Source organism: Streptomyces sp. NPDC090499, assembly GCF_044769305.1.
Classification (GTDB): Bacteria; Actinomycetota; Actinomycetes; order Streptomycetales; family Streptomycetaceae; genus Streptomyces.
In genome coordinates this window covers 1-56,541 of the sequence record NZ_JBIVXP010000003.1, presented here as the reverse complement: position 1 = coordinate 56,541, position 56,541 = coordinate 1, and the positions used below count along the sequence as shown (strand labels likewise).

Sequence of the window (56,541 nt, the reverse complement as noted above, 5' to 3'; positions counted from 1 at the left end):
TCATCGGCTGCGACCGTGCCGCGCTCGGGTCGTCGGGGCTGCTGCGGGATCTGGGGCCGGCCGGGACGGCGTTCATGGAGAAGATCTTCCAGACGAGCTACCGGCTGCCGGTGGCGGGCGGCGAGCACCTGGAGGCGTACGTCCGGAGCTGTGCCGAACGCTCGGGACTGCGTGAGCTGCTGGACGACGACCTGGTACGGCTGATCGCCGCCCGCTCGGCGCGCAACCCGCGCCGGATCAAGCGCCTCATCAACGGCTTCGGTCTTGAGTGCGCGCTCAATCCGGTGTGGGCCCGGTTCAGGCCCGAGGCCGTCGTCAGGACCCTTCTGCTGCAGCACCTGTACGGCGACTTCTACCGCCTCCTCGTCTCCAGCGACGGCACCTACGGGCACGCGGCCCGGGAGTTCCTGGAGTACCGGACGGCCAGGCGGGTGCTGAGCCGGTGGGTCGAGGTCGACGCCGAGTCGTGGCGTACGACGGTGGACTCGGTGACCGGGCACGGGCTCGTGGCGCCGGAGACCGGGGCTCCGGACAGCTGGGAGGCGGTGCTGACCCGGCTGGAGGAGGAGCTGCCCACCGCGTTCCCGGAGCTGGCGAGGGACCACGGCTTCGTCCATCTCGTCGAGGAGTGGATGCGGCTGCCCCAGGCGGACGAACTGCTGCGGCGGTTGCAGGAGGGCGCCGCGCCCGTCGCGGCCCGCGCGGACGAGGAACCGACGGCCGGGCGGGCGGAGGGCCGGGACGAGTACCGGGGTGTCAGCGTCCTGTGGGTGGACGACTACCCGGAACAGAACGCGACCTCCGTGCGCCACCTCCGGGCGCACGGGGCGGACGTCCTGGTGGCCCAGAGCGGCCCGACGGCCGACCGGATCCTCTCCACCCACCCCGTCGACCTGGTGATCTCCGATGTCACGCGCGGCACGGAACGGGACGCGGGGTTCGCCGATCTGGCGGCCTGGCGGAGCAGGGGCCTCTTCGGCGGTCCCGTCGTGTTCTTCGTCGGCCGTGTCACCCCCGCCCGGGAGCAGCGCAGCCGTGAACTCGGCGCGCGCATCACGTCCGGTTCCTCGGCTCTCTTCGAGCACATCGACGCCGCCTGCGCGGAAATCCGCCAACGCCCTTCCTGAAACAGCTCCTTGCCCGCGCGGCCACTTGTGTTGAGAATGTGCATGACAAAAACAGCGGGTGGCCGGAAGATCTCCGGTCACCTCGTCGTATAGAGGGGACCCCCACATGAACAAGCCTCTCGTCGCCGCGCTCGCCTCCCTGGCCATCACCGGGATCGGCACGGCACCGGCGGTCGCAGCGCCGCAGACGGCCAAGGCCGCCGCGGTGACCGTCAACTTCGCGGGCACCGTCTCGCTCAGCAACTGCTCCGGTTCCGTCATCCGCTTCCCGAACTCCGCGGACAGCGACCCGGCGCTGGTCCTCACCAACGGCCACTGCCTGGAGACCGGCTTCCCGGAGCCCGGCGAGGTCATCACCGGCCAGTCCTCCAGCCGTACCTTCGGCCTGCTCAACTCCTCCGGCACCAAGGTCGCCACGCTCCGCGCCAACCAGGTCGTCTACTCGACGATGACCGACACCGACATCACGATCTACCGCACCACCACGACGTACGCGGCGATCAAGAGCTCCTACGGCATCAGCCCGCTCACCGTCAACGCCAGTCACCCCGTCGCCGGCACCGCCATCAAGGTCGTCTCCGGCTACTGGAAGACGATCTACAGCTGCAGCATCGACGGGTTCGTGTACCGGCTCAAGGAGGGCGACTGGACCTGGAAGGACTCCGTCCGCTACACCTCCGCGTGCAACACGATCGGGGGGACGTCGGGGTCGCCGGTGATCGACACCACCACGGGGCAGGTCGTCGCCGTCAACAACACGGGCAACGAGGACGGGGAGCGGTGCACCGTCGACAACCCGTGCGAGGTGGACGAGAGTGGGAACGTGACGGTGCGGCAGGGGATCAACTACGCCGAGGAGACGTACATCATTCCGGCGTGCTTCACGACGGGGAACGTGCTGAACCTCAGCGCGAGTGGTTGCACCCTGCCCAAGCCGTAGCGCTTCGCTGGGGGCGCCGTTTTCGGGTGCGGGTCGGTGGGGGCCGGTCGCGCCCACGCGGCGGAGCCGCATATCGAATACAGCCCCGCGCCCCTTCAGGGGCGCTACAGCGGGGTGCGTCGGATTGCTCGGCCCGCCAGGGCGTCCGTGCGGCGGCCGTCCTCGATGACGAAGCGGCCGTCGATCAGGACGTGCGGGATGCCCGTCGGCAGTTGGCGGGGGTTGTCGAACGTCGAGCCTGCCGCGACCGTCCGCGGGTCGAAGAGGACCAGGTCGGCCCGGTAGCCCTCGCGTACGAGGCCGCGGTCCGGCAGGCGCAGCCGGGCCGCGGGGCGGGCGGTGAGGTGGGCGACGCACTCCTCCAGGGAGAGCACGCCCAGCTCCCGCACGTAGTGGCCGAGGTAGTGCGGGAACGTGCCGTAGGCGCGGGGGTGGGGTTTCGTGCCCTGGAGGATGCCGTCCGAGCCGCCGGTGTGGACCGGGTGGCGCATGATCGTGCGGACGTTCTCCTCGTGGCCGACGTGCTGGAGGATCGAGGGGGCGAGGCGGTCCGTCAGGAGGAGGTGCCGGGCCGTCGTCCACGGGGGCTCGCCACGCAGCCGCGCCGACTCCTCGATCGTCCGGCCGACGAACTCCGTCAGCGCGGGGTCGCCCACGCCCGAGATCTCGATGGTGTCCCACTCGACGGGCACGCCGTGGCAGCCGTCGGAGCCGACGGCCTCCAGGTGGTGGCGGATGCGTTCGGACGTGTCGTCGTCCGCCAGGCGGGCCAGGGCCGCCGCCGGGCCGCCCTCGTTGGCCCAGCTCGGCAGCATCGCCGCGAGGGTCGTGCTGCCGGGGGTGTAGGGATAGGTGTCCAGGGTGATGTCGGCGCCGGCGGCGAGGGCCTCGTCGAGGAGGGCCAGCAGTTCGGGGGCCCGGCCCTTGTTCACGCCGAAGTTCATGGTGGCGTGGGCGAGGTGGAGCGGGCAGCCGGCCTCCCGGGCCAGGGCCACCATCTCCGCGTACGCCTCCAGGGCGCCCGCGCCGTAGGAGCGGTGGTGCGGGCAGTAGTAGCCGCCGTACTCCGCCACCACCCGGCACAGCTCGGTCAGTTCCGCGTCCGGCGCGTACATGCCCGGGGTGTAGGTGAGCCCGGAGGACAGGCCGACCGCGCCCTGGGCCAGGCCCTCGGCCACCAGCCGGCGCATGTGGTCCAGCTCGGCCGGGGTCGCCGCGCGGTCCTCCCAGCCGACGGCGAGCGCGCGGACCGTGCCCTGCGGGACGAGGTAGGCCGCGTTGACGGCGATGCCCCGGTCGAGGCGGTCCAGGTATCCGCCCACCGACCGCCAGTCGACGTCGATGTCGTCGCCCGAGCCGTTCCAGCCGGCGATCGCGCCGCGGACCTCCGCCAGCGTGCGGTCGTCGACCGGGGCGTACGAGAGGCCGTCCTGGCCCAGCACCTCCAGGGTCACCCCCTGTGCGGCCTTCGCACTGTGGTCGGGGTCGCGCAGCAGGGCCAGGTCGCTGTGGGCGTGCATGTCGACGAAGCCGGGGGAGAGGACCAGGCCCTCCGCGTCCAGCTCGCGCACCGCCCGCGGGCGCTGGCAGCCCGCCGCCGCGGCCTCCTTGACGATGGACACGATCCGGCCTCCGTCGATCACCACGTCGGCGCGGTAGGCGGGTTCCCCGCTGCCGTCGACGACGTCCGCGTCCCGGATGACGAGCTGCTCCACGGCCCCTCCTAGAAGAACGTGCGGATGTAGTCGACGACCGTCCCGTCCGCCTCGGCCACCGGGATCAGCTGCCACTTGTCGAACGAGGTGCACGGGTGGGAGAGGCCGAGGCCCACCCAGTCCCCGACCTCCAGGTCCGCCCCGGCCTCGGTGCGCAGCCAGGCGTGCTGGTCGGACAGGCCGGTGACCGAGACGCCGGTCGCCGGGCGCTCGCTGCCCGCCCGGCGGATCACCTGGGCCACGGGCAGGTCGAGGTCGTAGGCCGCGTCCCGCTTGCCCGCGTTGGCGAAGGCCTGCTCAGGGGAGGGGCGGGAGACGATCTGCGCCCAGAGCCGGAAGGCGGGCTCCAGGGCGCCCTCCTCGGGAACCCGGTTGAAGGGGGTGACGTCCCGGTAGCGGCCGTCGTCGTGCGAGACGTACGCGCCCGAGCGCAGCAACTTCAGCACGGGCGCGGACAGTTCGGGGATGTCGGCGAAGACGTCCGCGACCGCGTCGAACCAGGCGCTGCCGCCCGCGCTCACCACGATCTCCGTCAGACCCGCGAACCGGCCCGCCTTGTCGAACTCGACGGCGAGGGCGACCAGCCGGCGCAGATAGGCGTGCACCCGGTCCGGATCGGCCTGCGGGACCTCGCCCTCGTACCCGGCCACCCCGGCCAGCCGCAGCGTCCGCGTCCCGGCCACCGCGTCCGCGACCGCCGCGCACTCCGCCTCGGTACGCACCCCGGTCCGGGCGCCCTCCCCGGCGGCCAGCTCGACCACGACGTCCACCGGGCGGCCGGTCCCGTGCAGCGCGGCGTCCATCAGCTCGACCCCGCGCACGGAGTCGACGTAGCAGACGAAGCGGAAGTCGGCGTCGCGCTCCAGCTCGGCGGCGATCCAGCGGAGCGCCGGGGCGTCCACGAGCTCGTTCGCGAGGAAGACGCGACGGGTGCCGAACGCCCGCGCCACCCGGACCTGGTGCGGCACGGCGAGGGTGATGCCCCACGCCCCGCGGCCGGTCTGCCGGTGGAAGAGCTGCGGCGCCATCGAGGTCTTGCCGTGCGGGGCGAAGGCCAGGCCGTGCCGTTCGGTGTACGACTCCATCAGCGCGAGGTTGTGCTCCAGGCGCTCGGCGGACAGGGCCAGTACCGGGGTCGCGAAGCCGTCCGTGAACAGGTTGCGGCGCTGGGCGGCCAGTTCGCCGACGGTGAGGCCCTCGGCGTCCGGCGGGAGGCCCTTGAAACGGTGGTCGACGCGTTCCTCCGCGAGCCGGGCGAGCGCTTCGGTGCCGGTGTCGAGGGACACGGAGCCTCCCTGATCAGGTTGGTTGCATTCTCTGCAACGTCCATTGCGTATGTCGCTTATCGCTGTCTAACATCCACGCCAACGCCGGGTCAATGGAGCCCGCAGCGACCCTTCCCCGACGACGAGGAGCCACGACCATCGTGAAGGCCACCGGCGCAGTTGACGCCGTGGACGTCGTCGCGCTCGGCGAGTCCATGGTCACGTTTCTGCCCACCCGGCCGGGGCGGCTCGCGGACGTGCCGTCCTTCGACCGCGCGATCGGCGGCGCCGAGTCCAACGTGGCGTGCGCGCTGGCCGCCGCCGGGCACGCCGTGCGCTGGGTCAGCCGGGTCGGCGCGGACGGGTTCGGCGACCACCTGCTGGCGACCGTCGCCTCGCACGGCGTGGACGTCTCGGCCGTGGGCCGGGATCCGGCGCGGCCGACGGGGGTGTACTTCCGTACGGCCGGGGACCGGGCGACGGACGCGCACGAGGTCGCGTACTACCGGGCGGGGTCGGCGGCGTCCGCGATGTCGACGGCGACGGTGGACCTGGCGGCGGTGCGGGCTGGCCGGGTACTGCACCTGTCGGGGATCACGGCCGCCTTGTCGGAGGGCTGCCTGGGGCTGTTGCGCGAGCTGACGGCTTCCGCCGGGGAACGGCCGCCGCTGGTGTCGTTCGACGTGAACTACCGGGCGGGGCTGTGGGGTTCGGGCGACGGCTCGCAGGTCCTGCTGGAGCTGGCCCGCCGGGCCGACATCGTGTTCGTGGGGGAGGACGAGGCGGAGCAGGCGTGGGGGGTGACGGGAGGGCCGACGGGGATCCGGGAGGTGTTGCCGGAGCCGGGGGTGCTGGTCGTGAAGCAGGCCGCGAAGGGGGCGACAGCTTTCGTTTCGCCCGCGGCCCGGTGGGGGCTGGCCGCGCAGTTCCCCGTGCCCCTTACGGGGCGCTTCACAGCTACCCAGCTGCGGGCAGGCGTGCCGCAGGGCGGCACGGGTGGGCGCGGCGGCACCCCGCAAGCGCGGGCGAGTGAAACCCACCCCCGCCCAGCCCCCGCCGACCGCACCCCGCAAACGCCGGCAAGTGGAACGCCCGCCCCGGCCCCCACCGGCCGCACCTTCGAACCCGCCCCCGCCGTCGACGTCGTGGCCACCGTCGGCGCCGGTGACGCCTTCGCCGCCGGTTTCCTCTCCGGCATCCTGCGCGGCCTGCCGGTCCGGCAGACGCTCCGGCTCGGACACCTCTTCGCCGCCGCCGCCCTCACCACCCCCGCCGACCTCGCCCCGCCCCCCGACCGCGACACCACCGACCGGCTGACCGCCCTGGACGCCGACGGGTGGGAGAGACTTCGACTCGGCCCCGGCTGGACCGAAGCCGGCGCGGCCGAAGAGGAGGAACGCACCCCATGAGCCAGACCGTCGACCGAGCGCTCAGCATCCTGCCGCTGCTCGCCGAGAGCCCCGCCGACCTCGGCCAGGTCGCCGACCGACTCGGCGTGCACAAGTCGACCGCGCTGCGGCTGCTGCGCACCCTGCACGAACACGGGCTCGTCTACCGCCAGTCCGACCAGCGCTACCGCCTCGGCGCCCGCCTCTTCGCCCTCGCCCAGGAGGCGATGGAGAACCTCGACGTCCGCGAGATCGCCCACCCCCACCTGGCCCGCCTCAACACGGCCTGCGGACACACCGTGCACCTCGCCGTGTTCGAGGAGGGCGAGGTCCTCTACATCGACAAGGTCGAGAGCCGCTACCCGGTGCGCATGTACTCGCGGATCGGCAAGCCCGTCGCCATCACCGTCGCCGCCGTCGCCAAGCTGCTCCTCGCCGACCTGCCCGAGCCCGAGCGGCGGGCCCTCGCCGACAAGCTCGACTACCCCATGTACACAGCCCGTTCGACGCCCAACGCGGAGGCGTTCCTCAGGGAACTGGCCAGGGTGCGCGAACAGGGCTGGGCCACCGACCTCGGCGGCCACGAGGAGTCCATCAACTGCGTCGCGGCCCCCATCCGCGGCGCCGACGGGCGGGTCGTCGCCGCGATGTCGGTCTCCGCGCCGAACGTCGTCGTCACCGCCGACGAACTCCTCACCCTGCTCCCGCAGGTCCGCCGCACGGCGGACGCGATCAGCGGCGAGTACTCAGGCAGAACACCGATCACGGAAGCCGGCACCAGATGACCGAGAAGACCGCCCTCACCCCCACGACCCACACCACCCCGCCCGCGAAGTTCTCGCACGGCGTCCGCAAGGGCAACATCCTCCAGGTCGCCGGCCAGGTCGGCTTCCTGCCCGCCGAGGAGGGCAGGCCGCCGACCCCGGCCGGTCCCACCCTGCGTGAGCAGACCCTGCAGACCCTCGCCAACGTCAAGGCGATCCTGGAGGAGGGCGGCGCCTCCTGGGACGACGCAATGATGATCCGCGTCTATCTGACGGACGTGGACCACTTCGCCGAGATGAACGGCATCTACAACGCCTACTTCGAGGAGCAGGGCCTCACCGCGCCGCCCGCCGCCCGCACGACCGTGTACGTCGGTCTGCCTGCCGGCCTCCTCATCGAGATCGACGCCCTCGCCGTCCTCGGCTGAGGCCGACACCCCTCAACTCCCGCACACCGTACGCCTGTCACGGCACGGCGGCGCCCGCTCGGGCCGCCGTGCCGCGATGCCCCCTGCCCGAAAGCCCCATGCCCTTACGCAGAGGACCCCCACATGTCCCTACCGCTCGCCGCCCCCACCGCCCCCACCACCCCACCCCACACCGGAGGCCTGCTCCTCCTCCTCGACGGCACCGCCGGCCTCCTCACGGTCGCCGCCATCGGCATCGCCCTGCTCCTCTTCCTCATCATCAAGGCGCGGCTCCAGCCCTTCGTGGCCCTCCTCGCCGTCTCCATAGCCGTCGGCCTGCTCGCCGGGCTCTCGGTCACCGAGCTGTTCGGCACCGTCCAGCGCTCGGACGCCGTCTCCACCGTCGAGTCCGGCATGGGCGGCATCCTCGGCCACGTCGCGATCATCATCGGGCTCGGCACGATGCTCGGCGCGATCCTCGAAGTCAGCGGCGGTGCCGAGGTCCTGGCGACCCGTCTGCTCAACCTGTTCGGGGAGAAGCGGGCCCCGCTCGCCATGGGCCTGACCGGCCTGATCTTCGGCATCCCCGTCTTCTTCGACGTCGGCATCTTCGTCCTGGCCCCCCTCGTCTACGCGGCGGCCAAGCGCGGCGGCAAGTCGATCCTCCTGTACTGCCTCCCCCTCCTCGCCGGCCTCTCCATGACCCACGCCTTCCTGCCGCCACACCCCGGCCCGGTGGCCGCCGCCGCGCTGCTGCACGTCCAGCTCGGCTGGGTCATCCTCATGGGCGTCGTCTGCGGCATCCCGGCGGTGCTGGCCGCGTGGGCGTACTCGGCGTGGATCGGCAGGCGGATCTTCGTCGCCGTACCGCAGGACATGGTCGAGGCGGCCGAGGAGGCCAGGCAGGCGGTGGTGGCGGAGCAGCGGGCGGCGGGAGTGGAACCCCAGGAGAAGCCGGTGCCGCTCGGCACGGTCCTCGCCATCATCGGCACACCCCTCGTCCTCATCCTCGCCGCGACCTTCTCCTCCATCGCCCTGGACCCCTCCACCGGCCGCTCGGTCCTCGAGTTCTTCGGCACGCCGATGGTCGCCCTCACCATCGCCCTGGTCCTCGCCTACTACCTGCTCGGCATCCGGCGCGGCTGGTCCCGCAAGTCCCTGGAGACCGTGTCGACCGCGTCCCTCAAGCCGGTGGGCAACATCCTGCTGGTGGTTGGCGCGGGCGGGATCTTCGGCGCCGTACTGAAGGCGAGCGGCGTCGCCCAGGCCCTCTCCGACACCTTCCACGGTGTCGGGCTCCCGGTGATCGTCCTGTCGTACCTGATCTCGGTGGTGCTGCGGGTCGCCCAGGGCTCCGCGACGGTGGCGATCGTGACGACGGCCGGCATCGTCGCCCCGCTCCTCACCGAGGGCCACCACTCCCAGGCCTTCGTCGCCCTCGTCATCATGTCCATCTCGGCCGGCTCCATCTTCGCCTCGCACGTCAACGACGGCGGATTCTGGATGGTGGCCAAGTACTTCGGCATCAGCGAGCGGGACACCCTGAAGACCTGGACCGTGCTGGAGACGGTGCTGTCGGTCGCGGGGTTCGCGGTGGCGGGCGTCCTCGGCGTCTTCGTGTAGGCGTCTGATAACGAAGTCCGGGGCTGGCTGTGTCCGGCACAGGTTCTTGGACCATACTGCCCGCTGTGGAGCAGCGCATAGGAGCCAACAGTCAGCCCCTGGAGGGCGCCGGATTCGACCCGGCCTTCATCCCCGGGCTCACCTCACCCGCGTCCGCCGAGCCCGCGGACGCGAAGGCGGAGGCGGAGGCGGAGGACGCCCGGCCGGAGCAGACCGAGCAGGCGGAGGCGGCGGCGGAACCCGCGCCCGCGGCCGATGCCGGGGCCACGGCGGACGCCGACGCCGCGACGGACGCCGACGCCGCGGACGCCACGGACGACGAGGAGACCCCCGCGGGCCCCGTCTTCGAGGCCGCCGACCGGCGCGCCCGGATAGTGGCCGACCACCAGGGCGTGCACCTCAGCCTCGACGAGGAGAAGTGCGAGTTCCGCTGGGACGAGATCGGTGCGGTCGAGACCGAGGCGCCGCGCTTCGGCAAGCGGTTCACGATCACCGTCCACATGCCGGAGCGCCGCTGGTACCCCATCGAGATCGAGGCGACGTCCCGCTCCCGCTTCAAGGAGTGGGAGGAGCAGCTGGACAAGGTCCTCGACGCGTACTTCGACGACGGTACGGAAGACGGGGACGAGGACGAGGGCTTCACCGAGGCGGACGCCGAGGCGCAGGACCAGGCCGAGGCCGAGGCCACGGACGAAGCCGAGGTCGAGGACAAGGTCGAGGACAAGGTCGAGGACAAGGCCGAGGACAAGGCCGAGGACAAGGTCCTCGGCAAGGAGTAGTCCCGCCCCGTCCGCGATCGAGCCGCTCCGGCCCTGGTGGCTGCCCCACGGCCGGAGCCGGTGCCCTGTCCCGCGCCCGGCTCCCGCGACGGGACGCGCCGGCCGTGCGCAGCGGCCGCGCAGTGTACGCGCGTACCCGCCGCCGCAAGCGGCCCCCGCCGAAGTGCACCCACCCGCGTGACGCCCGTGTGCGTTCTCCCGGTCCGCCGGGAGAACGTGGTCGGACGGTCTGGAGGAGGGCTGGCTGATCATGGGCGGATCGGCGCCGCGCGAGGGCTGCCAGCTGCCGGTCGAGACGACCAGCTTCGTCGACCGGAGAGCCGAACAGGCCGCGGGCCGTGAGCTGTTGGCCAAGGCCCGCCTGGTCACGTTCACCGGCCCCGGCGGGGTCGGCAAGACCCGGCTCGCCGCCCATGTCGCCGCCCGTGTCGAACGCGCCTTCCCCGACGGCGTCCGCTACGTCGCCCTCGCCGGCCTGCACGACCCGGCACTCGTCCCGCTGGCCGCCGCCGACGCCCTCGGCCTGCACGACCACTCCGACCGGCCGCCCCTGGACGCGCTGGTGGAGCGGCTCCGCGACCGCCGCCTGCTCCTCGTCGTCGACAACTGCGAGCATCTGCTCGCCGCCTGCGCCGGCCTGGCCGCGGCCCTGCTGCGCGGCACCACCGGCGTCCGCATCCTCGCCACCAGCCGGCACCGCCTCGGCCTCACCGAGGAACACCTCATGGAGGTACGGCCGTTGCCGGTCCCCGACCCGGACGGAGACCTCTCCGCCGCCGAGTCGCACCCGGCCCTCGCCCTCTTCGCCGACCGCGCCGCCGCCGTGCTCCCCGGCTTCCGGCTCACCCCCGCCAACCGTGCCGCCGTGGCCCGCCTGTGCCGCCGCCTCGACGGGCTCCCGCTCGCCATCGAACTCGCCGCCGTCCGGATGCGTGTCCTCGGCCTCGACCAGCTCCTCGCCCGCCTCGACGACCGCTACCGCCTCCTCTCCGCCGGCAGCCCGGCGGCCCTGCCCCGCCACCGCACGCTCCGCGCGGCCGTCGACTGGAGCCACGAACTCTGCACCCCGCACGAGCAGTCGGCGTGGGCCCGGCTGTCGGTGCTGGCCGGCGGCTTCGACCTGGAGACGGCCGAGGCGGTGTGCCGCGAACCCGCGGCCGCGGGCCGGGGGTCCGGCCCCGCCGCCCGGGAGCCGGAACCGCTCGACATCCTCGAAGCCGTCGCCGGGCTCGTCGACAAGTCCGTGCTGGTCCGGGAGGAGACCCCGGACGGCGGCGGCGCCCGCTACCGGCTCCTCGACACCCTCCGCCACTACGGCCTGGACCGGCTCAGGGAGCAGCCCGGTGCGGAGGACGCCGCCCGGCGCCGGCACCGCGACCACGTCCAGCTCCACGCCGGCGCCTGCGAGGCCGCCTGGTTCGGGCCGGGTCAGCGGGAGATCGTGGCCCGGCTCCGCGCCGACCAGGACAACCTGCGCGCCGCCCTCGACTTCAGCCTCACCACCCCGGGCGAGGCCGGTGCCGGGCTGCGGCTCGCGGGCACCCTCTGGTTCTACTGGCATGCCTGCGGCGCCCCGCGCGAGGGCCGTTACTGGCTCGACCGCGCCCTCGACGCCAACCCCGCCCCGACCGCCGGCCGCGCCCGCGCCCTGTGGCTCTCCGCGCTGCTCGCCGGCAGTCCCGAGGACCTCACCCGGGGCCTGTGCCGCGCCCGCGAGGCCCGTGACCTCGCCGAGCGGCTCGGCGACCCGGCGGAGGCCGCCCACGCCGACTACGTCATCGGCGTGGTCCAGCTCTTCGCCGACGACCTGGACGCCGCCCGCGCCCACTACGAGACCACCGTCGCCCGCGGCCAAGTACCCGGCCAGCACCTCAGCCTGCACGGCCTGGACCTGGTCGAACTGGCCTGCGCGTACGCCCTCCTGGGGCAGGCCGACCGGGCCGCCGCCGTCTGCGAGCGGGCGCTCGGCCTGTGCGAGGCGCACGGTGAGGACTGGGTCCGCTCCTACGTCCTGCGCATCCTCGCCCTCGCCCACGCGGTCCGCGCCGACTGGCGTCAGGCCGAGCCCCGCGCCCGCGAGGCGCTGCGCCGCAAACGCGAGGTCCACGACGTCATCGGCATCGGGCTCACCCTCGACCTGCTGGCGAGGATCGCCGACGGCCTGGGCGACGCCGAGCGCACCGCCGTCCTGCTCGGCGGCGCCGACCGCGTCTGGTCCGACATCGACCGCGACCGCTGGGGCTCCACCGCCCTCAACTCGGCCCGCCGCGACTGCGAGACCCACGCCCGCGCCGCCCTGGGACAGGGCGGGTACGAGCGGGCGTACGGCCGGGGCGCGGCGTTCGGTCTCGCGCAGGCCGTGGCGTACGCGCTGGACGAGCAGCCGCAGCCGCCGCCGCGGCAGCCCGAGTCGCGGACGGCGCCCGCCCGGCTCACCCGCCGTGAGACCCAGGTCGCCGAGCTGGTCGCCGAGGGACTCGGCAACCAGCAGATCGCCGACCGGCTGGTCATCGCCCGCCGCACCGCCGAGGGCCATGTGGAACGCATCCTCGGCAAGCTCGGCTTCAGCAACCGCAGCCAGATCGCCGCCTGGGTGACCGCCCGGCGCTGACGCACAGGAGACCCGATGAGTACCAGTACGGGGGCGCGCCCCGCCGCGGCCCACGGGCAGTTCGACCACCGGATGGCCGTGTTCGGCTCGGACGACGCGTTCGTCGCCGCCGCGCTGCCCTTCCTCGCCGAGGGCCTCGCCGCCCCCGACGAGCCCCCGCCCGTCGCCATCGCCGCCCCGGGCCTGCTGGCCGCCCTGCGCGACGCGCTCGGCAGCGACGCCCGGGACGTCGGCTTCATCGACCACACCGACTGGTACACCGGCACGGCCGCCAACGCCGTGGCCCAGGGCGCCGGCTACCTCGCCGCGAACGCCGGGCCGGGCGGCCGTGTGCACCTCCTCATGGAGCCCGACTGGGCGGGGCGCGCGGGCCGTTCGGCGCGCGAGAGCACCGAGTGGATCCGCTACGAGTCCCTCGCGAACCTCCTGTTCGCCCCCTTCGCGACCACCGCCCTGTGTGCGTACGACACCCGCACGGCGGGCCCGGCCGTCGTCGACGCGGCCCGCAGGGCCCACCCGGGTACGGGGGTGTACGAGCAGCCGCCGGTGCTGGTGCGCGAGCTGGACGCCGTGCCACTGCCCCCGCCGCCGCAGTCCGCGGCCCGGCTGCCCGCGCCGGAGGCGGTCCGGTCCTGGGCCGCCGGGCGCGGGCTGCCGGCCGTGGACGCCGGGCTGTTCGGCCGGGCCGTCGGCGCGGCGGCCGACGCGCACGGGCCGGTGGTCGAGGTCCTCGCCTGGGGCGAGGCCCCGGCCTGCGTCTGCGAGCTGCGGCTGTGCCGGGCGGTGGCGGACCCGCTGGCCGGCTTCGTGCCGCCGTCCGGCGCGGAACCGGAGCCGGGGCAGGGGCTGTGGTTCACGCGCCAGGTGTGCGCGTACGTCGATGTCCGGGACGGGGCGCCGGGGGACGGGGCGAAGATCCGCGTCCAGTACGCGTGAGCGAGACGCCGTACGCGCGTACCCCCGCGGCGGCGCATACGCGGGTACCGGATCAGGTATTCCTCCCCGTGTGCGGGGAGACGGGTCCGGGCAGGCTGGGAGGCATGCTGCTGCCCGCCGGGAGCCGGTTCCCGGATCCCGACCCCCAGTACGCCGCGTACCCGCAGCCGCCGACCCGGGCCGGTCATCTGAGCGTCGAGTACGACCCCCGGCCCACGGCGGCCGGCGAGGCGCGCGCGGCGGTGCGGCGGCAGCTGGAGGAGTGGGGGCTCGCGGAGCAGGACGAGGTCGCCTACGTGTGCGAACTGCTGGTCGGGGAGCTGGCCGCGAACGCCCTGTGCCATGCGGCGACCCGGTTCCGGCTCACCCTGGCGGCCTCGCACGGGGTGCTGCGCTGCGAGGTCGCCGACGAGGACCGCCGCCCGCCGCGGCTGCTGGAGGCGGGCCTCGCGGAGGGCGGCAGAGGGATGTACCTGGTGGATGCGCTTGCCCGGCGCTGGGGCTGCCACCAGGACGGGCCGGGCAAGACCGTGTGGTTCGAGCTCGGCACCTGCGGGTGCGACGGCTGCGGTCGGCGACAGCCGTAGCACCGCACAGCCCCGACTCCGGCGGCCTGCCCAGCCGCCGGAGTCCACTCACCTGTCGTTACGGCAGTGCGTGCACGTGGGCGCCCACCGAGGACGACCACGCGTTCCCGGCCGCCGCGTCCCAGTTCGTCGACCAGGTCATCGCGCCCCGCAGGTCGGGGTAGGCCGTCGACGGCTTGAACGAGCCGCAGTTGGTGAGCTTGGTCAGGCAGTCGAGAGCGTTGTTGACGACCGTGGGCGACACGTAGCCGCTGCCCGCCGCGCTGGTCGACGCCGGCAGGCCGAGGCCCACCTGGGACGGCGCCAGACCGCCCTGGAGCTGGATGCAGGCGAGCGCGGTCAGGAAGTCCACCGAGCCCTGGCTGTACACCTTGCCGTCGCAGCCCAGCATCGAACCGCTGTTGTAGTACTGCATGTTGACGACCGTGAGGATGTCCTTGATGTTCAGGGCCGTCTGGAAGTACCCGTTGGACGTCGACTGCATGTCGATCGTCTGCGGGGCCATCGTGATGATCAGCGAGGAGCCCGCCTTCGACGACAGCGAGCGCAGCGCCTGGCTCATGTAGGTGGCGTTGATGCCGTTCTCCAGGTCGATGTCGACGCCGTCGAACCCGAACGTCTGCATCAGCGAATACACGGAGTTGGCGAAGTTCGTCGCGGAGGCCGAGTCGCTCACCGAGATGGTGCCGTTCTGGCCGCCGATCGAGATGATGACCTTCTTGCCGGCCGCCTTCTTGGCCTGGATGTCGGCCTTGAACTGGTCGACCGTGTACCCGCCGAGCCCGGCGGAGTCGAGGGTGAAGCTCACCGCGCCCGGGGTGCTGGTCGCGTCCGCGAAGGCGACGGCGATGATGTCGTACGAGGACGGCACGTCCGCGATCTTCTGGACGGTGGCGCCGTTGTTGAAGTTCTGCCAGTAGCCGGTCACCGCGTGCTTGGGCAGCGAGCCGCCGCCGTTGCCGCCGGACGCGGTCGTGGTCGCCGTCACCGCCGACGACTTCGCCGACTCACCGGCCGAGTTGGTCGCCGTGACCTGGAACGAGTACGACGTCGAGGCCGCGAGCCCGGTGACCGTCGCCGAGGCGCCGGTGACCGCCGAGACCTTGGTGCCGTTCTGGTAGACGTTGTAGCCGGTCGCGCCCGACACCGCGCTCCAGGAGAGGGACGCGGAGGACGACGTCGTACCCGATACCGCGAGGCCGGCCGGGGTCGCCGGGACGGTCGGGGCCGGGTCGGAGCCGCCCCCGCCGTCGGGGCCGTAGACCGAGACGTCGTCGGCGTAGTAGGCGGGCTGGCCGTACCAGCCGTGCGTCCAGACCGTCACCGAGGTGGTCGAGGCGCCGGTGGTGAAGGTCGTCGACAGCTGCGTCCAGGCGGTGTTCGGGGTCCAGGTCGACACGTCCGTGGTGCCGGTGCCGGTGACGCCGAGGTAGGTGTAGGAGCCCTGCACCCACGCGCTCAGCGTGTATGTGGAGTTGGCCTTCACCGCCACCGTCTGGCTGCACTGGGCGTAGTCCTGCCCGGCCGGGGTCGCCTTCAGCGCGGCGGCGCCGGAGTGCACGGGGGAGGAGACCGTCGTCCCGCTGCCCGCGGAACAGGTCCAGTTGGACAGGCCCGACTCGAAGCCGGGGTTCTTCACGTTGTTGACGTCGGCGGCGGAGGCCGGCGCGGAGGCCAGCCCCGCCATCGCGAGTGCCGTGGCGAGGGAGGCCACGGCCGACCAGATGCGGATGCGTCGCTGTCCGGCATGCCGGGACGCGAGCCGGGGGATGAGTCTGGGCATGACAATCAAGGTGGTCCAGACCAATTCACGTGTCAATAGGTCCAGACCAAATTCAAAGGTCCGGGAAGTCCCCGCGGGGCCGAACGAGCCCCGGTCATATGCACAACCTGTCCCGTTTTGAAGTCACTTGTGTGGTCACGGATCCCAGACAGCTGCACAAACGCTGTTCTCCGGTCACAGACGCGTGGTTACAGTGCTGAGGAAGTCACGCAATGAAGTCGTCCCGGCTCATTGGAGTAACACCGGTGGGCCGCCGGGTGTGAAGAGCGGGGAGCTGCGCGTGCCAACTGCCATTGCCGTGACCAGTGCCGACATGGCGCTGCCCGTCCAGGACGAGCGGACCATGCCCGCGGTCGTCCTGAAGGACCTCGACCAGCGGCCCCTCGACCACACCCTCGCCGAGTTCGTGGGCCTCATCGAGCAGCACGGACACGTGGTCGTCGTCTACTCGGACGCCGTGCCGGAGGCCGTGGTCCGGCGCCTGCACACCCTGCGCTCCCTCCTGGAGAGCGACCGGATCGCACTGTTCCGCCCCGACCTGCCGCCGCTCGGCATCGCCGTCCTGGCCCGGCAGCTGCGCCAGCTGGCCTCCTGCGACCTCAGCCCCGGCGTCCTCGCGTCGGCCGGCCGGCTGCTCACCCACTACATCCACTCCGGCGCCGTCCTCGGCTCCGTCGCCAAGCTGGACCGCGTCCCGGTCGGCCTCAAGGCGCACGCCAAGTCCTGGATGCCCGGCAGCCAGTTCGGCGTCGTCGCCCACCCCGAACCGCAACTGGTCCGGATCGCCCCCGAGGCCGTCCTGAACGGCCCCGAGTTCAGCACCTGGATGCTGGTCGCCAGAGGACAGCTGCAGTCCGACTGGATCGGCGGCCTCGCCAAGGCCTGGGGCGCACACGGCCTGCGCGAGACCCCGCTGCCCGCCGAGTCCGCCGTGTGGTGGGGCACCGGCCGGATGATCGAGTTCACCAGCTACCTCGCCGACCTGTCGGTCCTCTACCAACTGGTCACCTCGGTACGGCAGACCAGCTGCCACTGGTGCGGCATCGACGTCATCGGCGACCGCTGCGTCTTCTGCTCCGCCACCCCGCCCGACTACGACCCGCCGGCGCCCCGCGCGCTGGAACAGCGGACGCCCGCCTGACACCCCGGGCCGACCCGTACCACCCACTGCTCGGTTCCCCCACTCCCACCGCTTCCCCGATGAGGTCGCACGGTCCATGAACTCCCGTCAGCGCCGCGGCGTGATACTCCTGATCCTGTCGGTGCTCTGCGCGCTCGCCGCGTTCGCCGGCGTGCTCTCGGTCATCGACAACGCGAAGTCCGAGGTCGGCCCCAAGGTCACCGCGTACGAACTCCGCTCCGACGTCACGCCGTACACCACGCTGAGCCCGAACCAGTTCCGGAAGATCTCGCTGCCCAAGCGCTGGCTGTCCGCCAACGCGGTCACCAGCCTCAGCCAGATCCAGGGCAAGATCGCGGTCACCGCGCTGAAGAAGGGCTCGCTGCTCCAGACCGACATGATCGTCGACCAGCCCGAGCTGAAGCCGGGCGAGCAGGAGGTCGCCATCATGATCGACGCGGCCACCGGGGTGGCCGGCAAGATCACCCCGGGCTCGCGGGTCAACGTCTACGCCACCTTCGAGGGCAAGCAGCAGAGCGACCCCGACCAGTCGAAGATCATCGTGACCAACGCCCGGGTCCTGGACGTCGGCGCCCAGCTCAGCTACGTGGACCCGGACAACAGGAACCAGCAGCCCAGCGACGCCGTCCCCATCACCTTCGCGCTGTCCACGCTCGACGCCCAGCGCCTCACCTACGCGGAGTCCTTCGCCCAGCGGGTCCGGCTCGCCCTGGTCGCGCCCGGTACGACGACCACCGTGCCGGACAAGGACCGCACCTACGAACTCGCGACGGACAAGTGAGAGGCGCCCTCCATGCCCATCAGGATCCTCCCCGCCGTCGGTGACGCGGACGCCGTCCGCTCCCTGGTCTCCCTGCTCAGCCAGCTCCCGGACGCCGAACCGCTGGCCCCCGTCGTCGACTCCACCGGGCTCGTCGACACCCTCGCCCGGTCCGCCGCCGAGTCCGTCGACGAACTCCCCGAGGTCGTCGTCGTCCACGAACGCATCGGCCCGGTACCGGCGCTGGAACTGATCCGCGAGGTGGCCCTGCGCTTCCCCGCCGTCGGCGTCGTCCTCGTCACCACCGACACCAGCCCCGGCCTGTTCGCCGCCGCCATGGACTCCGGCGCCCGCGGCCTGGTCGGCCTCCCGCTGAGCTACGAGGAGCTGGCCGGCCGCGTGCAGGCCGTCGCCCAGTGGTCCACGGGCGTACGGCGCCACCTCGGCCACGGCGCCGACGTCTTCGCCGGCGTCGGCGGCACCGTCGTCACCGTCAGCGGCGCGAAGGGCGGCACCGGCGCCACCCTCGTCGCGGTCCAGATCGCCCTCGCCGCCCAGGCCTCAGGACACTCCACCGCCCTCGTCGACCTCGACCTCCAGACCGGCGACGTCGCCTCCTACCTGGACGTCCAGTTCCGCCGCTCGGTCGCCGACCTCGCCGCGGTCAACGACATCTCCCCGCGGGTCATGGCCGAGGCCGTCTTCCGCCACGACTCCGGGCTCGCCCTGCTCCTCGCACCCGCCGAGGGCGAACGCGGCGAGGAGGTCACCGACCGCGCCGCCCGCCAGATCCTCAGCGCCCTGCGCTCCCGCTACGAGGTGGTGGTCGTCGACTGCGGCGCCCAGCTCGGCGGGGCGAGCGCGGCGGCCGTCGAGTCCGCCGACCTGGCCCTCCTGGTCACCACACCGGACGTGGTCGCCGTACGGGCGGCGAAGCGGACGGTACGGATGTGGGACCGGCTGCAGATCCGCAAGGCCGAGGAGACGACGGTGGTCGTCAACCGGTACACGCGCGGTACGGAGATCCAGCCGGCGCTGATCGCCCGCATCACCGGGACGGCCATGGCGGGCACCCCGATCCCTGCCAACTTCAAGGAACTCCAGGGCGCGGTCGACGCGGGCCGCATGCACGAGCTGGACGCGCGGAGCACCGTGAAGCAGGCGATCTGGGGGCTGGCCGGGGAGCTCGGACTGGTCAGGTCGGGGGAGACGGCACCGCCACGCCGGTCCGGGGCACGGGCCAGGGGCGGGGAGCGGGCGGCGGTGGGGTTCCGGCGACGGAAGGAGCTGCCGTGAGGGGCCGGTGGGCGGGTGCGGGGGCGTGGGGGTGGGCCGCGCAGTTCCCCGCGCCCCCGAAAGCAGGGCGCTGCGGTGAGCGCCCCTTCAGGGGCGCGGGGAACTGCGCGAGCAACCCCCACGCCCCCGCAGCCGACCGCGGACAAGTCAGCATCGAACTCCTCGGCATGACCCCGGTCATCATCCTCACCCTGGTGCTCATGTGGCAGGCCGTCCTCGTCGGCTACGCCTTCACCCTCGCGGGCAACGCCGCCGACGAGGGCGTACGGGCGGGCACCGCCGTCCCCCGCGGGGAACGCTTCGCCGCCTGTCAGCGCGCCGCGCTGGAGGACCTCTCCGGCTCCTGGCGGGCGGGCGCCGAGGTGAGACAGTGCGGTGGGACCGGCACGGTGACCGCGGACGTCTACCTGCGCGTCCCGGTCCTCTTCCCCGGCTCCGTCGACTTCCCCGTCACCGTGCACGGCCACGCCGGCACCGTCGAGGAGGTGAAGAACTGAGATGCGCCCCCGTCCTCCACGCCCCCGTCCTCCACGCCTCGGCCTTCCACGCTTCCGTCTTCCCCGTCGGCAGCACCGCGACCGCGACGGCGGCCAGGTCGCCGTCGAGTACCTCGGCTTCCTCCCGATCCTCCTGATCGTCGGCCTGGCCGGCATCCAGCTCGGCGCCGTCGCCTACGCCGCCGAACAGGCCGGTACGGCGGCACGGGCGGGGGCACGCGCCGCCTCGCTGCGGGAGGACGCCGGCGCCGCCTGCGCGTCCGCGGTCAGCAGCGGGATCGACGTGAGCTGCGCGACCTCCGGCGGCGGCGACTCGGTCACCGTCACCGCCACGGTCCACATCCCCAAGATCGTCTGGGACCTCGGCAACGCCACCAAGTCCGCCACGATGCCCGTCGACCACTGAACGAGGAGCACGGCAACATGAGCCTGCGGGCACGCATCAACTCCCCCGAGGAGCACGGCAGCCGGGGCGAGGACGGCCACCTGGTCTCCTCCTACCGGGCCAAGCTCCTGGAGGAGATCGACCTCGCCGAGATGAGCGCACTGGCCGCCGCCGAGCGCCGGGCCCGTCTCGAACGCGTCCTCGGCCACATCATCAGCCGCGAGGGCCCGGTCCTGTCGACCGTCGAACGCTCCCAGCTGATCCGCCGCGTCGTCGACGAGGCCCTCGGCCTCGGCATCCTGGAACCGCTCCTCGAAGACGCCTCGATCACGGAAATCATGGTGAACGGCCCGGACGCGATCTTCGTCGAACGCGGCGGCCGCGTCGAGCAGCTGCCGCTCCGCTTCGTCTCGGCGGACCAGCTGATGCAGACCATCGAACGCATCGTCTCCACCGTCAACCGCCGCGTCGACGAGTCGAACCCGATGGTCGACGCCCGCCTCCCCTCCGGCGAACGCGTCAACGTGATCATCCCGCCGCTCTCCCTGACCGGTCCCACCCTCACCATCCGCCGCTTCCCACGCTCCTTCACCCTCCAGGAGCTGATCGGCTTCGGCTCGCTCGACGAGCACATGGTGTTCCTGCTGGCGGCCCTGGTGCAGGCGAAGTTCAACATCATCGTCTCCGGCGCCACCGGCACCGGAAAGACCACCCTGCTCAACGCCCTGTCCGGCCTGATCCCGGCCCACGAACGCATCATCACCATCGAGGACTCCGCCGAACTCCAGCTCCAGCAGACCCACGTGGTCCGCCTGGAGTCCCGCCCGCCGAACGTCGAGGGCAAGGGCCAGGTCACCATCCGCGACCTGGTCCGCAACTCCCTGCGGATGCGCCCCGACCGGATCGTGGTCGGCGAGGTCCGCGGCGGCGAGGCCCTGGACATGCTCCAGGCCATGTCCACCGGCCACGACGGCTCGCTGGCCACCGTCCACGCCAACAGCGCCGAGGACGCGCTCACCCGGCTCCAGACCCTGTCCTCCATGTCGGACGTCGAGGTCCCCTTCGTCGCCCTGCACGACCAGATCAACAGCGCGGTCGAGGTCCTCGTCCAGCTGACCCGGTTCGCCGACGGCGCCCGCCGGATCACCGAGATCGCGATGCTCGACAGCCACGGCAGCGAGCCGTACCGGCTGGCGACCGTGGCCCGCTTCGACGCCCAGCCCATGACCCACGACGGGCGGGTCTTCGGCGCCTTCCAGTACTTCCCGCTCCCGCGCCGCACCGCCGACCGCCTCTACATGGCGAGCCAGCCCATCCCGCAGGCCTTCGGCGTGGCCCAGCACTTCGACCAGCTCACCACCCGAGAAGCCCGGTAGGCGGCCCATGTCCCTCCACGACCTCGTCACCCTCACCACCGGCATCACCCTGCTGGCCTGCCTGCTGGCCGTGCTGGGCCTGCACACCTACGCCTCCGGCCGGGCCCAGCGCGCCGCCCTGGTGGACCGACTCTCCTACTCCGGCCAGGCCCCGCTCTCCGGCCGCCGGCGCCGGTTCCGCAACCTGGACCGCCGGCTGCGCGGCACGTCGGTCGGCCGACGCCTGGAACTCCGGCTGGCGGCGACGGGCCTGGACGTGACGCCCGGCGAGTTCCTCGTCTACATGCTGGCCGCCGTCGCCTCCCTCTGGCTCATCGGCCAGGCCGCCCTCGCCCCCTTCTTCGGCCCGGTCGCCGGCCTCCTCGGTGTCTTCGCCGCCGTCCAGTTCCTCAACTGGCAGCGGCAGAAACGCATCGAGCGGTTCATCGGCCAACTCCCCGAGCTGTCCCGGATCCTGGCCAACGCCACCAACGCCGGCCTCGCCCTGCGCACCGCGATCGGCATGGCGGCGGAGGAGCTGGAGGCCCCGGCCGGCGAGGAACTCGCCAAGGTCGCCGACCAGCTGGCCATCGGCCACTCCATGGACGACGCGCTCGGCGAGCTCGCCGAGCGGCTCCCGTCCCGCGAACTGGTCGTCCTCGTCACCACGCTCGTCCTCTCCAACCGGGCCGGCGGCCAGGTCGTCTCCGCCCTGCGCAACCTCACCGAGACCCTGGAGGAGCGCAAGGAGACCCGCCGGGAGATCCGCACCCAGCTCTCCCAGGTGACGATGACGTCGTACGCCGTCCCGGTCCTCGGCGTCGGCGCCCTGTTCCTGATGAACGGGGTCAAGGACGGCACCCTCGCACGCATGACGGGCACCGGCCTCGGCCAGGCGGCCGTGATCATCGCCTTCGGGCTGTACGTCATCGGGTTCGTCCTCATCCGCCGCCTCAGCCGCATCGACGTATAGGGAAGAGGTGGTATGTCACATGGCACTCCTCCTGGCCCTCCTCATGGCCCTCGCCGTCTACGGCGTCTTCGCGGGCGTCCGCATGTACCGCGCGGACGCCAAGCTCCCCGCCGACCTGGCCATCGCCCTGGAGGTCGGCGCCACCCGCACGGGCGCCGCCAACTCCCTCATCGACCGCATGGGCATGCGCTACGCCCCCGCCGTGCTGCGCCTGATGGGCCCGCGCCAGGTGGCCAGGTACCGCCGCAGGATCGACCTGGCGGGCAACCCCGGCGGCCTCACCATCGACCGCTACGCGGCCCGCCGCGCCGTCTACGGCGCCCTCGGCGGCACCGGCTTCCTGGTGTTCCTCCTCCGCGGCCAGTGGCTGGTCGCCGTCCTGCTCCTCCTCTTCGGCGCGTTCTGGACGGAGGTCGGCATCTGGTCGGCGATCCGCCTGCGCAAGGACGTCATCGAACGCACCCTCCCGGACTTCCTCGACGTCCTCGCCGTGGTGGTCGGCGCCGGCCTCGGCTTCCGCCAGGCCCTGGACCGGGTGGCCACCCACTACGAGGGCCCCTGGGCCGACGAACTGCGCATCACCCTGCGCCAGATGGACCTCGGCATGAGCCGCCGCCAGGCCTTCGCGGAACTCCGCCGCCGCAACGACTCCGAACAGGTCGCGATGTTCGTGACGGCACTCCAGCAGGGCGAGGAACTGGGCGCGCCGATCGTCGACACCCTGGTCGCGCTGGCCAAGGACATGCGCCGCACCGACGCCCAGAACGCCCGCCGCAAGGCGGCCCGCGCGGTACCGAGGGCCACCCTCATGATCACCACGTTCATGGTCCCGGCGACGATGCTGCTGCTGGCCGCGGGCCTGCTGCTCGGCTCCGGGGTCGACTTCGGGTCGGTCACGGGTAAGTAGCGGGAAGCAGGCGGAGGTGACGACCGTGGCGACCAGCGAGGACGAGGAGAAGGCCGCGCCCCGCGCCGTCGGAGTGGACGGCGCGGCGGGAGTGGCCGGTGCGGCGGGCGCGGACGAAGCGGCCGGTGCGACCGTCGAGGCCGGTGCGACCGCCGAGGTCGGCGTGGACGACACGGACCGTTCGACCGACACGGACCGGTCGACCGTCGCGGACCGTTCGACCGATACGGACCGGTCGACCGTCGCGGACCGTTCGACCGATACGGACCGTTCGACCGTCGCGGACCGTTCGACCGTCGCGGACCGTTCGACCGATACGGACCGGTCGACCGACACGGACCGGTCGACCGATACGGACCGTTCGACCGTCGCGGACCGTTCGACCGATACGGACCGGTCGACCGACACGGACCGGTCGACCGACACGGACCGTTCGACCGTCGCGGACCGTTCGACCGTCGCGGACCGTTCGACCGACACGGACCGTTCGACCGTCGCGGACGGCTCGAAGGTCGAGGTCCGTGCTCTCCAGGCGATGTGCCGGCAGGTCTTCGGCCTCCGCCTGGCGATGATCGCCGTGGCGACCCCGGCCGCCCTCCTCAACGCCAGTCCCGGCCTCGGCGCCCGCCTGGTCGGCTCGGCCGTGGTCGTCACGTTCATGGTCTCCTACGTCCTCTTCCGGGACTGGCAGCGCTTCGGCCCCCTCCTCCTGCGCCACCCGACCCTCCTGGCCGCCGACACCCTCTTCGGCTCCCTCCTCCTGATCTCGGCGGGCCCCGACACCACCCTCGCGTACGTCAGCGTCTGCACCCCCCTCCTCGCCGGCCTCCTCTACAGCTGGCGCGGAGCGGCGGTCTTCGCCTCCCTCCAGTCGCTGATCCTCCTGGTGGCCCAGGAAGCGCTGCGGCACCACTCCGTACTGGCCGAGTCCCTCCTCCTCCCCGGCCTCTGTGTCATCACCGGCGCGATGGGCTCGACCCTGCGCAACCTGATGCTCCGCTTCGGCGCCGCCACCGAGGCCCTGACCGAGACCCGGGCCCGCCTGGCCGCGAGCGAGGCGGCGAGCGCGGAACGCGCCCGGCTGGCCCGCGAGATGCACGACTCGGTGACCAAGACGCTGTACGGCGTGGCGCTGGTCGCCGACGGCCTCGCCGCGTCGGCCGCCGTCTCCCCGGACCGTCTGGACCCGGCCCTGATCAGGCAGCAGGCGGACCTGCTGGCCAGGGCGGCCCGCCGGGCGGCGGCGGAGTCCCGTGAACTCCTGACGGACCTGCGCGGCGGCCCGGAGGACGACGTGCTGTCCCAACTGGAGTCGCTGACCACCGGCTTCACGGCGCGCACGGCCCTCTCCGCCCGGTACGACGGCCCCGCCGCCCCGGTCCCGCTCCCGCCCCCCACCGCCCGCCAGCTGCTGGGCATCGCGGCGGAGGCCCTGGAGAACGCGCACCGCCACGCGCACGCGACGAGAGTCGACGTACGGGCCGCCACCACCCCCACCCACCTGGTGGTGACGATCCACGACGACGGCCGGGGCCTGCCCTCGGACACGTCCCTCGAAGACCTGCGCCGCACCGGCCACTTCGGCCTGCTCGGGATGACGGAACGGGCGGCGGCGGTGGGCGCCCGCATCCAACTGACCACCGACAAGGGCACGGAGATCCGAGTGGAGGTGCCACTGACGTGACCGGCGACGTGACCGACCAGCCGAGGCCACTGCGTGTTCTGGTGGCCGACGACAACCCGGTGATCCGCGCGGGCCTGACCGCCGTCCTCTCCGCGGCGGACGACCTCACGGTGGTGGCGGAGGCCGAGGACGGCCGCGCGGCCTACGAGGCGGCCCTGCACCACCGCCCCGACGTCATCCTCCTGGACGTCCGCATGCCCGGCGTGGACGGTATCGCGGCCCTGCCCCACCTGGTCCGCGTCGCCCCGGTCATGATGCTGACGTACAGCGACGCGACGGCCCTCGTGCAGGAGGCGGTCCGGCTGGGCGCCGGGGGTTACCTGGTCCACGGCGAGTTCACGACACGGCAGCTGACCGAGGCGGTACGGGACGTGGGCCGGGGCCGCCCGCACTTCACCCCGACGGCGACGAACGCGTTGCTGGAGCATGTCAGAGGGAACGCAACTGCACACACTCAACCGGAACTAGGCGTTCTCCGTAGGGATTTTACCCCTCGCCATCTTTCGCGATTGCAATCTACCGTGGGACAGTCATCCCAGTCCCGGTTTCAACTGAGTGGCAGAGAGGCGGAGATCATGGACCTCATCGCGTCCGGCATGAACAACCAGCAGATCGCCGCCGTCTGTTTCATCAGCGAGAAGACGGTCAAGAACCACATCAACCGCATCTTCGCCAAACTCCACACCACCACCCGTGCCCAGGCGACGGCCAAGTGGCTGGGGGTGGCCTGAGATGAGGCCGGAGAAGAACCGGGTGAACTGGGTCCGGATTTGGGTCCCGGGACCCTCCGCCGAAGGGTATGTTCCGCCATACGCTGCCAGGATCGGAACCGAACCCGGAGGGGAGCACCATGAGCAACCTGATGCTGCGGATGCTTGTCGCAATGCAGCGCCGTGCCGACGACCGGGGTCAGACCGCGGTCGAGTACCTGGGGATCATCGCGGTGGTGGTGGCGATCGTGCTGGCGGTTACGGGTACCAGCATCGGCCAGACGATCCTCACCAAGATCACTGCGGAGATCAACAAGATCACGTGATAGGTGTTCGCCGTTACGGCGACTCGGGGCAGGCCTTCCCTATCTACATCACGGTAGTGGGAGGCCTGCTCTTTCTCGCGCTCGCGTACCTCGCGGTCGGCCAGGCCGCGGTGAACCGGAACGGTGCCCAGACGGCCGCCGACGCGGCGGCGCTCGCCGCGGCCATGAACACGCGTGACGAGCTTGCGGACCAGTGGGTGCAGGACGTACTCGACCCGACCAAGTGGCAGGACATCTTCGACGGCAAGGTGGACGTCGCGGACTCCTGCTGGCGTGCTGCCCAGCTGGCGTCACAGAACGATGCGACAGCTCAGTGCACACCAGAGCCGCCGCTGAGTTACATGGTCGATGCCAGGACGAACAAGACCGTGGGCGACTCCGTCGTTCCCGGCACCGAGAGCATCAGGTCGACGGCACAAGCCACCGCCGTGATCGAACCGCTCTGCACGTTCACGCTGTCCGGAACGGGCGGCGTACTCCCCGAACTCACCTGCAAGGACCGGAACTGGACCCTGGACCCGGACGACCTCAAGGACCTTCCGGGCCCCGAGGACCTCTTCGATGTCCATCTGGCCGACTGACAAGCGAATCGACGAGTGAAGAAGGAAGCGGTGCGATGAGCATTCGGTTCACTGCGATGGCTCGCAGGGGGGCGGTCGCGTTGCTGGTAACGGCCGGTCTGGCGGTGGCGACCGGCTGCGGTGGCGGGGGCGACGACAAGGCGGACAAGCCCCGGACGTCGGCCTCTGCCTCCAAGGGCGGCGGATCGAACCCGAGTGCTCAGGAAGGCCAGTCCGAGACGCCGTTGGCCGAACTCAAGGGAACGGACGGCCTGCTCCTCCAGGTCACCTCGGTTCAGCGGGACTCGGGCGGTTTCGTCACCGTCAACGGGGACATCAAGAACGACGGCGCCAACTCGGTCGTCATCCCCGCCCAGGTCAGCGGTGACGAAACGGAGATCACCAAACACGGCTTCTCGCTCGGCGGGGCCACCTTGGTGGACTCCAAGGGCAAGAAGCGCTACTACGTCCTCCGCGACACGGACGGCCGGCCACTCACCAGCACCGGCATCACGAATGTGGACGCCGGCCAGACCATCCCCGTCTTCATGCAGTTCCCCGCCCCACCGGCCGACACCACCGAGGTCACCCTCCAACTCCCCACCTTCGCCAGCGGCACCATCAAGATCTCCGGGTGAGGCCGAAGTGACCACTCCACGCCTCCCCCTGACCCTGGGCGCCGCGGCGCTCCTCCTCGCCGCGAACCTCTGCGGCGCGACGGCCGCCCGTGCCGACGGCGGCGACCCGAGCGTCCCCCCGGGCACGGAACCCTCCGCCTCCGCCCCCGTGAAGATCGACCCCACCGACCCCGACCTGAAGCTCCCCGAGGGCGCCACCCTGGCCGATCCCAAGGTCCTGGACATCAAGTCGGTCGTGGAGGACCAGAGCGGGGACGAACGACGTGAGGACACCAACGCGGACGTGACCTTCGCCCTCCAGGCCGAGGTGTTGTTCAGCAAGGACAGTGCGAAGCTCAGCGCGGCGGCGAAGGCGCGGATCGGGGCGATCGCGGACGAGATCAGGAAGCAGAACCCGACCCAGGTCCGCGTCTTCGGCTTCACCGACAACCTGGGCACCTCGGCCCACGGAGACGTCCTCTCCCGCCAGCGCGCCAACGCCGTGCAGGGTGTCCTGGACCAGGACCTGAACGACCCGAACATCACCTTCGACGTCCGCGGCTACGGCGAGCAGTACCCGATCGCGGACAACTCGACGGAGGAGGGAAGGAAGAAGAACCGCCGGGTGGAGGTCACGTTCCCGCGGACGGAGAGCTGAGCTCCACCTCGACCGTCACCCGCGCGCCCGTCCGCACTCCCCATCCGGCCATGACCCCCGCTGCCGCCTCCAGCACGTGCCGGGAGCGGAGGCGCGGCCGGCCGAGGCGGCCCGGCGGCATCGTCCGCACGGCGATCACCTTCAGCCGGCGGTCCAGGTAGGCGACGTCGATCGCCATGCGCATCCCGAAGGTGTGGATCCCGTTGGCGGGCGACAGCAGGATCGCCCCGTCAATTCCGTCACGCCCGAGCAACCCTCTGGTGCGCGCACGATAAGAGGTGGCGATCTCCAGCGGAACAGCCTCCACCTGGCCCCCCTCCCCGTGCACGAGCAACGTCCCCCGGCCGTCTCGCCACCGTGCCATCCCAGCCGCCTCCGCCCGCCCTGCTCGCTGCCGCATGACATGAATGAACGTACAGGCACGGCGATGTAGGAGATCCAACGGTCGCCCTTCCCGGTTTTGGGCTTCAGCCGTCCCGCGCTTCACAAGTGGAACCGTTACAGTTCCTTACTGGTCTCTTACTCGTGCCACTGGCGGGTGCCGGAGCGAGGGCCCGGAAGTGGAAGAAGAGGAAGCGGAAGAGGGGGAAGCGCGTGGCCGACCGGCTGGTCGTTGACGGCGATGAGCTCGCGCACTTCATGAAGTTGCTGAAGAAGTCGAGCAGCTCGCTGAAGGGACTGCGCAAGGCGCTGAGTGACGCCACGGTCAGCGGACTCGGTACGGACGACCTGGACGGCGCGTGTCAGTACTTCCAGGCGGAATGGAAGTACGGCACCGAACAGATCGGCGAGCAAACCGACGACCTCGCCGAGATCATCGGAAAGAGCAGAGACAGCTACAACGAGGTGGACAAGGCGCTGGAAGAGGCTCTGAAGAAGGCCGGGTCGGGTAAGGGCGAGGGAGCGAAGTGACCTACACCCCCGGCACGGAACGGCCGAGCGGTGTTCTCGACACGCAGACACGCGCGGACTACGACAAGCCGCAGGGCCTCAAGTCGCGTTCGGGTGTTTCCAGCGCCGACTATCCGAACCTGGGCTTCAATCCCGCTCCGGGCAGCACCGATACGGTCCACGACCTTCACATCAAGCTCACGAACTGCGCCAAGGTCCTGGAAGAGTCCCATGGCCTGGTCACCAAGCTGATGGACGGCAGCTACTGGAAGGGCGACGCCGCCGTCGCCTTCCGGGAGGAACTCGACGGTGGGCCGTTGCCGCTCAACCTGAAGAACGCCGCGCACTCCATCCGCAAGGCGGCCCGCCAACTCGACCGCTGGGACGGCGAGCTGGAGGATTTCCAGCGTCGCGCGAAGAAACTGGAGAGCGACGCCAAGGACGCGCAGAACGCGCTGGCTGCGGCCAAAGGCCGCGCTGGCAGGGCGAAGAGCGACCCCGATCTGCAGAAGAAGGGGTCGCAGCACGAGGCGGCTCAGAAGACGCTCACCCACGCGAACACTGCCGTGGAGGAGGCCCAGGCCGACCTCGACGCGATCATCAACAGGGCGAAGAAGCTCGCCGAGGAGCACGAGCAGAAGGCCCGCTACCGGGCGGGCAAGATCACCGACGCCACACAGAAACTCGCCCCGCACGAGCCCGGCCTCTTCGATGAAGCCCTCGACTGGCTCACCGACAACCTGCCGGACATCCTCAGCTGGACCGCCGCGCTCCTCGGCGTCATCGCCCTGTTCGTGGTCACAGGCGGCACGGCAGCGGCGGTGCTGCTCCTGGCCGCGGCCGCACTGAGCGCCGGGGCGGTCGCGACCCGGCTCTCGGACCCCGCCGTACGCGCCTCGCTGTGGGACGGCTTTCGCCACGGAGAGATTGACGCCGACTTCTGGAGCAATGCGATCGGCGTGGCGGCGGATGGGCTGGGCATGCTTCCCGGACTCGGTGCCGCGGCCAAGGGGGCCCCGGTGCTGTTCAGGTCGGTGGGCGAAGCCGGCGAGGTACTCACCGTGGGCCAGCGGTTTGCCGCAGCCGGAGGCAGATCCATGGAGTCAGCCAAAGCCTTTGCCGAACTGAAGAATCCGTTCACGGAATGGGTGGTGGCAAAGGCGCCACGCCTGACCGAGACGGTTGAGGCCGCCGAGAAGGTCGCTCCGTGGGCTGGTCTCACCACAGCCTCGTACGGATTGTCCGCGAGCTTGAGTGACTCATTGGACAACGACAGCGTGGCGAACGTAGGCACCGGCGTCGACGGTTTCTTCCTGGGGCCGATCGACACCGCCGAGACGGTCGATCTGGTCCGGCGAGTCTTCGGTCCTCTGTGAGAACCGCCCGGACATCGATTGTCCATCCTCCCTCTCCCCACGAGAAAGCAACCTCTCATGCATCCCACCGATCACCCCACAGCCTGGGACCACGTCCCCACCCGCGTCGCGTGGGCACGGCACATGGCCATGAACGTGGTGGGGCTTATCGGGTGGCCTGCTGGCTGGGTGGCGCTCATCGGCATCTCCACGTTCACACCGAACTGGGTGGTCTGGGTGTTCATGCCGTACTTCCTCTACAGCTTCTACCGGTTCTTCGTCCAGCTCACTTACTTTCCCGCAGCTCTGGGCATCCGACGCGTCCTGCGTGAGTACCCCTGGCAGATCCTCGAAAGGATGCCGAGCGGACTCGGCAGGTACCCAGGTGCTCGCGACGACGGAATCTGGTTCGAGTTCCGCAATCCGTCCGGATCGGAGGAGAGGATCCCGCTGGTGTTTCTCAAGCACTACCGGTCGTACTGGTGGTTGCGCCGACTGGACGGCCCCCGTACGAAGCCCGAGCGCAGGGCGCAGATCGAACCGCTCTGGTTCGCGGGGGACCCGCGCTTTCTCGGCGTGGTCGCTGCGTCCGGCCGCGGTGGCCAGGTACCGAAGCGGCTGCATCTCCTCTACCAGCGGCCGGTCTTCGACAGCAGGTGTGCCCCGGAGGGTTGGGGTGCCGACCCGGCGGCCGTCGACCGTGCCGGCCGCGCCGGTGCCCGGTACCTCCCGGAGCCGTCACAGTCCTCCGCGCAGGGATGAGAAGCGCCTCATCGTGACCACCGCACCCGCCGTGAACATCATCGTCCACCCCAGCGCCGAGGAATCCGGCGACGGCGTCTGGTTCGCCGTACCCGCCGGATTCACCACCGTTCCTCTCACCGCTCTAGTTGCGCCGACGGGATCCCCCGAGGCGCAGCGACTCCGCGAGGCGCTGGGTCCGACCCTCGACGCGGCCCCGGACGAGTTGTCCAGGCAGGAATTCATCACAACACTGATCGCGGTTCAGCGCATGCTGCACAGCGTCTACCAGAACGGCACAGCGCACTGCGCGGTCGGCCTCCATAGGGACGACACCGATGACACCGAGGATCTGGAGGGAAGTGCGCTGCTTTCCCTTTTCACGGTCTCCTGGGTGGACACCGCCTGGGCCCCGCGCGCAGTCACCGCTGCCCGAGTTCTGGTGACGGCGGAAGGCCACACGGGCATCGACTTCACGGAAGTGCCCTGCGGCCCGGCCGCGTTCAGCGAGACGCTTCGTACGGCTGTTGCCGAGTCGGGTCTTCCCCCGCAACCCCTGCTGCAACTCCACGGCTACCTCCCGCACCCCGACGGCACCGCCCTCGCGCTTCTCACCCTCAGTACTACTGCCGTACGTCGGCGAGCGCAGTACCGCGCGATCCTCCGTCAGATCGCAAAAACAGTCACCTTCGAGGATCCCTTCGCGATCGCCGCAGGTGGTGAGGGTTCGTGAGTGGTGCTTCCCCGCCGCTTCCATGGGCCTCGCAGCCCGCCGTCATGCACCCGCCCACCCGCCGCGCGATCCACCGCCGGCTGATCCGCCAGGCGGTGCTTCTCTTTGTCGTATGGCCCGGCTTCTTTCTGGCGATCGCCCTGGCCGCGGCCTCCGACGCCGAACAGTTCATACCGATCCTGGTCAGGGGCGTCTTCGTCACGCCAGTCCTGCTGCCGCTCAACCTCTGGGGAGCCGTCACGGCCCTCCGTATGCATCGCACGCTGAGCGCGCACCCCTGGCGGCTGGTGAAGTGCGAGGTCGTCGTACCCGGCACGCACGGGTGGCGGCCCAGGGAGTACGACCCTGCCACTGCGCGTGAGGCGAGGGTCCCGGCGATCCTCAGCATCGGGCGGGAGGTCCTGACGTCCACCCCCTTCAAACGCCATGTGAGTGTGCGGCTCGACCACGTCTGGTGTGCAGGCCCTCCGGGCCCTGGTGCGGTGGTCTCCGAACCGGGCGGCGCCAGACCCTTCCGGCTGGCTCTGCGCAAGGATCTCACCGCGTCCACCACACGGGCCGACGCCACCTGACCCTGGGGGAGTGGCGACGCCACAGCTTGGTTGTGACGGTCGTCTGCCCTGGGTAGGACCTCCCCATGACATCACTCGGCGCAGTCTTCCGCCCCCAGCTACCCCCCGAGCGGCTCCGGGACGTCGTGCGGGTTGCTGATGACGTGGGGCTGGAGGAGTTGTGGCTGTGGGAGGACTGTTTCCGGGAGGGTGGGGTCTCCGCGGCGGCGGCCGCGCTCGGGTGGTCGGAGCGGGTGCGGGTCGGGGTGGGGCTGTTGCCGGTGCCGTTGCGGAACGTGGCGGTCACCGCGATGGAGGTCGCCGCGCTGCACCGGATGTTCCCGGGGCGCGCGATCGTCGGCGTCGGCCACGGCGTGCAGGACTGGATGGGCCAGGTCGGCGCCCGCGCGGAGTCCCCGCTGACCCTGCTGCGCGAGCATCTCGACGCCCTGCGCGCGCTGTTGCGCGGGGAGCGGGTCACGGTCGACGGGCGGTACGTCCGGCTGGACGGCGTCGCGCTCGACTGGCCGCCCGCCGGCCCCGTCGAGGTCCTGGCCGGCGCCGAGGGGTCCCGCACCCTGCGCCTGTCCGGTGCCGCCGCCGACGGGACCGTGCTCACCTCGGCCACCTCGCCCGACGGGGTGCGCCGGGCCCTGCGGCTCGTCGAGGAGGGGCGGCTGGCCGCGGGGCGCGGCGCGGACGAGCCGCACAGGGTGGTGGTGTACCTGCTGACCGCCACCGGTGCCGACGGGCCCGCCCGGCTCCGTGCCGAACTCGTCGCCGAGGGGCTGGAGTCCGTCCCCGACCTCGGTGTCGCCGGGGACGCGGGCGCCGTCGCCAAGGCCGTGCAGCGGCTCGCGGAGGCCGGCGCCGACACCGTCGTCCTCCAGCCGACGGCGGACGAACCCGACCCCGAGGGCTTCGTACGGTTCACCGCGGAGGAGGTCCGGCCGCTGGTGCCCTAGGTGTTCTGTCCATAGGGCCCGGCGCCGCCCGCCCGGTGTCCGGGGGCGCGTTGTCAGTGGCGGGTGCCACACTCGCCGGTATGACGACCGATGACGTCCGGCTGCGGCCCGTACAGGACGACGACCTCGAACTCTTCCTCGCGTACGAGCACGACCCGGAGGCCGTCCGGCGGTCGAGGTTCACGCCCCGGCCGCGGGAGGCCTTCCTCCGGCACTGGAGGGAGCGGGTGCTCGGGAACCCGAGCGGCCTGGTGCGGACCGTCGTCGCGGACGGGGAGGTCGCGGGGAACATCGTCGCCTGGTGGGAGGGCGAGCGCCGGTTCACCGGGTACTGGCTCGGGCGGGCCTACTGGGGGAGAGGCGTCGGCAGCCGCGCCCTCGCCCTCTTCCTCCGGGAGGAGACGGTACGGCCGCTGTTCGCCGACCTGTCCGCGGAGAACACCGCCTCGGTGCGGTTGCTGGAGAAGAACGGCTTCGTGCCCTGCGAGGACGCGGAGCACCCCGTGGACGAGGGGTTCGTGCTGCTGGTCCTGCGCGACCGTGCCGCGGGGGCTCCCTGATGCCCTCGCGGCACGCTGCCTACGGCGCTGTCACGCCGTTCCCGTGGCGCGCGGATGGTCCCCCGTCGCCCCGTCGACCAGCTCCCGCAGGATGTCCATGTGCCCGGCGTGCCGCGCCGTCTCCTCGATCATGTGGACGAGGACCCAGCGGAGCGAGACCTCGTGGTCCCGCCAGTCCGGGCGTCCGGGCGCGTCCAGCGGGCGTCCGGTGATCACCGCGTCGGACGCGGCGCGCGCACGGCCGTAGAAGTCGGTGATCTGCTGGGTGGTCTCACCGGGGCCTACGGACAGGTCGTCGTCGGTGTAGGGGTCGAACCACAGTGGCTCGACCTCGCCGCCGAAGGCCGAGACGAACCAGCCGTACTCGACCGAGGCGAGGTGCTTCACCAGCCCCAGCAGGTTCGTGCCCGACGGCGTCATCGGGCGCCGCAGCTGTTCGTCGTCCAGGCCCTCCAGCTTCCACAGGACCGCGTCCCGGTGCCGGTCCAGGCTTGCGTGGAGGATTTCCTTCTCGCCGGCGGTGTACGTGTCGTGGGTCGTCATGGCGGGTGAAATTAGCAGCGGGGACTGACAGTCCGCTGCGATCCTGCGGCCATGGCAGAGCAGCAGCGCGCGCAGGGCGCGCACGGCACGCACCGCACCTTCGAGGATCTCGTGGCCGAGGGTGCCGCCGTGCCGACCGAGGGGTGGGACTTCTCCTGGTTCGAGGGGCGGGCCAGCGAGGCGCGGCCGTCCTGGGAGTACGCCCGTTCGGCCGGCGGGCGGCTGGCCCGCGCCACGGCGGCGCTGGACATCCAGACCGGCGGCGGCGAGGTGTTCGACTTCGCCCTCGGCACGGCCGCCCCGGCCCGGCCCCGGCTGCTCGCCGCCACCGAGGGCTGGCCGCCGAACGTCCCGAAGGCGAGCGCACTGCTGGCCGCCCGCGGCGCGGTGGTCGTGGCCTCGCCCGAGGACGCCCCGCTGCCGTTCGCCGACGAGACCTTCGACCTGGTGCTCAGCAGGCATCCGGTGCGGGTCCACTGGGCCGAGATCGCCCGGGTGCTGCGGCCGGGCGGCACGTACTTCGCGCAGCACGTCGGGCCCGCCAGCGCCTTCGAGCTCGTCGAGTTCTTCCTCGGCCCGCAGCCGGAGGCCGTCCGCGGCGTCCGCCACCCCGGCACCGAGCGCGCCGCGGCGGAGGCGGCCGGGCTGGAGGTGGCCGGTCTGCGGGCGGAGCGGCTGCGGATGGAGTTCCACGACATCGCGGCCGTCGTGCACTTCCTGCGGAAGGTCGTGTGGATGGTCCCCGGCTTCACGGTCGAGGCGTACGAGCCCCGACTCCGCGCCCTGCACAGCCGGATCGAGACGGAGGGGCCCTTCGTGGCGCACAGCTCCCGGCACCTCTTCGACGTCCGCAGACCGGCGCTCCGGCCGTGATCCACCGGCCTTGGAATGCCAGGCGGCGAAGAATGGCCAAGAACCGCCGTCCGGGGTTCCGGACACCCAGCCGGAGGGGCGGAAGGTGAAACGATCAAGAGTGGGTATTACGGGGCGTTGATCATCAATGCGGTCAAGTCGCGCCTGCCATCCTGAATCTGCACAAAAGTGAAGGGTGGGCCTCTTTGTTCACCTCTCATCTTCACAGCGTTCTCACATCGTTACCTCTTTCGCTTCGTATCACCCGATCGGCTCACGTAAGTTCAGACCAAGGCTATTCGCGTGAGCAAAGCTGCGCGGGCGGTACCGCGCAGAGGAGGGGGCTGCGCGGTGCCGTGACGCCCCGCTTGCTCCCGTCAAGCCGCCGTTCGCACCCGGGGTAGCCCGTCGGGGGGACGGGCGAACAACTCGCCGACGCGCCCACAAGACGGCTCAAACCCTCTTGATCTCCCCGTAAGCGGCCACTTTTCCTGGGATTCCGCTGCGAATCGGCCATGCGGGACTCTCGAATCCAGCGTTTCCGGCCCACCGGGGCGTCGCCGGGCGACTCCGGAGAGTAGTTGATGCGCGCTGATGCGCGCAGCATCACTTACGAAGGGTTATGGTGGAAGCCCCCCCTCGGGCCGGTCCGTCTCCCCCCCACGGACCGGCCCGTTTTTCTGTCCGCGGTCCTCACCCGCTCTTCAAGCGGCCTGGGCACCACCGACCCGGGGGCGCTGGGGGCACCCCCGGCCGCAGGCCGGGGGAGGAACTGCGCGACCGGCCACGCCCCGCCCGCAGCCGCGTAACGGCCTCAACCCCCCACCCCCTGGGGCGTCAACCGGCTCAACCCCCGGAGGGGTAGGCTTCGGCGGGCGGACTCCCGCATCCCCAAGCACGCGGACTCCACGCGACTCCACGCGGACTCCCGCATCCGAATCACGAGGGGCGGACCTCAAGTGAACCTGCGCGACAAGCTGCGCGGCCTGCTCGTCAGGCTCTACGCGCGCCGGGTGGAAGGCCACCTGGACCACGCTCAGGTGCCCAAGCACATCGGCGTCATCATGGACGGCAACCGGCGCTGGGCGAAGGCCGCGGGATCCAGCACGGTGCACGGTCACCGCGCCGGCGCGGAGAAGATCGAGGAGTTCCTCGGCTGGTGCTCCGAGACCGACGTCGAGGTCGTCACTCTGTGGCTGCTGTCGACCGACAACTTCGACCGGGCCAAGGAGGAACTGGTCCCGCTCCTCGGCATCATCGAGGACGTCGTCCGCACCCTCGCCGCCGACGGCCGCTGGCGCGTCCATCACGTCGGCACCCCCGACCTGCTGCCCGCCCCGATGCAGACCGCGCTGAAGGAGGCCGAGGAGGCCACCGCGCACGTCGACGGAATACTGGTGAACGTCGCCATCGGCTACGGCGGCCGCCAGGAGATCGCCGACGCCGTCCGCTCGATGATCCTGGACGCCCACGACAAGGGCGTCGCGATGGAGGACCTCGCCGACGCCGTCGACGTCGACATGATCGGCCGTCACCTCTACACCGGCGCCCAGCCCTACCCGGACCTGGTGATCCGCACCAGCGGCGAGCAGCGGCTGTCCGGATTCATGCTCTGGCAGACCGCCCACTCCGAGTACTACTTCTGCGAGGTCTTCTGGCCCGCGTTCCGCAAGGTCGACTTCCTGCGCGCCATGCGCGACTACGCGGCCCGGCACCGCCGCTACGGCGGGTGACGTGATCGTGACGGCGGACGTCAACACGGCATACGACCCCCGGCACCGCCGCCACGCTGGATGACCACGTGGTCACGGTGGATGACCCCGTGCCACCCATGAGGCGTAAATCACCCATATTAGGGCGCGAGTAACACGGAGTTCACCTGTGCGTCGTTGCAGTCCGTGGCATGGCGGCGCATGTTCGAGGGCATAAGCCAGACAGGTCGACGCCCGAACCCCGGGCGTCGGATCTCAGTGGGCGGCTCGGGGCCGTCCACCCGGGAGGCCCTTTGCACCAGCCCGACCGTGCGGTCACGGCACGGAAGAAGCAGCGGGGGGCCGGTTTTCGGCCCGTGCAGGGTGGCCGTCAACCGGTCCAGCTCGCTTTCGTCGCTCCCCGACCTCATCCGAGGGGGTACGTCCTTCCGTGGTGACCAGCACAACGCGCCGCAAGTCCGACCGGCGCACCTATGTTCTCGACACCAGCGTCCTGCTGGCCGACCCGAACGCCATGGCCCGCTTCGAGGAGCACGAGGTAGTGCTCCCGATCGTCGTGGTCACGGAACTGGAGGCCAAGCGGCACCATCCCGAACTCGGTTACTTCGCCCGGCAGGCGCTGCGCCTGCTGGACGACTACCGGGTCCGGCACGGCCGCCTCGATGCCCCCATCCCGATCGGCGAACTCGGCGGCACCATCCGTGTCGAGCTCAACCACTCGGACCCCAGCGTGCTGCCGAGCGGCTACCGCCTGGGGGACAACGACTCCCGCATCCTCGCGGTCGCCCGCAACCTGCAGGCCGAGGGGTACGACGTCACCGTCGTGTCGAAGGACCTGCCGCTCAGGATCAAGGCCTCGTCGGTCGGTCTCCTCGCCGAGGAGTACCGCGCCGAACTCGCCATCACGGACTCCTCCGGCTGGACCGGAATGTCCGAACTGACCCTGCCCGGCGAACAGGTGGACATCCTCTTCGAGGAAGGGCACGTGTACGTCCCGGAGGCCTCCGACCTCCCCGTGCACACCGGCCTGACCATCCAGTCGGAGCGCGGCAAGGCGCTCGGCCGGGTCACCGCGGAGGGCAACATCCGCCTGGTGCGCGGCGACCGCGAGGCGTTCGGCATCAAGGGCCGCAGCGCCGAGCAGCGCATCGCGCTGGACCTGCTGCTCGACCCGGACGTCGGGATCGTGTCGATGGGCGGCCGGGCCGGCACCGGCAAGAGCGCGCTGGCGCTCTGCGCGGGCCTGGAGGCGGTCCTGGAGCGCCGGCAGCACCAGAAGGTGATGGTCTTCCGTCCGCTGTACGCGGTCGGCGGGCAGGAGCTGGGCTATCTGCCGGGCTCCGAGGCGGAGAAGATGAGCCCCTGGGCGCAGGCGGTCTTCGACACCCTCTCGGCGGTCACCAGTCGCGATGTCATCGAGGAGGTCACCGCCCGCGGGATGCTGGAGGTGCTGCCGCTCACCCACATCCGCGGCCGCTCCCTGCACGACGCGTTCGTGATCGTGGACGAGGCCCAGTCGCTGGAACGGAACGTCCTGCTGACCGTTCTGTCCCGGATCGGCGCGAATTCGCGGGTCGTTCTGACCCACGATGTGGCGCAAAGGGACAATCTGCGGGTCGGTCGTTACGACGGTGTGGTCGCCGTGGTGGAGAAGCTGAAGGGGCATCCGCTGTTCGCGCATGTCACCCTCACCCGGTCCGAGAGGTCCCAGATCGCCGCCCTTGTGACCGAAATGCTGGAGGACGGACACATCTGAACCATCTGATCCCTGTGTCCAACCTGGGCTGATGGCCCACCCGTTGGCGCCGTCCGGCAAAGGCCCCGAGCCTAGCCGGGCGGCGCCTTCGCGCGTGGTGGTTTCCTGAAATCCCCAGGGAGAAACCGGATGTGAGCTTTCACACGCAACTCTGAATTGCCACCCGGCGTCGGGTTACGGCAGAGTCTCACTCCTGTCAGGCCCCGCATACGACACACCCGTACCCCCAGCGGTACGGAACAACAGAAGCACCACTGCTAATTCCATAGCGACGTCGTATGCCGCCCGAGCACCATGTGCGCTCCCTTCCGGAGTTGCCCACCGGGCCCGTGTCTCCCGTGACCCAGTAGTGAGGAGACCTGTGCCAGGGGCAAGATTGCGTCCGCCAGGGTCACCGAAGCGGGCGATGCTGGAAGGAAACCGTGTGAGCCGGATCTCGGTCCGGGGATTCGCAGTGGCTTCGGCCACCGCGGTCACCGCCGTCGGAAGCGTCGTGGGTGTTGCCTCGGGCAGCGTTGCCCAGCCCAACAGCGACGCCGAGGCTACGGCAGCCGACACCACGCTCCTCGCGGACCTGCCCGCGGGCCAGCAGGCCCAGGTGCAGACCGCGTCCCTGACGCAGCAGGCCGACGCCGTGGCGATCCAGGCGGACGCGTCCGCCAAGAAGGACGCCGAGCAGGCCGCGCGGGTGGCGGCAGCCAAGACCGCGGAGGCCAAGAAGGCCGAGGCGGAGAAGGCGGCCAAGGAGGCCAAGGAACGCGCCGAGGCGAAGGAAGCGGCCAGCCGGTCCTCCGTGTCCGCGTCCAGCTTCCCGGTGCAGAGCTCGTACACCGTGGCGCAGATCCAGGCGATGGCGCAGCAGATGGTGGCCAGCGGCCAGTACCAGTGCTTCAGCAACATCGTGGACCACGAGTCCAGCTGGAACTACCAGGCGGTCAACGCCTCCTCCGGCGCCTACGGTCTCTTCCAGGCCCTGCCCGGCTCCAAGATGTCCTCCGTGGGCGCCGACTGGCAGACCAACCCGGCCACGCAGATCAAGTGGGGCCTCAACTACATGAACTCCCGGTACGGCAGCCCCTGTGAGGCGTGGTCGTTCTGGCAGGCGAACCACTGGTACTAGGCGTTCCACCGGGTTCGGCCGACAAACAGCGTCGCGGTGCGTGGATGTCTGCGGTTCGTGGACGTCTGCGGGCCCGACGTGGCTGGTCGCGCAGTTCCCCGCGCCCCCGAAAGACAAAAACGGGGCGCGTCGCAGTGAGCCCTTCTCAACCTTCCGCAGCCCCTCCCCGTCCTAGGGGGAGGGGCTGTTGCCCTGTACGGTCGTTGCGGACGACTCCAGGGGGGAGTGGTGGGGAGAGGGCGGATCATGTCGCGCGTGCCTGAGTGGCTCGGCCGTGTCGGGGCCGGACTGACCGAGATGGGCGAGCGGTTGGACGAGCGCCGGGCCGAGGTGGAGCGGGAGCACGCCGCGCCGGAGCCGCCCGCTCCGGCCGTGCCCGTGCCGGCACCCGCCCCGGCCCCGGAGCCGCCGGCCCCCGCGCCCGTCCGGAAGCCGGCGCCGCGTCCCGACCCGGTGACGGCCATCCCGTGGGGCGTGCGGGTCGCCGCCGAAGCCGGCTGGCGGCTGCTGGTGCTGGCCGGCGCCGTCTGGATCCTGATGCGCGTCATCAGCTCCGTACAACTGGTCGTGTTCGCCTTCGTCGTCGCCCTGCTCATCACGGCCCTGCTGCAGCCCACCGTCGCCCGGCTGCGCCGCTACGGCGTACCGCGCGGTCCCGCCACCGCGCTCACCGCCATCTCCGGCTTCGTGGTGATCGGCCTGATGGGCTGGTTCGTGACCTGGCAGGTCATGGAGAACATCGACACGCTCTCCGACCAGATCCAGAACGGCATCGACGACCTGCGCAACTGGCTGCTGAAGAGCCCGTTCCACGTCACCGACAAACAGATCAACCAGATCGCCAAGAACCTCCGCGAGGCGATCGGCGCCAACACCGACCAGATCACGTCGTTCGGCCTGGAGGGCGTCCAGGTCGTCGTGGAGGCCCTGACCGGTATCCTCCTGGTCTTCTTCTCCACGCTCTTCCTGCTCTACGACGGCGACCGCATCTGGAAGTGGTTCCTCAAGCTGGTCCCCGCGGCCGCCCGGGAGGGCGTGGCCGGCGCCGGGCCGCGCGCCTGGCGCACGCTCACCGCCTACGTCCGGGGCACGGTCCTGGTCGCCCTCATCGACGCCATCTTCATCGGTATCGGCATCTACTTCCTGGATGTCCCGATGGCCGTGCCGCTGGCCGTGTTCATCTTCCTGTTCTCGTTCATCCCGCTGGTGGGCGCCGTCGCCTCCGGCGCGCTGGCGGTGATCGTGGCGCTGGTCACCCAGGGCGTCTTCACCGCGGTCATGACCCTGGTCGTCGTCCTCGCGGTCCAGCAGATCGAGGGCCACATCCTGCAGCCGTTCATCCTGGGCCGGGCGGTCCGCGTCCACCCCCTCGCCGTGGTCCTCACGGTCACGGCCGGCAGCCTGGTGGCCGGGCTGGGCGGCGCGGTGGTGGCCGTACCACTGGTGGCGGTGACGAACACGGTGGTCAGCTACCTGCACCACTACTCACGCGAACGGTACGGGGTCACTGAGTCCGACGACGCCGACCAGTCACCCCACCCGGCGCCCGACGACGGCGATCAGCCACACGATGCAGCCCGTCCGGCGATCGAGGACGAGGCCGTTCAGGCCGAAGGGGGGTCCGGGGGCGCAGCCCCCAGGGACGCGGAAGACCCCGCCCACCAACGGTGAACGGGGTCGGAGCGGCGGCGCCTACTCGAACTCGGCCAGCACGACTTCCGCTTCCAGGGTGGAGCCGACGGCCTGGACCACAGAGGCGATCTTGAACGCCTCCTGGATCACCTCACGGCCGACCCCGGCCTTGCGCAGCACCTGCTCGTGGGAGTCCAGGCACATCCCGCAGCCGTTGACCGCGGACACCGCGAACGACCACAGCTCGAAGTCGACCTTGTCGACGCCGGGGTTGCCGATGACGTTCATCCGCAGGCCCGCGCGCAGGGTGCCGTACTCGTGGTCGGAGAGCAGGTGGCGGGTGCGGTAGAAGACGTTGTTCATCGCCATCACCGCGGCCGCGGCCTTGGCCGCCGTGTACGCCTCGGGCGAGAGGTTCGCCTTCGCCTCCGGCGCCAGTTCGCGCAGCACGATCGGGGAACGGGCGGCGATGGCGGTCGCCAAAACCGTGCCCCACAGCTGCTGGGCGGGCAGTTCCGAGTTGCCGACGACCGAACCCAGGTTGAGCTTCAGGTCCTTGGCGTAGTCCGGCAGGGCGGACTTGAGGGCGTCGAGGGACACCGGGTCACTCACCCGCCAGCAGCGCGACCGGGTCGAGGGTGTCCTCGCCCTTGCTCCAGTTGCACGGGCAGAGCTCGTCGGTCTGCAGGGCGTCCAGGACCCGCAGGACCTCCTTGGGGTTACGGCCCACCGAGCCCGCGGTCACCATGGAGAACTGGATCTCGTCGTTCTGGTCGACGATGAACACCGCGCGCTTGGCGAAGCCGTCCTCGCCCTCGATGCCCAGGTCGCGCATCAGCTCGTGCCGGGAGTCGGCCATCATCGGGAACGGCAGCTCGCGCAGGTCGTCGTGGTCCTTGCGCCAGGCGTGGTGGACGAACTCGGAGTCACCGGAGAAGCCGAGGATCTGCGCGTCGCGGTCGGCGAACTCCTCGTTCAGCTTGCCGAACGCGGCGATCTCGGTGGGGCACACGAAGGTGAAGTCCTTGGGCCACGCGAAGACCACCTTCCAACCCTGGTAGGTCTTGTGGGTGATCGTCTCGAACTCCCTGCCCTTCTCCAGCGAGACGCAGGCGGTCAGTTCGAACTCGGGGAACTTGTCACCGACAGTGAGCACACGCTCTCCTTGCAGCGCGGAGCACCCCGGATCGCGGGGCCGGCTCCGATGGGTTGGACGCCGCCGATCGTGGCACAGGGTGCATTGATTCCTGAAATAGCTACACTCGGTCGGGTTGATCGGAGGTGGCTATCAGTGGCTGTGGGTAATTCCCTGGGGAACGGTACCGGGGGCGGGGCCGGGATCGGCGGCAGGCGGCGGCAGCCGAGTCTGGCGCAGCTGCGCGCCTTCTGCGCGGTCGCCGAGCACCTGCACTTCCGGGACGCGGCGGCCGCGATAGGCATGAGCCAGCCCGCGCTGTCGGGGGCGGTCGCGGCCCTGGAGGAGACGCTCGGCGTCACGCTGCTGGAGCGGACCACGCGCAAGGTGCTGCTGTCGCCCGCCGGTGCGCGGCTCGCCGTACGGGCCAAGGCGGTGCTGGACGGCGTGCAGGCGCTGCTGGCGGAGGCGGAGGCGGTGCGGGCGCCGTTCACCGGGGCGCTGCGACTCGGGGTCATCCCCACCGTCGCGCCGTATCTGCTGCCGACCGTGCTCGGACTGGTCCACGACCGCTATCCGGACCTCGACCTCCAGGTCCACGAGGAGCAGACCGCCAGCCTTCTGGACGGGCTCGCCGCCGGCCGGCTCGACCTGCTGCTGCTCGCGGTCCCCCTGGGCATCTCCGGGGTCGTCGAACTCCCGCTGTTCGACGAGGACTTCGTGCTCGTCACGCCGCTCGGGCATCCGCTCGGCGGCCGCACCGGCATCGCCCGGGAGGCGCTCAAGGAGCTGAACCTGCTGCTCCTGGACGAGGGGCACTGCCTGCGCGACCAGGCCTTGGACATCTGCCGGGAGGCGGGCCGCGAGGACGTCGCGGTGACCACCACGGCCGCCGGGCTCGCCACCCTCGTCCAGCTGGTCGCCGGCGGACTCGGCTGCACCCTGCTGCCGCGCACCGCCGTCAGGGTCGAGACCAGCCGCAGCGACCAGCTCCGCACCGGCTCCTTCGCGGAGCCCGCGCCGAGCCGCCGGGTCGCCCTCGCGGCGCGCGCCGGGGCAGCGCGCGGCGCCGAGTACCGGGAGCTGGCGGCCGCGCTGCGCGAGGCGCTGCGGCCGCTGCCCGTCCGGGTCCTCGGCGCCGGTTCCTGACGGCGGCTACTCGGTGCGCAGGCCGTCCGGGCGCATCAGCCGCAGCAGCGGCGGCAGGCTCAGCAGGGTCACCGCCAGGACGACCGCGGCGCCGAAGCCGGTCATCGCCAGCACGCCCGGCCAGTCCACGCGCACCGTGGAGCCGACCATCTTCAGCAGCACCGTACCGAGCGTCAGCCCCACCACGCCGGCCAGCAGCAGGCCGAGTCCGACCGGGATCGCCGTCTGCCACAGCACCGACAGGCTCAGCGTGCGGCGCCGGGTGCCGAAGGCGACCAGGGCCGCCAGCAGCTTCTTGCGCTCGCGCAGCTGCTCCAGCTGGCCGACCAGCAGACTCGCGCCGATCAGCGCCAGTACGGCGGCCGCCCCGACGAGCAGCCCGGTACGGATGGAATTGAACTGGCCGTCCCGCTCGATCGAGGTCAGCGTCTCCGCGTGCATCAGCGGGTCGATCCGGACCGCCGTGTTGATCACGTACTCGTGCGCGTCGCGGACCGCGGAGTCGATGGACAGATAGACCACGCCCTGCACCGCCGTGCTGGCGCCGGCCGGCAGCGAGCCCGGGGTGAGGAGGAAACCGCCGCGCTTGTAGCCGGTGGGGTCCTCGCGGGTCGTCGCCTGCTTCAGCCCCGCCGGGACCGTCCAGCGGCTCGAGGAGCCCTGGTCGTCGCCGGAGTAGGAGGGGTTGAGGTACAGCGTCCGGCCGTGCTTCGCCACGGTCGTCAGCAGCTTCGTCGTCTCGGACTCGGTGTCGGAGCCCTTCACCACGAAGGCGTCGCCGTCGTGGCAGGACGGCAGGGTGGCGACCTCCCGCAGCGAGGCGCAACTGCCCACGCTCACCTGGGCGGTCTGGTTCGGGTCCTTCTTCCGGTCGCCGACCTCGCCGTCGGCGATCGAGACCACCTTCCGTACGCCCTTGGTGGCGGCCATGGCCCGGGCCACCTCGGGCACCTGGACGCCGTCCGGCACCTGGACCGACATCTGCGCGCGGGTGAGGTCGTTGCCGGTCTGCTTGGTGTAGTCGGCCTCGACGCCGGCGAAGACCATCTGGAGCGCGATCGCACCGGCCACCGCCACCGCGATGCCGTTGACCATCCGGGCCGCCGTACCGCTGCTCAACTGCAGCCGCCGTACCGCCAGTTGCCAGGCCACCGCGCCCCGGCCGAGGCGGCCGACGACCGTCTCCACGACCCACGGCAGCAGCGCCGTGATGCCGACCAGGAGCAGCAGGACGCCGCCGGTCACCAGGTACTGGTTGAAGTCGCCGTCGCCGCGGCCCTGCCCGATCATCGGGTAGAGCGCCGCCAGACCGGCCACCGGGAGCAGCAGCCGCCACCACAGCCTGCGGCGCGCGGGCTTCGCCGTACGCACCACGCCGAGCGGCTCGATGACCACCCCGCGCAGCGCGAACAGGGTCACCAGGACGGCCGCCGCCGGGACGGCGACCGCCACCAGCAGGGCCAGCACGGGGGAGGGGTTGAGGTAGCTCGGGAACACGCTGGTGCCGAAGACGTCGACGTTTCCGGCGAGGTGCCGGCCGACGAGGAAGAAGCCGGCGCCGAGGACGAGTCCGAGCAGTGCGCCCGCCATCGCCTCGCCACCCGCGATCCGCCGTACCATCCGGCCGTCGGAGCCGACCAGGCGCAGCGCGGCCAGCCGCCGGTCGCGGCGCTCGCCGCCGAAGCGGACGGCCGCCGCGACGAACACGGCGACCGGCATCAGCAGCACCACGAACACCAGGAGCACGAGCAGGGTGAGGACCGGGTCGGACTCCGCGTCCGGGGACCGGGGGCTGCCGAAGTGGTCGATCCGGGCCACGTCCGGCGGGTGGATGTGGGCGGCGAGGTCGTCGGAGCCCGCGTAGTAGGCGAGTTCCTGCGAGCCGGTCAGTCCGCTCTCCGCGATGGTGGCGGTGACCCGGTACGGCAGCCGGGCCCGCAGCAGCGCGCCGTCGGAGGAGTCCAGCAGCCGCTTCAGGGCGGGCGAGACGGCCATCTCGCCGGGCGCCGGGTACGCGGTGAGCCCGGGCGGCACCGGCGCCTTCGCGCCCTCCCGCTGGATCATCCGGCCGCGGATGTCGCTGCCCCGGTAGGGGGTCTCGATGTCCGCGATGACGAACGTCTTCTCGCCGGCCTTCATGGGGTGGCCGAAGGTGTACGTGTAGTCCGCCCGTGCCACGTCGCGCTGGTGGCGCACGGCCAGTGCGTTCGGGATGGCCGTGGTGAGCAGCAGCAGCGCGACCCCGAGGCCCACCCCGACCGCCGTCATCGCGGCCCGGAACCAGCCCTCGCGGCCGCCCCCGAAGGCGAACCGGACCCCCATGGCCAGATCCCTGGACCACTGCCTGACGTTCATACCGCCCGCTCCATGTCCCGGGACTTCCCGTCCCGTACGACGATCTCGCGGTCGGAGTAGGCGGCCACCCGCGCCTCGTGCGTGACGAGGACGACGGCCGCGTTGGTGGAGCGGGCGGCGTCCGTCAGCAGCTCCATCACCCGCTCGCCGTTGAGCGAGTCGAGCGCGCCGGTCGGCTCGTCCGCGAACAGCACCCGCGGACCGGTCACCAGCGAGCGGGCCACCGCGACCCGCTGTCCCTGGCCGCCGGAGACCTCGCCGGGCCGCTTCTTCGCGAGGTCGTCGACCTCCAGCTTCTCCATCCAGCCCAGCGCGGCCCGCTCGGCCTCCTTGCGGGAGGTGCCGTTCAGCCGCAGCGGCAGCGCGACGTTCTCCACGCAGGTCAGCTCGGGCACCAGCTGGCCGAACTGGAAGACGAACCCGAACTCGCTGCGCCGCAGCGCGCTGCGCTCGGCGTCGTTCATGGTGGCCATCTCGCGGCCCGCGTACATGATCGACCCGGAGTCGGGCGGCACGATTCCGGCGAGGCAGTGCAGCAGAGTCGACTTGCCGGAGCCGGACGGCCCCATCACGGCGACGACCTCGCCCGGGTGTATGGAGAACTCGGCGCCGTCGAGGGCGACGGTCGGGCCGTAGGCCTTGCGGAGGTTCTCGGCCGCGAGCAGCGAACCGGCGGGGGCGTTCACCTGGTCACCTCCGCACGGAGCTTGTCGAGCCGGGCCGCGGTCAGTTCCAGCCAGCGCAGGTCGGCCTCCAGGTGGAACAGGGCGTGGTCGCAGACGAGCTGGTCCGCGAGGTCGCCGTGGCGCTTGCGGTCGGTGAGGATGCGCATGCTGCGCAGGTGCTCGGAGCGCTGGCTGTCGAGGATGTCGCCGGCGTTCCGGTGCGTCAGCAGCGCGAGCACGACCTTGGTGTACAGGGTCGACTGGAGGTACTCCGCCGGCTTCTCGGGGGTCGCCAGCCACTGCTCGACGTCGGTGACCCCGGCGTCGGTGATGGCGTACCGCTTGCGCTCGGGGCCGCCGCCGGCCTCGATGCCGTCGACTTCCACGAGCCCGTTCTTCAGCAGCCGGGACATCGTCGAATAGACCTGGCCGTAGTGGAGCGGCCGGTCGTGACCGAACTTCTCGTCGAAGGCCCGCTTCAGGTCGTAACCGTGGCGCGGGCCGGACTCCAGGAGCCCCAGGAGGGTGTGACCGATGGACATGGGGAGGACTCTACACACGGTGTATACGCCGCATGTATACGCACGGTGTGTAGATCATGGCCCCCGGTACGGAGCCGCAGGTGAGGGCCGATTGTCACGGTTCTGCGACAGCGCGATGTCACAGCGGCGGGGGCCTGTCTCGTCTCCGGTCCGACAGCGGGACTTCCGCGTCGGATCGGATCGGATCAGGAAGGTGATGACCGTGCGGGTGTTCGTGGCAGGGGGCAGCGGGGTTCTGGGACGGCGGCTGGTACCGCAACTGGTGGCGCGGGGGCATCAGGTGACGGCCACCACGACCGGCGCGGCCAGGCTCGGGCTCCTGGCGGAACTGGGCGCGCAGGGGGTCGTGATGGACGGCCTGGACGCGGAGTCGGTCGGCGCGGCGGTGGCCGCGGCCCGCCCGGACGTCGTCGTCCACCAGCTGACCGCGATCTCCGCGGCGCACGCCGGCAGGCCCGACATCAAGCATCCCGACCGCTGGTTCGCCCTCACCAACCGGCTGCGCACCGAGGGCACGGACCACCTGCTCGCCGCCGCCGAGGCGTCCGGGGTGCGCCACGTCGTCGCGCAGAGCCACGCCAGCTGGAACGGCATCCGCGAGGGCGGCTGGGTGAAGACGGAGGAGGACCCGCTCGACCTGCTGCCGGGAACCGCCGCACACCGGGGGATGCTGGCGCTGCGCCACCTGGAGGACGCGGTCCTGCGGGCCGGCGGCGCGGCCCTGCGCTACGGCGCCTTCTACGGCCCCGGCGCCATCGACGACCAGGTCGAGCTGGTCCGCAAGCGCCAGTACCCCCTGGTCGGCCGCGCCACCGGCCACAGCAGCTGGATCCACCTCGACGACGCGGCGAGCGCGACCGTCCTCGCGGTGGAGCAGCGGGCGCGGGGCGTGTTCAACATCGTCGACGACGAACCGGCGCCGGCCGCCGAGTGGCTGCCGTACCTGGCCGAGTGCGCCGGGGCCAGGCGGCCGCTGCGGGTGCCGGTCTGGCTGGCCCGGCTCCTGGCCGGCGAGCAGGCGGTCGTCATCATGACCCAGGGCCGCGGCTTCTCCAACGCCAAGGCCAGGCGCGAGCTGGGCTGGGAGCCGCGGTACCCCTCCTGGCGGCAGGGCTTCCGGGCGGCGCTCGCCTGAGGCCTCTCTGGCCTGCTGCTTTCCGTCCCGGTGAGATCACTTGCCCGTGCCGGGCAACCCTCCGCCTTCTCCGCTCGTCGGTTCCGTTGGGTGGGGGTGCTGATTGTCACGTCCGAAAAAGGGCAGATCGCGCGTCCTCTGTCATAGAGAGCGGTGTTAGTTTTCTGGACTGACCTGAGCCACGTACCTGTGTGACACCCGTACACACGTGTGACAGCCGAGACGAAGCGGAGCAGACGGACTCATGGGACGAGCGGACGACAGAAGAGCGCGACAGCGTGGCGGCCGCCGCGCCGCGCCGCGGAACCGCACGTCCCAGCAGGCCGCGCCCGAGACGCAGGTGACGGCGGAGGGCGGGACCACGACCGTGGTCGAGTCGCCGGACGCCCCGGCCGCCGAGGGCGCCACCCGTGCGGAGCGCCGCAAGGCCGCCGCGGGGAAGGGACGGCCGAGCAAGGACGGCAAGCCCGCCAAGGGCCGCATACGCAGGCTGTTCACCTGGAAGAAGATGCTCGGCGCGTTCTTCACCGTCTGCCTGCTGGGCATCGGCTCCTTCATCGCGCTCTACATGATGGTGAGCATCCCCGAGGGCAACCAACTCGCGCAGACCCAGAGCAACGTCTACAAGTACAGCGACGGCACGGTCCTGGCCCGCAAGGGCACCGTCAACCGCGAGATCGTCGACCTCTCCAAGGTCCCGGAGGCCGTCCAGCACACCTTCGTCGCCGCGGAGAACAAGACCTTCTACAACGACAACGGCATCGACCTCAAGGGCATGGCCCGCGGCCTCTACAACACCGCGCGGGGCCGCGGCACCCAGGGCGGGTCGACCATCACCCAGCAGTACGTCAAGAACTACTACCTCGACCAGGACCAGACCGTCACCCGCAAGCTGAAGGAACTGGTCATCTCGCTGAAGGTGGACCGCGAGAAGTCCAAGGACGAGATCCTCGCCGGTTACATCAACACCAGTTACTACGGCCGCGGCGCCTACGGCATCCAGGCCGCCGCCCAGGCCTACTACCGCGTCGACGCCGACAAGCTCACGGTCGAGCAGGGCGCCTACCTGGCCGCGCTGCTGCAGGCGCCCAGCCAGTACGACTGGGCGGTGGCGGGTCCCATCGGCAAGAAACTGGTGCAGGCCCGCTGGAACTACGTCCTGGACAACATGGTCGGCCAGAAGTGGCTGGACAAGTCCAAGCGCGACGCCATGAAGTTCCCCATCCCCAAGGAGCCGAAGGCGGCCTCCGGGCTGGAGGGCCAGAAGGGCTACCTGGTCGACCTGGCCAACACCCAGCTGGAGAACCAGCTGATGAAGGCACAGAACATCAGCCGGTCCGACGCCGAGGCCCTGGTGGTCGACCAGGGCTGGACGATCACCCTGAACATCGACCCGAAGAAGCAGGCCAAGCTGGAGGCCGCCGTCAAGGGCCAGCTCACCAGCAAGCTCGACGGCAAGAAGCGCAAGGTCGACGACAACGTCCAGGCCGGTGCCGTATCCGTCGACCCCAAGACCGGCAAGATCCTCGCCCTGTACGGCGGCATCGACTACTACAAGCACTACACGAACAACGCCACCCGCGCCGACTACCAGCCTGCGTCCACCTTCAAGCCGATCATCCTCGCCTCCGCACTGGACCGGGACGCCAAGACGCAGGACGGCAAGGACATCAACGCCGACACGATCTACGACGGCACCAGCGGCCGCCCGGTCAAGGGCAGCGACATCGCCTTCTCACCGCCGAACGAGGACGACGCGGACTACGGCAAGATCACCGTGCAGACGGCGATGAACAAGTCCGTCAACTCGGTGTTCGCGCAGATGGGCGTGGACGTCGGCATGAAGAACGTGCTGCAGACCGCCGACGAGCTCGGCCTGGACACCGAGAAACTCCAGGCGGTGCCCGCGATGACCCTCGGCAGCATGGGCGCGAGCCCGCTGGAGATGGCCTCGGTGTACGCCACCCTCGACAACCACGGGCAGAAGGTCACCCCGACGATCCTCGCGTCCGCGGAGAAGACCGGCCGCAAGGTCGACCTGCCCGACCCGATCGGCGAACAGGTGATCAGCCGCGAGGCGGCCGACCAGGTGACGTCGGTCCTGACCGGTGTGGTCGACGACGGTACGGCCAAGGTGTCGGTCGCCCAGAACCCGCTGCGCAAGGGCCAGCAGGTGGCCGGCAAGACGGGTACCTCCGACAGCAACAAGTCGGCCTGGTTCACCGGCTACACGCCCGACCTGGTGACGTCGGTGGGCCTGTTCGGTGAGGCCAAGAAGAACGGCGCACAGGTCTCGCTGACCGGCGCCACGGGCCTCATCCCCGGCACCGGCCGTATCAACGGTGGCGGCTATCCGGCGCAGATCTGGGCGGCGTACACCTTCGGTGTCACGAAGAAGGCCAAGTTCGACCTGAACACCGAGCTGGGCGCGGCCGTCCAGCCGACGGACACGCCGAGCTACAGCCAGACCCCGTCCCAGACGCCCTCGCAGACCCCGTCCCAGACGCCGACGAAGTCCGCGACCCCGTCGCAGACGCCGTCCCAGACGCCGTCCCAGACACCGACGAAGTCCCCGGACCCGACGACCTCCGCGCCGTCCACTCCGGTGGAGACGCCGACGGGCGGTACCACGGACAACCCGCTGGATCCGGCGGACGGCCAGTAGCGCCGACCGGCACCCGAGTGTCCCGAAAGGGCACTTGGGTGCTTCGTCGTGTGCGGGAGAGCTGTGGCCGGGGCCCCGCGCCGGCGCCCCCGGCCCCGCCCCACCCCACAACCACACCCGGCAGGGCCCGCGGCCCCCCCCCCCCGCCCCCGGCCCGCGCGCCACCGCCAAGCCCCCCCCCCCCCCCCCCCCCCCCCCGGGGGGGGCCCCGGCGGGGGGGGCCCCCCCCCCCCCCCCGGGGGCCCCGCCCCCCCGCCCACAGCCGGCCCACGGCGCTGCCTACCGGTTCAGCTCGAACCAGACGACCTTCCCGGTACTGAGCCGCGTCGCCCCCCACCGACGCGCCAGCCGGTTCACCAGGTACAGCCCCCGGCCGCCCTCGTCCGTCGCCCGCGCCTGCCGCAGCCGCGGCAGCTGGGGCACGTCGTCCCCGACCTCGCAGCGCAGCACATCGGTCCGCAGCAACCGCAACGTCACCGGCCGCGACGCGTACCGCACCGCGTTCGTCACGACCTCGCTGACCAGCAGCTCGACGGAGTCGGTGAGTTCCTCCAGCCCCCACCGGGCCAGGGCCCGCCGCGCCAGCCGCCGGGCCCGCCCCGGCGCCGCGTCCTCCGGCTCCAGGAACCAGTACGCCACATCGCTCGGCGCGATCCCGTCGAACCGGGCCGCGAGCAGCGCGATGTCGTCGTCGCGGTCACCCGGCCCGAGCATGTCGAGCACCTCGTCGCACAGCGCTTCGAGCGGCGGCGGATGGTCCGGCCCCGTCAGCTGCGCCGTCGCGGCGAGCTTCTCGCGCAGCTGCTCTATGCCGGTCCACACGTCCCGCAGCCGGGACTCCACCAGGCCGTCGGTGTACAGCAGCAGCGTCGCCCCGGCTGGCGCGTCCAGCTCCACCGCCTCGAAGTCGACCCCGCCGACGCCGATCGGCGCCCCGGCCGGCACCCGCAGCACCTCGGCACGGCCGCCCAGGTGCAGCAGCACCGGCGGCGGATGACCGGCGTTGGCGATGGTGATCCGGTGCGAGACCGGGTCGTAGACGGCGTACAGGCAGGTCGCCATCCGGTCCGAGCCGAGCCGCTGGGCCTGCTCGTCCAGGTGGTGCAGGACCTCCTGCGGCGGCAGATCAAGACCGGCGAGAGTCTGCGCGGTCGTCCGCAGCTGGCCCATGATCGCCGCCGACGTCATCGAGTGGCCCATGACGTCGCCCACGACCAGCGCCACCCGGCTTCCCGGCAGCGGGATCGCGTCGTACCAGTCGCCGCCCACCCGCGCCGTCTCCGCGGCCGGCAGGTAACGGGACGCCAGCCGCACGCCCGTCGCGCTCGGCAGGTTCTCCGGCAGCATGGTCCGCTGCAGCTCGTCCGCGATGTAGGCCTCCCGGCCGTACAGCACCGCCTTGTCGATGCCGAGCGCGCTGTGCGTGGCCAGCTGGGCGGCGACCAGCAGGTCGTCGGCCTCGAACGCGAGCCGCTCCGGACGGCGCAGGAACAGGGCCGCGCCGATCACCCGGCGCCGGCCGCGCAGCGGGGCGAGGATCGCGTGCTGGGCACCGGGGACGAGCGACTCGTTGCCCTCGCCGAGGAGTTCGGGCAGCGCGGCGCGCGCCGCCGGGGAGTCGGCGAACACCGGCCGCACGCCCCTCAGCACCTCGTTCAGCGCGCCGCCCGGCCGTACCTCGCACAGATCCGCGGTGAGCGCGGCCAGGCCGATGTCGGCCGGATCCGGCTCCGGGACCGGCACCGGCAGGAAGCCGCCGTCGGTGTCCCGCTCCTCCGGGATCCGGTCGGTACGGCGCAGCCGCAGCACCACCGGGCCGACGGGCCGCTCGTCGCCGACCGGCAGCGGGTCGCGCAGATAGACCAGGATCGCGTCCGAGAAGGTCGGCACCGTCGCCCGGCACAGCCCCATCACGATCTCGTCCAGGTCGATGCCCCGGGCGATCCGCCGCGTCGCGGCGCCCACGAAGCGCAGCCGGTCGCCGTCCCGCCGCATCGGCATCGGCCGGCCCGGCGGCAGCCCGCGGCCGGTACGCCGCTCCTGCGCGCTCGCCAGCCGCTCCGGCTCGGCGCCGGGCTGCGGCGGGATGCCCTCGGCGGGGCGAGGCCGGTGCGGATCGGGCTCAGCGCTGGTGGGCTGGGCGTGCTCGGGGCCGTTGACGGAGTGCTCCTCGGACGTGCTGGTACCGGGGCCGGGGGGAGTCTCGCCCGCGCGGGCCTGTGCCGGTAAGGCGGTGCCGCCGCGCGGACAGGGCTGGGGTTGTCCCTGCGTCTGCAGCTGCGGCTGCGGGGTATGCAGGAGCGCCCCGCGGGCCTCCGCGGGGTCGGCGCCCGGCTGTGGGCGCTCGTAGGAGGTGGGGTGCTCCGTCACGCGTGTCGAATCCGTCCGTCCGGGGCTGCGCGCCGGGCGCGCAGGTGGTCCCGCCGAAGTGCCGATACCCGGATTACGTGTCCCAGGAACGGAATTTCGGCGTGGCTGGAGGCTGTTCCTGTGCCACCGGCGAACACTCTGCGGCCCGGGCGCCGCTCGCCGGTGTTGCCCTCGTACCCCTCGCTCACGTCCTGCCGCCCCTCGGTGACGTTCGGTCAAGCCCGGCGCATGATCCGGGAGTTGTGCTCACGCTTCCTTGCGGAGGACGATCCTACGGTTGTGGACCGGGGGCGCATCAAGGGTCTCATGAGGACACGTGCGCGGGCGTACGGTCCCAGTCCTCCGGCAGTGACGGTACCGCCCAGGACGGGTCCGGGCGCCAGTGCTGCCAGCCGGCCGAGAACGGCGCCTCCCAGGCCTCGACCGCGGACACCGCGGCCAGGCCCGCCGCCCGCACCGCCGCGGCCGTCTCCGCGTCCATCAGCCCGTCCCGCTGGGCCTGCGCGAACTCGTCCTCGTCGAGCCACCGCCAACTGCGGTCCGGGTGCACGGAGATGTCCAGAAACCAGTCCTCCGAGTCCACTCCGCCGGCCCAGCGGGCCAGCGGCTGCTCCAGGTTGACGTACCAGTTCTTGAACTGCCAGCCCGGCTCCCAGAACAGCCACACCGACCAGGGCTCGCCGGGCCGGGCCAGCTTCAGCACGCCGGTGCCGCGCCAGTGGCCGTGCGTGACGGACCGGGGTTTGGTGTAGCGGGACTCCAGCGGTTCCTCACCGAGCGACGAGCCGTCGGCGAGCACGGGCCTGACGCACTCCGTGCCGGGGGCCAGCCAGACGGCGAGCAACTCCTCGTCGTCCCGGACGACGGTGACGGGGCGCGCGATGTGGAAGCCGTGCCCGGCGTTCTCCCGGTACCGCCACAGGACCTGGCTCCCAGGAGTCCAGAATCCGGTCCCGTCGCCGGTCGCACCGCCCGTTTCCCCGCGCATCACGCGTCTCACCGCTCCACCGTCTGCCATGCACAGATATTAGGTGCCGTAGGCATACGACGCTGCGGCGGACGTCACGGTTCTGGCCGGGCGGCGCGAAACGTTCGCACGTGGTTACGGCCGTGTCATCCGCAGGACATCCAGCGCCTCGTCCAGCTGCCCGACGGTCAGGTCGCCGCGCTCGACGTACCCGCCCTCGATGACCACCTCGCGGATCGTCCTACGTTCCGCGAGCGCCTTCTTGGCCACCTTGGCGGCCTCCTCGTACCCGATGTACTTGTTGAGCGGAGTGACCACCGACGGCGACGACTCGGCGTACTCCCGCGCCCGCTCCCGGTTCGCAGTGATCCCGTCCACGGTCCGGTCGGCCAGCAGCCGCGACACGTTGGCGAGCAGCCGGACGGACTCCAGCACGTTCTTGCCGATGACCGGCAGCATCACGTTGAGCTCGAAGTTCCCGGCCGCACCGGCCACGGCGATGGTCTGGTCGTTCCCGGTCACCTGAGCGGCCACCATCAGCACGGCCTCGGGAATCACCGGGTTGACCTTCCCCGGCATGATCGAGGACCCCGGCTGCAGATCCGGCAGTGCGATCTCGGCGAGCCCGGTCCGCGGCCCCGAGGACATCCACCGCAGGTCGTTGGCGATCTTCGTCAGCCCGACCGCGACGGTCCGCAGCTGCCCGCTGGTCTCCACGATCCCGTCCCGGGCGCCCTGCGCCTCGAAGTGGTTCCGGGCCTCCGTGAACGGCAGCCCGGTGACCTGCGCGACCTCCTCGATCACGGCGGCGGAGAACCCGGGCGGCGTGTTGATCCCGGTGCCCACCGCGGTCCCGCCGAGCGGCAGTTCGGCCAGCCGGGGCAGCGAGGCCCGCAGCCGCTCGACGCCGTACCGCACCTGCGCCGCGTACCCGCCGAACTCCTGCCCCAGGGTCACCGGCGTCGCGTCCATCAGATGCGTCCGCCCGGACTTCACGACGTCGGCGAACTCCTCGGACTTGCGGGTGAGCGCGTCGGCGAGGTGGTCCAGGGCCGGAATCAGGTCATGGGTGACGGCGGAGGTGGCGGCGATGTGGATGGACGAGGGGAACACGTCGTTGGAGGACTGCGAGGCGTTCACGTGGTCGTTGGGGTGGACGTCCCGCCCGAGCCGCTCGGTCGCCAGTGTCGCGATGACCTCGTTGGTGTTCATGTTCGACGAGGTGCCGGACCCGGTCTGGAACACGTCGACGGGGAAGTGCTCGTCCCACTTCCCCTCGGCGACCTCCGCGGCCGCCTCCTGGACCGCCCGCGCGATGTCCTTGTCGACCACCCCCAGCTCGGCGTTCACCTTGGCCGCCGCGCCCTTGATGCGGGCCAGCGCCTCGATGTGCGCGCGCTCGATCCGCTGCCCGGAGACGGGGAAGTTCTCGACGGCCCGTTGGGTCTGGGCCCGCCACTTGGCGTGCGCGGGGACCCGGACCTCGCCCATGGAGTCGTGTTCGATGCGGTAGTCGCTCATGCCCTTGTCAGCGATCGAGGGGCGGCGGTTGTTCCGGACGCCTGCTGCATTGGCACCACCGATGTCACCGGGTCGGGGGACTGCCCCTCCGCTCGCCGGGCGGGACATCGCGGACAAGTGTGACGATCAGCCCAAGGCGGCAGGGCGCATCCCTGCCGCCACCACGGTTACCAGGAGGGTCACTCGATGAACTTCACTCCCAAGGGTCTGCTCGGCGCCCTGGCGGCGGTGTCCATAGCCACGGCGACCCTGCTGGGCGCGGGAGCCGGCACCGCCGGTGCCGCCGGCGGTGCCCACCGGGCCCACTGCAACCGTGCCGAACGACCCGTCTGGAGCGGCGACCCCAGCCGCAACATGACCAGCCACGGCTGCACCCTGCCGTCCGGTGAGCGCCCCTGGTACCGCGTCGCGATCGACGACCTGGCCCAGCCCCACCACAAGACGGACTACGCGAACGGCCCGGTCGACCACACCGAGAAGCTGCACGACGAAACCGTCAGGTGCATGGGCTACATCAAGGACGGCGACACGGTGAACTGGTTCGGCTGCATCCCCGACTGACGGCCGTTCGCCGTTGTCCAGCAGGCCGCCCGGCACCACCCCTCGGCCCGTCCGGCGCTTGAGCCTCTCCGGCCCTTCCGGCCTTTCCAGCCCGTCCGGCGTTTGAGGACGAAAGCCGGTCCGCACTGCCACCAGCCCGTCCGGAGTTTGAGGACGAAAGCCGGTCCGCACTCCCACCAGCCCGTCCGGCGTTTGAGGACGAGGCCGGAGGCCGATGCGGGGGTCCGGGGGCGGCAGCCCCCGAACCGGGCGGTCGAAGGGGGCCCACCCC

General features: G+C 71.5%; 53 protein-coding genes (1 of these 53 only partly in view). 40 read left to right on the top strand and 13 right to left on the bottom strand.

Features of this window, described 5'->3' with window-relative positions; genetic code table 11:
* Nucleotides 1-1,127, top strand: partial view of a P-loop NTPase fold protein gene (locus tag ACIQVL_RS12235; protein WP_403475252.1) — the 3' portion only. It extends 625 nt beyond the left edge of the window; only the last 1,127 of its 1,752 coding nucleotides appear in the window; its start codon lies off the left edge, out of view; its stop codon occupies nt 1,125-1,127.
* A 106-nt stretch (nt 1,128-1,233) separates the two neighbouring features.
* Nucleotides 1,234-2,067 carry a trypsin-like peptidase domain-containing protein gene (locus ACIQVL_RS12230; RefSeq protein ID WP_403443669.1) on the top strand — a complete coding sequence of 278 codons (834 nt, stop codon included), beginning with the start codon at nt 1,234-1,236 and terminating at the stop codon, nt 2,065-2,067.
* 104 nt (nt 2,068-2,171) lie between these two features.
* Here the strand turns inward: ACIQVL_RS12230 and ACIQVL_RS12225 are convergent, their stop codons facing one another.
* On the bottom strand, nt 2,172-3,782 hold the full coding sequence (locus ACIQVL_RS12225) for an amidohydrolase family protein (protein ID WP_403475251.1): 1,611 nt from the start codon (nt 3,780-3,782) through the stop codon (nt 2,172-2,174).
* An 8-nt stretch (nt 3,783-3,790) separates the two neighbouring features.
* Nucleotides 3,791-5,068 (bottom strand): amino acid deaminase, encoded by a 1,278-nt coding sequence (locus tag ACIQVL_RS12220; protein ID WP_403443674.1) that lies wholly within the window; start codon nt 5,066-5,068, stop codon nt 3,791-3,793.
* A 194-nt stretch (nt 5,069-5,262) separates the two neighbouring features.
* Between ACIQVL_RS12220 and ACIQVL_RS12215 the strand changes: the two genes are divergently transcribed.
* The 8 genes from ACIQVL_RS12215 to ACIQVL_RS12180 all read left to right on the top strand — a co-directional run bounded on the left by ACIQVL_RS12215 (nt 5,263) and on the right by ACIQVL_RS12180 (nt 14,142).
* Nucleotides 5,263-6,456 carry a sugar kinase gene (locus ACIQVL_RS12215; RefSeq protein WP_403475527.1) on the top strand — a complete coding sequence of 398 codons (1,194 nt, stop codon included), beginning with the start codon at nt 5,263-5,265 and terminating at the stop codon, nt 6,454-6,456.
* The gene (locus ACIQVL_RS12210) at nt 6,453-7,220 is read left to right on the top strand and encodes an IclR family transcriptional regulator (RefSeq protein WP_403475250.1); all 768 of its coding nucleotides are present in this window, start codon (nt 6,453-6,455) and stop codon (nt 7,218-7,220) included. The genes ACIQVL_RS12215 and ACIQVL_RS12210 overlap by 4 nt, the downstream gene beginning before the upstream one ends.
* Nucleotides 7,217-7,627: a RidA family protein gene (locus ACIQVL_RS12205; RefSeq protein ID WP_403443679.1), complete on the top strand. Its 411-nt coding sequence runs from the start codon at nt 7,217-7,219 to the stop codon at nt 7,625-7,627. The genes ACIQVL_RS12210 and ACIQVL_RS12205 overlap by 4 nt, the downstream gene beginning before the upstream one ends.
* A 123-nt stretch (nt 7,628-7,750) precedes the next feature.
* Nucleotides 7,751-9,229 (top strand): GntP family permease, encoded by a 1,479-nt coding sequence (locus ACIQVL_RS12200; RefSeq protein WP_403443682.1) that lies wholly within the window; start codon nt 7,751-7,753, stop codon nt 9,227-9,229.
* 65 nt (nt 9,230-9,294) lie between these two features.
* Nucleotides 9,295-10,008, top strand: coding sequence for a hypothetical protein (locus ACIQVL_RS12195; RefSeq protein WP_403475249.1), 714 nt, complete (start codon nt 9,295-9,297; stop codon nt 10,006-10,008).
* 250 nt (nt 10,009-10,258) lie between these two features.
* Nucleotides 10,259-12,619, top strand: a complete 2,361-nt coding sequence (locus ACIQVL_RS12190; protein WP_403475248.1) for an ATP-binding protein — start codon at nt 10,259-10,261, stop codon at nt 12,617-12,619.
* Between the two features lie 15 nt (nt 12,620-12,634).
* Nucleotides 12,635-13,555 carry an anti-sigma factor RsbA family regulatory protein gene (locus ACIQVL_RS12185; RefSeq protein WP_403443690.1) on the top strand — a complete coding sequence of 307 codons (921 nt, stop codon included), beginning with the start codon at nt 12,635-12,637 and terminating at the stop codon, nt 13,553-13,555.
* A gap of 104 nt (nt 13,556-13,659) precedes the next feature.
* Complete coding sequence (locus ACIQVL_RS12180) at nt 13,660-14,142, top strand: ATP-binding protein (protein WP_403443693.1); 483 nt, start codon at nt 13,660-13,662, stop codon at nt 14,140-14,142.
* Nucleotides 14,143-14,200: 58 nt separating this feature from the next.
* On the opposite strand, the gene ACIQVL_RS12175 is transcribed toward ACIQVL_RS12180, so the two are convergent.
* Entirely contained in the window at nt 14,201-15,925 is a 1,725-nt protein-coding gene (locus tag ACIQVL_RS12175) for a chitinase (RefSeq protein ID WP_403475247.1), read from the bottom strand.
* 280 nt (nt 15,926-16,205) lie between these two features.
* On the opposite strand from ACIQVL_RS12175, the gene ACIQVL_RS12170 reads away from it, so the two are divergent.
* From ACIQVL_RS12170 to ACIQVL_RS12105, 14 genes are all read left to right on the top strand, one after another.
* Nucleotides 16,206-17,066: a hypothetical protein gene (locus ACIQVL_RS12170; RefSeq protein ID WP_403475246.1), complete on the top strand. Its 861-nt coding sequence runs from the start codon at nt 16,206-16,208 to the stop codon at nt 17,064-17,066.
* Nucleotides 17,067-17,142: 76 nt separating this feature from the next.
* Entirely contained in the window at nt 17,143-17,847 is a 705-nt protein-coding gene (gene cpaB / locus ACIQVL_RS12165; RefSeq protein WP_403443700.1) for a Flp pilus assembly protein CpaB, read from the top strand.
* 12 nt (nt 17,848-17,859) lie between these two features.
* Entirely contained in the window at nt 17,860-19,122 is a 1,263-nt protein-coding gene (locus ACIQVL_RS12160) for a CpaE family protein (RefSeq protein WP_403443703.1), read from the top strand.
* Nucleotides 19,123-19,289: 167 nt separating this feature from the next.
* Nucleotides 19,290-19,619, top strand: a complete 330-nt coding sequence (locus tag ACIQVL_RS12155; RefSeq protein ID WP_403441224.1) for a pilus assembly protein — start codon at nt 19,290-19,292, stop codon at nt 19,617-19,619.
* 1 nt (nt 19,620) lies between these two features.
* Complete coding sequence (locus ACIQVL_RS12150) at nt 19,621-20,025, top strand: TadE/TadG family type IV pilus assembly protein (RefSeq protein WP_403475245.1); 405 nt, start codon at nt 19,621-19,623, stop codon at nt 20,023-20,025.
* A gap of 17 nt (nt 20,026-20,042) precedes the next feature.
* Nucleotides 20,043-21,380, top strand: a complete 1,338-nt coding sequence (locus tag ACIQVL_RS12145; protein ID WP_403441207.1) for a CpaF family protein — start codon at nt 20,043-20,045, stop codon at nt 21,378-21,380.
* Nucleotides 21,381-21,387: 7 nt separating this feature from the next.
* Complete coding sequence (locus ACIQVL_RS12140; RefSeq protein ID WP_403475244.1) at nt 21,388-22,332, top strand: type II secretion system F family protein; 945 nt, start codon at nt 21,388-21,390, stop codon at nt 22,330-22,332.
* A gap of 19 nt (nt 22,333-22,351) precedes the next feature.
* Entirely contained in the window at nt 22,352-23,239 is an 888-nt protein-coding gene (locus tag ACIQVL_RS12135) for a DUF5936 domain-containing protein (protein ID WP_403375256.1), read from the top strand.
* Between the two features lie 535 nt (nt 23,240-23,774).
* Complete coding sequence (locus tag ACIQVL_RS12130; RefSeq protein WP_403475526.1) at nt 23,775-24,923, top strand: sensor histidine kinase; 1,149 nt, start codon at nt 23,775-23,777, stop codon at nt 24,921-24,923.
* Nucleotides 24,920-25,654 carry a response regulator gene (locus ACIQVL_RS12125; protein ID WP_403475243.1) on the top strand — a complete coding sequence of 245 codons (735 nt, stop codon included), beginning with the start codon at nt 24,920-24,922 and terminating at the stop codon, nt 25,652-25,654. Before ACIQVL_RS12130 ends, ACIQVL_RS12125 begins: the two co-directional genes overlap by 4 nt.
* 119 nt (nt 25,655-25,773) lie before the next feature.
* Entirely contained in the window at nt 25,774-25,959 is a 186-nt protein-coding gene (locus ACIQVL_RS12120) for a hypothetical protein (protein WP_093499360.1), read from the top strand.
* Complete coding sequence (locus tag ACIQVL_RS12115) at nt 25,959-26,540, top strand: pilus assembly protein TadG-related protein (protein WP_403441220.1); 582 nt, start codon at nt 25,959-25,961, stop codon at nt 26,538-26,540. Before ACIQVL_RS12120 ends, ACIQVL_RS12115 begins: the two co-directional genes overlap by 1 nt.
* 35 nt (nt 26,541-26,575) lie before the next feature.
* Nucleotides 26,576-27,157, top strand: coding sequence for a hypothetical protein (locus ACIQVL_RS12110; protein WP_403441199.1), 582 nt, complete (start codon nt 26,576-26,578; stop codon nt 27,155-27,157).
* Nucleotides 27,158-27,164: 7 nt separating this feature from the next.
* A complete protein-coding gene (locus tag ACIQVL_RS12105) occupies nt 27,165-27,794 on the top strand; it encodes an OmpA family protein (protein ID WP_403441196.1) in 630 nt (209 codons plus the stop codon).
* Here ACIQVL_RS12105 and ACIQVL_RS12100 read toward each other — a convergent pair.
* Entirely contained in the window at nt 27,769-28,158 is a 390-nt protein-coding gene (locus ACIQVL_RS12100; protein ID WP_403475242.1) for a DUF192 domain-containing protein, read from the bottom strand. The genes ACIQVL_RS12105 and ACIQVL_RS12100 overlap by 26 nt on opposite strands.
* Nucleotides 28,159-28,388: 230 nt before the next feature.
* On the opposite strand from ACIQVL_RS12100, the gene ACIQVL_RS12095 reads away from it, so the two are divergent.
* The 7 genes from ACIQVL_RS12095 (at nt 28,389) to ACIQVL_RS12065 (ending at nt 33,590) form a co-directional block, all read left to right on the top strand.
* Entirely contained in the window at nt 28,389-28,706 is a 318-nt protein-coding gene (locus tag ACIQVL_RS12095) for a hypothetical protein (RefSeq protein ID WP_403475241.1), read from the top strand.
* A complete protein-coding gene (locus ACIQVL_RS12090) occupies nt 28,703-30,061 on the top strand; it encodes a hypothetical protein (RefSeq protein ID WP_403475240.1) in 1,359 nt (452 codons plus the stop codon). Before ACIQVL_RS12095 ends, ACIQVL_RS12090 begins: the two co-directional genes overlap by 4 nt.
* A 57-nt stretch (nt 30,062-30,118) precedes the next feature.
* A complete protein-coding gene (locus ACIQVL_RS12085; protein ID WP_403475239.1) occupies nt 30,119-30,802 on the top strand; it encodes a hypothetical protein in 684 nt (227 codons plus the stop codon).
* A 13-nt stretch (nt 30,803-30,815) separates the two neighbouring features.
* A complete protein-coding gene (locus ACIQVL_RS12080; protein WP_403475238.1) occupies nt 30,816-31,514 on the top strand; it encodes a hypothetical protein in 699 nt (232 codons plus the stop codon).
* A 44-nt stretch (nt 31,515-31,558) separates the two neighbouring features.
* Entirely contained in the window at nt 31,559-32,086 is a 528-nt protein-coding gene (locus ACIQVL_RS12075; RefSeq protein WP_403475237.1) for a hypothetical protein, read from the top strand.
* 65 nt (nt 32,087-32,151) lie between these two features.
* Entirely contained in the window at nt 32,152-33,030 is an 879-nt protein-coding gene (locus ACIQVL_RS12070) for an LLM class flavin-dependent oxidoreductase (protein WP_403475236.1), read from the top strand.
* An 80-nt stretch (nt 33,031-33,110) separates the two neighbouring features.
* Complete coding sequence (locus ACIQVL_RS12065) at nt 33,111-33,590, top strand: GNAT family N-acetyltransferase (protein ID WP_403475235.1); 480 nt, start codon at nt 33,111-33,113, stop codon at nt 33,588-33,590.
* Nucleotides 33,591-33,620: 30 nt separating this feature from the next.
* Here ACIQVL_RS12065 and ACIQVL_RS12060 read toward each other — a convergent pair whose 3' ends face one another.
* Nucleotides 33,621-34,133: a DinB family protein gene (locus ACIQVL_RS12060; protein ID WP_403441173.1), complete on the bottom strand. Its 513-nt coding sequence runs from the start codon at nt 34,131-34,133 to the stop codon at nt 33,621-33,623.
* 51 nt (nt 34,134-34,184) lie between these two features.
* Here ACIQVL_RS12060 and ACIQVL_RS12055 point away from each other — a divergent pair, with 51 nt between their 5' ends.
* The 5 genes from ACIQVL_RS12055 (at nt 34,185) to ACIQVL_RS12035 (ending at nt 41,244) form a co-directional block, all read left to right on the top strand.
* On the top strand, nt 34,185-35,006 hold the full coding sequence (locus ACIQVL_RS12055) for a class I SAM-dependent methyltransferase (RefSeq protein WP_403475234.1): 822 nt from the start codon (nt 34,185-34,187) through the stop codon (nt 35,004-35,006).
* A 938-nt stretch (nt 35,007-35,944) separates the two neighbouring features.
* Nucleotides 35,945-36,718, top strand: coding sequence for an isoprenyl transferase (locus ACIQVL_RS12050; protein WP_403441169.1), 774 nt, complete (start codon nt 35,945-35,947; stop codon nt 36,716-36,718).
* Nucleotides 36,719-37,127: 409 nt separating this feature from the next.
* Nucleotides 37,128-38,453, top strand: coding sequence for a PhoH family protein (locus ACIQVL_RS12045; RefSeq protein ID WP_403441166.1), 1,326 nt, complete (start codon nt 37,128-37,130; stop codon nt 38,451-38,453).
* 406 nt (nt 38,454-38,859) lie between these two features.
* The gene (locus tag ACIQVL_RS12040; protein ID WP_403441163.1) at nt 38,860-39,573 is read left to right on the top strand and encodes a transglycosylase SLT domain-containing protein; all 714 of its coding nucleotides are present in this window, start codon (nt 38,860-38,862) and stop codon (nt 39,571-39,573) included.
* A 246-nt stretch (nt 39,574-39,819) separates the two neighbouring features.
* A complete protein-coding gene (locus ACIQVL_RS12035; protein WP_403475233.1) occupies nt 39,820-41,244 on the top strand; it encodes an AI-2E family transporter in 1,425 nt (474 codons plus the stop codon).
* A gap of 21 nt (nt 41,245-41,265) precedes the next feature.
* On the opposite strand, the gene ACIQVL_RS12030 is transcribed toward ACIQVL_RS12035, so the two are convergent.
* Together ACIQVL_RS12030 and ACIQVL_RS12025 are read right to left on the bottom strand one after the other, a co-directional pair.
* On the bottom strand, nt 41,266-41,805 hold the full coding sequence (locus ACIQVL_RS12030) for an alkyl hydroperoxide reductase (RefSeq protein ID WP_403441218.1): 540 nt from the start codon (nt 41,803-41,805) through the stop codon (nt 41,266-41,268).
* A 4-nt stretch (nt 41,806-41,809) separates the two neighbouring features.
* Nucleotides 41,810-42,361: a peroxiredoxin gene (locus tag ACIQVL_RS12025; protein ID WP_403441157.1), complete on the bottom strand. Its 552-nt coding sequence runs from the start codon at nt 42,359-42,361 to the stop codon at nt 41,810-41,812.
* Between the two features lie 183 nt (nt 42,362-42,544).
* Here ACIQVL_RS12025 and ACIQVL_RS12020 point away from each other — a divergent pair, with 183 nt between their 5' ends.
* A complete protein-coding gene (locus ACIQVL_RS12020) occupies nt 42,545-43,489 on the top strand; it encodes a LysR substrate-binding domain-containing protein (RefSeq protein WP_403441216.1) in 945 nt (314 codons plus the stop codon).
* 6 nt (nt 43,490-43,495) lie between these two features.
* Here ACIQVL_RS12020 and ACIQVL_RS12015 read toward each other — a convergent pair whose 3' ends face one another.
* From ACIQVL_RS12015 to ACIQVL_RS12005, 3 genes are read right to left on the bottom strand one after another with little or no spacing between them, the layout of a single operon-like run.
* Nucleotides 43,496-45,844 (bottom strand): ABC transporter permease, encoded by a 2,349-nt coding sequence (locus tag ACIQVL_RS12015; protein WP_403475232.1) that lies wholly within the window; start codon nt 45,842-45,844, stop codon nt 43,496-43,498.
* The gene (locus ACIQVL_RS12010; protein ID WP_403441151.1) at nt 45,841-46,530 is read right to left on the bottom strand and encodes an ABC transporter ATP-binding protein; all 690 of its coding nucleotides are present in this window, start codon (nt 46,528-46,530) and stop codon (nt 45,841-45,843) included. Before ACIQVL_RS12010 ends, ACIQVL_RS12015 begins: the two co-directional genes overlap by 4 nt.
* Nucleotides 46,527-47,051 (bottom strand): PadR family transcriptional regulator, encoded by a 525-nt coding sequence (locus ACIQVL_RS12005; protein ID WP_093499339.1) that lies wholly within the window; start codon nt 47,049-47,051, stop codon nt 46,527-46,529. Before ACIQVL_RS12005 ends, ACIQVL_RS12010 begins: the two co-directional genes overlap by 4 nt.
* A gap of 196 nt (nt 47,052-47,247) precedes the next feature.
* On the opposite strand from ACIQVL_RS12005, the gene ACIQVL_RS12000 reads away from it, so the two are divergent.
* Both ACIQVL_RS12000 and ACIQVL_RS11995 read left to right on the top strand, forming a co-directional pair.
* Nucleotides 47,248-48,186 carry an NAD-dependent epimerase/dehydratase family protein gene (locus ACIQVL_RS12000; protein ID WP_403441147.1) on the top strand — a complete coding sequence of 313 codons (939 nt, stop codon included), beginning with the start codon at nt 47,248-47,250 and terminating at the stop codon, nt 48,184-48,186.
* Nucleotides 48,187-48,430: 244 nt separating this feature from the next.
* A complete protein-coding gene (locus ACIQVL_RS11995) occupies nt 48,431-50,851 on the top strand; it encodes a transglycosylase domain-containing protein (RefSeq protein WP_403475231.1) in 2,421 nt (806 codons plus the stop codon).
* Nucleotides 50,852-51,130: 279 nt separating this feature from the next.
* Here ACIQVL_RS11995 and ACIQVL_RS11990 read toward each other — a convergent pair whose 3' ends face one another.
* The 3 genes from ACIQVL_RS11990 to ACIQVL_RS11980 form a co-directional block, all read right to left on the bottom strand.
* A complete protein-coding gene (locus ACIQVL_RS11990; RefSeq protein ID WP_403441141.1) occupies nt 51,131-53,221 on the bottom strand; it encodes a SpoIIE family protein phosphatase in 2,091 nt (696 codons plus the stop codon).
* Between the two features lie 304 nt (nt 53,222-53,525).
* The gene (locus ACIQVL_RS11985; protein ID WP_403441138.1) at nt 53,526-54,239 is read right to left on the bottom strand and encodes a DUF402 domain-containing protein; all 714 of its coding nucleotides are present in this window, start codon (nt 54,237-54,239) and stop codon (nt 53,526-53,528) included.
* Between the two features lie 84 nt (nt 54,240-54,323).
* Nucleotides 54,324-55,709 carry a class II fumarate hydratase gene (locus ACIQVL_RS11980; RefSeq protein WP_403475230.1) on the bottom strand — a complete coding sequence of 462 codons (1,386 nt, stop codon included), beginning with the start codon at nt 55,707-55,709 and terminating at the stop codon, nt 54,324-54,326.
* A gap of 186 nt (nt 55,710-55,895) precedes the next feature.
* On the opposite strand from ACIQVL_RS11980, the gene ACIQVL_RS11975 reads away from it, so the two are divergent.
* Entirely contained in the window at nt 55,896-56,270 is a 375-nt protein-coding gene (locus ACIQVL_RS11975) for a hypothetical protein (protein ID WP_403441133.1), read from the top strand.
* The last annotated feature ends 271 nt before the right edge of the window (nt 56,271-56,541 follow it).

What these genes read in the sequence shown, in the direction of transcription:
- ACIQVL_RS12185 (WP_403443690.1), top strand. Translation starts at nt 12,635, where the DNA reads ATGAGTACCAGTACGGGGGCGCGCCCCGCCGCGGCCCACGGGCAGTTC.
- ACIQVL_RS11975 (WP_403441133.1), top strand. Translation starts at nt 55,896, where the DNA reads ATGAACTTCACTCCCAAGGGTCTGCTCGGCGCCCTGGCGGCGGTGTCC.
- ACIQVL_RS12210 (WP_403475250.1), top strand. Translation starts at nt 6,453, where the DNA reads ATGAGCCAGACCGTCGACCGAGCGCTCAGCATCCTGCCGCTGCTCGCC.
- ACIQVL_RS12145 (WP_403441207.1), top strand. Translation starts at nt 20,043, where the DNA reads ATGAGCCTGCGGGCACGCATCAACTCCCCCGAGGAGCACGGCAGCCGG.
- ACIQVL_RS12035 (WP_403475233.1), top strand. Translation starts at nt 39,820, where the DNA reads ATGTCGCGCGTGCCTGAGTGGCTCGGCCGTGTCGGGGCCGGACTGACC.
- ACIQVL_RS12140 (WP_403475244.1), top strand. Translation starts at nt 21,388, where the DNA reads ATGTCCCTCCACGACCTCGTCACCCTCACCACCGGCATCACCCTGCTG.
- ACIQVL_RS12180 (WP_403443693.1), top strand. Translation starts at nt 13,660, where the DNA reads ATGCTGCTGCCCGCCGGGAGCCGGTTCCCGGATCCCGACCCCCAGTAC.
- ACIQVL_RS12055 (WP_403475234.1), top strand. Translation starts at nt 34,185, where the DNA reads ATGGCAGAGCAGCAGCGCGCGCAGGGCGCGCACGGCACGCACCGCACC.
- ACIQVL_RS12215 (WP_403475527.1), top strand. Translation starts at nt 5,263, where the DNA reads ATGGTCACGTTTCTGCCCACCCGGCCGGGGCGGCTCGCGGACGTGCCG.
- ACIQVL_RS12085 (WP_403475239.1), top strand. Translation starts at nt 30,119, where the DNA reads ATGCATCCCACCGATCACCCCACAGCCTGGGACCACGTCCCCACCCGC.
- ACIQVL_RS12155 (WP_403441224.1), top strand. Translation starts at nt 19,290, where the DNA reads ATGACCCCGGTCATCATCCTCACCCTGGTGCTCATGTGGCAGGCCGTC.
- ACIQVL_RS12190 (WP_403475248.1), top strand. Translation starts at nt 10,259, where the DNA reads ATGGGCGGATCGGCGCCGCGCGAGGGCTGCCAGCTGCCGGTCGAGACG.
- ACIQVL_RS12200 (WP_403443682.1), top strand. Translation starts at nt 7,751, where the DNA reads ATGTCCCTACCGCTCGCCGCCCCCACCGCCCCCACCACCCCACCCCAC.
- ACIQVL_RS12000 (WP_403441147.1), top strand. Translation starts at nt 47,248, where the DNA reads ATGACCGTGCGGGTGTTCGTGGCAGGGGGCAGCGGGGTTCTGGGACGG.
- ACIQVL_RS11985 (WP_403441138.1), bottom strand. Translation starts at nt 54,239, where the DNA reads ATGGCAGACGGTGGAGCGGTGAGACGCGTGATGCGCGGGGAAACGGGC.
- ACIQVL_RS12130 (WP_403475526.1), top strand. Translation starts at nt 23,775, where the DNA reads ATGTGCCGGCAGGTCTTCGGCCTCCGCCTGGCGATGATCGCCGTGGCG.
- ACIQVL_RS12135 (WP_403375256.1), top strand. Translation starts at nt 22,352, where the DNA reads ATGGCACTCCTCCTGGCCCTCCTCATGGCCCTCGCCGTCTACGGCGTC.
- ACIQVL_RS12110 (WP_403441199.1), top strand. Translation starts at nt 26,576, where the DNA reads ATGAGCATTCGGTTCACTGCGATGGCTCGCAGGGGGGCGGTCGCGTTG.
- ACIQVL_RS12205 (WP_403443679.1), top strand. Translation starts at nt 7,217, where the DNA reads ATGACCGAGAAGACCGCCCTCACCCCCACGACCCACACCACCCCGCCC.
- ACIQVL_RS12150 (WP_403475245.1), top strand. Translation starts at nt 19,621, where the DNA reads ATGCGCCCCCGTCCTCCACGCCCCCGTCCTCCACGCCTCGGCCTTCCA.
- ACIQVL_RS12230 (WP_403443669.1), top strand. Translation starts at nt 1,234, where the DNA reads ATGAACAAGCCTCTCGTCGCCGCGCTCGCCTCCCTGGCCATCACCGGG.
- ACIQVL_RS12100 (WP_403475242.1), bottom strand. Translation starts at nt 28,158, where the DNA reads ATGGCACGGTGGCGAGACGGCCGGGGGACGTTGCTCGTGCACGGGGAG.
- cpaB (WP_403443700.1), top strand. Translation starts at nt 17,143, where the DNA reads ATGAACTCCCGTCAGCGCCGCGGCGTGATACTCCTGATCCTGTCGGTG.
- ACIQVL_RS12070 (WP_403475236.1), top strand. Translation starts at nt 32,152, where the DNA reads ATGACATCACTCGGCGCAGTCTTCCGCCCCCAGCTACCCCCCGAGCGG.
- ACIQVL_RS11980 (WP_403475230.1), bottom strand. Translation starts at nt 55,709, where the DNA reads ATGAGCGACTACCGCATCGAACACGACTCCATGGGCGAGGTCCGGGTC.
- ACIQVL_RS12060 (WP_403441173.1), bottom strand. Translation starts at nt 34,133, where the DNA reads ATGACGACCCACGACACGTACACCGCCGGCGAGAAGGAAATCCTCCAC.
- ACIQVL_RS12005 (WP_093499339.1), bottom strand. Translation starts at nt 47,051, where the DNA reads ATGTCCATCGGTCACACCCTCCTGGGGCTCCTGGAGTCCGGCCCGCGC.
- ACIQVL_RS12015 (WP_403475232.1), bottom strand. Translation starts at nt 45,844, where the DNA reads ATGAACGTCAGGCAGTGGTCCAGGGATCTGGCCATGGGGGTCCGGTTC.
- ACIQVL_RS12065 (WP_403475235.1), top strand. Translation starts at nt 33,111, where the DNA reads ATGACGACCGATGACGTCCGGCTGCGGCCCGTACAGGACGACGACCTC.
- ACIQVL_RS12160 (WP_403443703.1), top strand. Translation starts at nt 17,860, where the DNA reads ATGCCCATCAGGATCCTCCCCGCCGTCGGTGACGCGGACGCCGTCCGC.
- ACIQVL_RS12075 (WP_403475237.1), top strand. Translation starts at nt 31,559, where the DNA reads ATGCACCCGCCCACCCGCCGCGCGATCCACCGCCGGCTGATCCGCCAG.
- ACIQVL_RS12040 (WP_403441163.1), top strand. Translation starts at nt 38,860, where the DNA reads ATGCTGGAAGGAAACCGTGTGAGCCGGATCTCGGTCCGGGGATTCGCA.
- ACIQVL_RS12175 (WP_403475247.1), bottom strand. Translation starts at nt 15,925, where the DNA reads ATGCCCAGACTCATCCCCCGGCTCGCGTCCCGGCATGCCGGACAGCGA.
- ACIQVL_RS12120 (WP_093499360.1), top strand. Translation starts at nt 25,774, where the DNA reads ATGAGCAACCTGATGCTGCGGATGCTTGTCGCAATGCAGCGCCGTGCC.
- ACIQVL_RS11995 (WP_403475231.1), top strand. Translation starts at nt 48,431, where the DNA reads ATGGGACGAGCGGACGACAGAAGAGCGCGACAGCGTGGCGGCCGCCGC.